The 55214-nt window shown below is 58.4% G+C and carries 60 protein-coding genes, 4 tRNA genes and 1 riboswitch (1 of these 65 running past the window's edge); of the genes, 40 read left to right on the plus strand and 24 right to left on the minus strand.

What is annotated here, in order from left to right; genetic code table 11:
• The 5 genes from U5K31_03165 to U5K31_03185 all read left to right on the plus strand — a co-directional run.
• Positions 1-245 carry the 3' end of an ABC transporter permease gene (locus U5K31_03165; protein ID MDZ7771728.1) on the plus strand. Its footprint begins 2161 nt before the window's first position, so 245 of the gene's 2406 nt are visible here — the last part of the coding sequence; its start codon lies beyond the left edge, outside the window; it ends in the stop codon at positions 243-245.
• Positions 246-387: 142 nt separating this feature from the next.
• Positions 388-642: a hypothetical protein gene (locus U5K31_03170; protein MDZ7771729.1), complete on the plus strand. Its 255-nt coding sequence runs from the start codon at positions 388-390 to the stop codon at positions 640-642.
• 195 nt (positions 643-837) lie between these two features.
• A complete protein-coding gene (locus tag U5K31_03175) occupies positions 838-2460 on the plus strand; it encodes a carboxypeptidase-like regulatory domain-containing protein (protein MDZ7771730.1) in 1623 nt (540 codons plus the stop codon).
• 95 nt (positions 2461-2555) lie between these two features.
• Positions 2556-3032, plus strand: coding sequence for a hypothetical protein (locus tag U5K31_03180; protein ID MDZ7771731.1), 477 nt, complete (start codon positions 2556-2558; stop codon positions 3030-3032).
• A gap of 4 nt (positions 3033-3036) precedes the next feature.
• The gene (locus U5K31_03185; GenBank protein MDZ7771732.1) at positions 3037-3252 is read left to right on the plus strand and encodes a ribbon-helix-helix domain-containing protein; all 216 of its coding nucleotides are present in this window, start codon (positions 3037-3039) and stop codon (positions 3250-3252) included.
• 94 nt (positions 3253-3346) lie between these two features.
• Here U5K31_03185 and crcB read toward each other — a convergent pair whose 3' ends face one another.
• Positions 3347-3715, minus strand: a complete 369-nt coding sequence (gene crcB / locus U5K31_03190) for a fluoride efflux transporter CrcB (GenBank protein MDZ7771733.1) — start codon at positions 3713-3715, stop codon at positions 3347-3349.
• 32 nt (positions 3716-3747) lie between these two features.
• A riboswitch (Fluoride riboswitch) is annotated at positions 3748-3818 on the minus strand.
• A gap of 174 nt (positions 3819-3992) precedes the next feature.
• Between crcB and U5K31_03195 the strand changes: the two genes are divergently transcribed.
• The 5 genes from U5K31_03195 (at position 3993) to U5K31_03215 (ending at position 9572) form a co-directional block, all read left to right on the plus strand.
• Positions 3993-5036, plus strand: coding sequence for a hotdog domain-containing protein (locus tag U5K31_03195; protein ID MDZ7771734.1), 1044 nt, complete (start codon positions 3993-3995; stop codon positions 5034-5036).
• Positions 5037-5349: 313 nt separating this feature from the next.
• The gene (locus U5K31_03200) at positions 5350-6837 is read left to right on the plus strand and encodes a DUF5687 family protein (GenBank protein ID MDZ7771735.1); all 1488 of its coding nucleotides are present in this window, start codon (positions 5350-5352) and stop codon (positions 6835-6837) included.
• Positions 6837-7535, plus strand: coding sequence for an ABC transporter ATP-binding protein (locus U5K31_03205; protein MDZ7771736.1), 699 nt, complete (start codon positions 6837-6839; stop codon positions 7533-7535). Before U5K31_03200 ends, U5K31_03205 begins: the two co-directional genes overlap by 1 nt.
• 141 nt (positions 7536-7676) lie before the next feature.
• Complete coding sequence (locus U5K31_03210; GenBank protein MDZ7771737.1) at positions 7677-9029, plus strand: sensor histidine kinase; 1353 nt, start codon at positions 7677-7679, stop codon at positions 9027-9029.
• Between the two features lie 36 nt (positions 9030-9065).
• A complete protein-coding gene (locus U5K31_03215) occupies positions 9066-9572 on the plus strand; it encodes a hypothetical protein (GenBank protein ID MDZ7771738.1) in 507 nt (168 codons plus the stop codon).
• Between the two features lie 14 nt (positions 9573-9586).
• Here U5K31_03215 and U5K31_03220 read toward each other — a convergent pair whose 3' ends face one another.
• Together U5K31_03220 and U5K31_03225 are read right to left on the minus strand one after the other, a co-directional pair.
• A complete protein-coding gene (locus U5K31_03220; protein ID MDZ7771739.1) occupies positions 9587-10021 on the minus strand; it encodes a plastocyanin/azurin family copper-binding protein in 435 nt (144 codons plus the stop codon).
• Between the two features lie 110 nt (positions 10022-10131).
• Positions 10132-11109 carry a hypothetical protein gene (locus tag U5K31_03225; protein MDZ7771740.1) on the minus strand — a complete coding sequence of 326 codons (978 nt, stop codon included), beginning with the start codon at positions 11107-11109 and terminating at the stop codon, positions 10132-10134.
• A 194-nt stretch (positions 11110-11303) separates the two neighbouring features.
• Here U5K31_03225 and U5K31_03230 point away from each other — a divergent pair, with 194 nt between their 5' ends.
• The 3 genes from U5K31_03230 to U5K31_03240 all read left to right on the plus strand — a co-directional run bounded on the left by U5K31_03230 (position 11304) and on the right by U5K31_03240 (position 13065).
• A complete protein-coding gene (locus U5K31_03230; GenBank protein ID MDZ7771741.1) occupies positions 11304-11846 on the plus strand; it encodes a TlpA disulfide reductase family protein in 543 nt (180 codons plus the stop codon).
• On the plus strand, positions 11818-12516 hold the full coding sequence (locus U5K31_03235; GenBank protein ID MDZ7771742.1) for a cytochrome c biogenesis protein CcdA: 699 nt from the start codon (positions 11818-11820) through the stop codon (positions 12514-12516). Before U5K31_03230 ends, U5K31_03235 begins: the two co-directional genes overlap by 29 nt.
• Positions 12517-12642: 126 nt before the next feature.
• Positions 12643-13065 (plus strand): DoxX family protein, encoded by a 423-nt coding sequence (locus U5K31_03240; protein MDZ7771743.1) that lies wholly within the window; start codon positions 12643-12645, stop codon positions 13063-13065.
• A gap of 65 nt (positions 13066-13130) precedes the next feature.
• On the opposite strand, the gene U5K31_03245 is transcribed toward U5K31_03240, so the two are convergent.
• From U5K31_03245 to U5K31_03280, 8 genes are all read right to left on the minus strand, one after another.
• Entirely contained in the window at positions 13131-14435 is a 1305-nt protein-coding gene (locus U5K31_03245; GenBank protein ID MDZ7771744.1) for a rhodanese-like domain-containing protein, read from the minus strand.
• A complete protein-coding gene (gene egtD / locus U5K31_03250; protein ID MDZ7771745.1) occupies positions 14432-15388 on the minus strand; it encodes an L-histidine N(alpha)-methyltransferase in 957 nt (318 codons plus the stop codon). Before egtD ends, U5K31_03245 begins: the two co-directional genes overlap by 4 nt.
• Positions 15389-15443: 55 nt before the next feature.
• Complete coding sequence (locus U5K31_03255) at positions 15444-16190, minus strand: flavodoxin family protein (protein MDZ7771746.1); 747 nt, start codon at positions 16188-16190, stop codon at positions 15444-15446.
• 50 nt (positions 16191-16240) lie between these two features.
• Complete coding sequence (locus tag U5K31_03260) at positions 16241-16801, minus strand: peroxidase-related enzyme (protein ID MDZ7771747.1); 561 nt, start codon at positions 16799-16801, stop codon at positions 16241-16243.
• A 67-nt stretch (positions 16802-16868) separates the two neighbouring features.
• On the minus strand, positions 16869-17972 hold the full coding sequence (locus tag U5K31_03265; GenBank protein ID MDZ7771748.1) for a DUF3179 domain-containing protein: 1104 nt from the start codon (positions 17970-17972) through the stop codon (positions 16869-16871).
• 15 nt (positions 17973-17987) lie between these two features.
• Positions 17988-18806, minus strand: a complete 819-nt coding sequence (locus U5K31_03270) for a hypothetical protein (GenBank protein MDZ7771749.1) — start codon at positions 18804-18806, stop codon at positions 17988-17990.
• Between the two features lie 120 nt (positions 18807-18926).
• Complete coding sequence (locus U5K31_03275; protein ID MDZ7771750.1) at positions 18927-19166, minus strand: hypothetical protein; 240 nt, start codon at positions 19164-19166, stop codon at positions 18927-18929.
• A gap of 64 nt (positions 19167-19230) precedes the next feature.
• Entirely contained in the window at positions 19231-19884 is a 654-nt protein-coding gene (locus U5K31_03280) for a sigma-70 family RNA polymerase sigma factor (protein ID MDZ7771751.1), read from the minus strand.
• A gap of 122 nt (positions 19885-20006) precedes the next feature.
• Here U5K31_03280 and U5K31_03285 point away from each other — a divergent pair, with 122 nt between their 5' ends.
• From U5K31_03285 to U5K31_03320, 8 genes are all read left to right on the plus strand, one after another.
• Entirely contained in the window at positions 20007-20762 is a 756-nt protein-coding gene (locus U5K31_03285; protein MDZ7771752.1) for an alpha/beta fold hydrolase, read from the plus strand.
• Positions 20763-20944: 182 nt separating this feature from the next.
• Positions 20945-21502 (plus strand): carboxymuconolactone decarboxylase family protein, encoded by a 558-nt coding sequence (locus U5K31_03290; protein MDZ7771753.1) that lies wholly within the window; start codon positions 20945-20947, stop codon positions 21500-21502.
• A 197-nt stretch (positions 21503-21699) separates the two neighbouring features.
• On the plus strand, positions 21700-22197 hold the full coding sequence (locus tag U5K31_03295) for a sigma-70 family RNA polymerase sigma factor (protein MDZ7771754.1): 498 nt from the start codon (positions 21700-21702) through the stop codon (positions 22195-22197).
• 4 nt (positions 22198-22201) lie between these two features.
• Positions 22202-22870, plus strand: coding sequence for a hypothetical protein (locus U5K31_03300; protein ID MDZ7771755.1), 669 nt, complete (start codon positions 22202-22204; stop codon positions 22868-22870).
• A 67-nt stretch (positions 22871-22937) separates the two neighbouring features.
• Positions 22938-23282, plus strand: coding sequence for a hypothetical protein (locus U5K31_03305; GenBank protein MDZ7771756.1), 345 nt, complete (start codon positions 22938-22940; stop codon positions 23280-23282).
• Positions 23283-23497: 215 nt separating this feature from the next.
• The gene (locus U5K31_03310) at positions 23498-24001 is read left to right on the plus strand and encodes a VOC family protein (protein ID MDZ7771757.1); all 504 of its coding nucleotides are present in this window, start codon (positions 23498-23500) and stop codon (positions 23999-24001) included.
• 109 nt (positions 24002-24110) lie between these two features.
• Positions 24111-25280 (plus strand): pyridoxal phosphate-dependent aminotransferase, encoded by a 1170-nt coding sequence (locus U5K31_03315; GenBank protein ID MDZ7771758.1) that lies wholly within the window; start codon positions 24111-24113, stop codon positions 25278-25280.
• A gap of 25 nt (positions 25281-25305) precedes the next feature.
• Positions 25306-26334 (plus strand): LLM class flavin-dependent oxidoreductase, encoded by a 1029-nt coding sequence (locus U5K31_03320; GenBank protein MDZ7771759.1) that lies wholly within the window; start codon positions 25306-25308, stop codon positions 26332-26334.
• A 13-nt stretch (positions 26335-26347) separates the two neighbouring features.
• Here U5K31_03320 and U5K31_03325 read toward each other — a convergent pair whose 3' ends face one another.
• The 7 genes from U5K31_03325 to U5K31_03355 form a co-directional block, all read right to left on the minus strand.
• A complete protein-coding gene (locus tag U5K31_03325; GenBank protein MDZ7771760.1) occupies positions 26348-27703 on the minus strand; it encodes an NAD(P)/FAD-dependent oxidoreductase in 1356 nt (451 codons plus the stop codon).
• A gap of 72 nt (positions 27704-27775) precedes the next feature.
• Positions 27776-27988: a GDCCVxC domain-containing (seleno)protein gene (locus tag U5K31_03330; protein MDZ7771761.1), complete on the minus strand. Its 213-nt coding sequence runs from the start codon at positions 27986-27988 to the stop codon at positions 27776-27778.
• Positions 27981-28160, minus strand: a complete 180-nt coding sequence (locus U5K31_03335) for a hypothetical protein (GenBank protein MDZ7771762.1) — start codon at positions 28158-28160, stop codon at positions 27981-27983. Before U5K31_03335 ends, U5K31_03330 begins: the two co-directional genes overlap by 8 nt.
• A gap of 327 nt (positions 28161-28487) precedes the next feature.
• Positions 28488-28560, minus strand: a tRNA-Glu gene (locus U5K31_03340).
• 16 nt (positions 28561-28576) lie between these two features.
• Positions 28577-28647, minus strand: a tRNA-Cys gene (locus U5K31_03345).
• A gap of 24 nt (positions 28648-28671) precedes the next feature.
• A tRNA-Arg gene (locus tag U5K31_03350) sits at positions 28672-28748 on the minus strand.
• A 36-nt stretch (positions 28749-28784) separates the two neighbouring features.
• Positions 28785-28858 (minus strand) — tRNA-Pro (locus U5K31_03355).
• Between the two features lie 683 nt (positions 28859-29541).
• On the opposite strand from U5K31_03355, the gene U5K31_03360 reads away from it, so the two are divergent.
• A complete protein-coding gene (locus U5K31_03360) occupies positions 29542-29931 on the plus strand; it encodes a hypothetical protein (GenBank protein ID MDZ7771763.1) in 390 nt (129 codons plus the stop codon).
• A 16-nt stretch (positions 29932-29947) separates the two neighbouring features.
• Here U5K31_03360 and U5K31_03365 read toward each other — a convergent pair whose 3' ends face one another.
• The 4 genes from U5K31_03365 to rpsT all read right to left on the minus strand — a co-directional run bounded on the left by U5K31_03365 (position 29948) and on the right by rpsT (position 35773).
• Positions 29948-30907 (minus strand): glycosyltransferase, encoded by a 960-nt coding sequence (locus U5K31_03365; protein MDZ7771764.1) that lies wholly within the window; start codon positions 30905-30907, stop codon positions 29948-29950.
• Between the two features lie 112 nt (positions 30908-31019).
• A complete protein-coding gene (locus U5K31_03370; protein MDZ7771765.1) occupies positions 31020-33707 on the minus strand; it encodes an ATP-dependent Clp protease ATP-binding subunit in 2688 nt (895 codons plus the stop codon).
• Between the two features lie 276 nt (positions 33708-33983).
• Positions 33984-35504: a 2,3-bisphosphoglycerate-independent phosphoglycerate mutase gene (gpmI, locus tag U5K31_03375; protein MDZ7771766.1), complete on the minus strand. Its 1521-nt coding sequence runs from the start codon at positions 35502-35504 to the stop codon at positions 33984-33986.
• A 17-nt stretch (positions 35505-35521) separates the two neighbouring features.
• Positions 35522-35773, minus strand: a complete 252-nt coding sequence (gene rpsT, locus U5K31_03380) for a 30S ribosomal protein S20 (protein MDZ7771767.1) — start codon at positions 35771-35773, stop codon at positions 35522-35524.
• Between the two features lie 152 nt (positions 35774-35925).
• On the opposite strand from rpsT, the gene cmk reads away from it, so the two are divergent.
• Both cmk and rpsA read left to right on the plus strand, forming a co-directional pair.
• Positions 35926-36585 (plus strand): (d)CMP kinase, encoded by a 660-nt coding sequence (gene cmk / locus U5K31_03385; protein MDZ7771768.1) that lies wholly within the window; start codon positions 35926-35928, stop codon positions 36583-36585.
• 44 nt (positions 36586-36629) lie between these two features.
• The gene (gene rpsA / locus U5K31_03390) at positions 36630-39017 is read left to right on the plus strand and encodes a 30S ribosomal protein S1 (GenBank protein ID MDZ7771769.1); all 2388 of its coding nucleotides are present in this window, start codon (positions 36630-36632) and stop codon (positions 39015-39017) included.
• A gap of 191 nt (positions 39018-39208) precedes the next feature.
• On the opposite strand, the gene U5K31_03395 is transcribed toward rpsA, so the two are convergent.
• The gene (locus U5K31_03395; protein ID MDZ7771770.1) at positions 39209-39427 is read right to left on the minus strand and encodes a hypothetical protein; all 219 of its coding nucleotides are present in this window, start codon (positions 39425-39427) and stop codon (positions 39209-39211) included.
• Between the two features lie 217 nt (positions 39428-39644).
• Complete coding sequence (locus U5K31_03400) at positions 39645-40652, minus strand: MoxR family ATPase (GenBank protein MDZ7771771.1); 1008 nt, start codon at positions 40650-40652, stop codon at positions 39645-39647.
• 96 nt (positions 40653-40748) lie between these two features.
• On the opposite strand from U5K31_03400, the gene U5K31_03405 reads away from it, so the two are divergent.
• The 16 genes from U5K31_03405 to thiL all read left to right on the plus strand — a co-directional run bounded on the left by U5K31_03405 (position 40749) and on the right by thiL (position 55179).
• Positions 40749-41564, plus strand: coding sequence for an undecaprenyl-diphosphate phosphatase (locus U5K31_03405; GenBank protein MDZ7771772.1), 816 nt, complete (start codon positions 40749-40751; stop codon positions 41562-41564).
• Between the two features lie 188 nt (positions 41565-41752).
• Entirely contained in the window at positions 41753-42274 is a 522-nt protein-coding gene (locus tag U5K31_03410) for an NADH-quinone oxidoreductase subunit J (GenBank protein MDZ7771773.1), read from the plus strand.
• A complete protein-coding gene (gene nuoK / locus U5K31_03415) occupies positions 42267-42569 on the plus strand; it encodes an NADH-quinone oxidoreductase subunit NuoK (GenBank protein MDZ7771774.1) in 303 nt (100 codons plus the stop codon). The genes U5K31_03410 and nuoK overlap by 8 nt, the downstream gene beginning before the upstream one ends.
• Positions 42570-42827: 258 nt before the next feature.
• Positions 42828-44849, plus strand: a complete 2022-nt coding sequence (gene nuoL, locus U5K31_03420) for an NADH-quinone oxidoreductase subunit L (GenBank protein ID MDZ7771775.1) — start codon at positions 42828-42830, stop codon at positions 44847-44849.
• 15 nt (positions 44850-44864) lie between these two features.
• Positions 44865-46589, plus strand: coding sequence for an NADH-quinone oxidoreductase subunit M (locus U5K31_03425; protein ID MDZ7771776.1), 1725 nt, complete (start codon positions 44865-44867; stop codon positions 46587-46589).
• A gap of 13 nt (positions 46590-46602) precedes the next feature.
• A complete protein-coding gene (locus U5K31_03430) occupies positions 46603-46896 on the plus strand; it encodes a 4a-hydroxytetrahydrobiopterin dehydratase (GenBank protein ID MDZ7771777.1) in 294 nt (97 codons plus the stop codon).
• Between the two features lie 18 nt (positions 46897-46914).
• Positions 46915-48342: an NADH-quinone oxidoreductase subunit N gene (locus tag U5K31_03435; protein ID MDZ7771778.1), complete on the plus strand. Its 1428-nt coding sequence runs from the start codon at positions 46915-46917 to the stop codon at positions 48340-48342.
• A gap of 189 nt (positions 48343-48531) precedes the next feature.
• The gene (gene rpsF / locus U5K31_03440; GenBank protein ID MDZ7771779.1) at positions 48532-48921 is read left to right on the plus strand and encodes a 30S ribosomal protein S6; all 390 of its coding nucleotides are present in this window, start codon (positions 48532-48534) and stop codon (positions 48919-48921) included.
• A 36-nt stretch (positions 48922-48957) separates the two neighbouring features.
• Positions 48958-49209, plus strand: a complete 252-nt coding sequence (gene rpsR, locus U5K31_03445) for a 30S ribosomal protein S18 (GenBank protein ID MDZ7771780.1) — start codon at positions 48958-48960, stop codon at positions 49207-49209.
• Between the two features lie 29 nt (positions 49210-49238).
• The gene (gene rplI, locus U5K31_03450) at positions 49239-49694 is read left to right on the plus strand and encodes a 50S ribosomal protein L9 (GenBank protein ID MDZ7771781.1); all 456 of its coding nucleotides are present in this window, start codon (positions 49239-49241) and stop codon (positions 49692-49694) included.
• 30 nt (positions 49695-49724) lie between these two features.
• Complete coding sequence (locus U5K31_03455; protein MDZ7771782.1) at positions 49725-51794, plus strand: cytochrome c biogenesis protein CcdA; 2070 nt, start codon at positions 49725-49727, stop codon at positions 51792-51794.
• A gap of 282 nt (positions 51795-52076) precedes the next feature.
• Positions 52077-52679 carry a MotA/TolQ/ExbB proton channel family protein gene (locus tag U5K31_03460; protein MDZ7771783.1) on the plus strand — a complete coding sequence of 201 codons (603 nt, stop codon included), beginning with the start codon at positions 52077-52079 and terminating at the stop codon, positions 52677-52679.
• A gap of 50 nt (positions 52680-52729) precedes the next feature.
• Entirely contained in the window at positions 52730-52999 is a 270-nt protein-coding gene (locus tag U5K31_03465; protein MDZ7771784.1) for a hypothetical protein, read from the plus strand.
• 17 nt (positions 53000-53016) lie between these two features.
• Positions 53017-53565: a biopolymer transporter ExbD gene (locus U5K31_03470; GenBank protein ID MDZ7771785.1), complete on the plus strand. Its 549-nt coding sequence runs from the start codon at positions 53017-53019 to the stop codon at positions 53563-53565.
• A 6-nt stretch (positions 53566-53571) separates the two neighbouring features.
• Positions 53572-54033, plus strand: a complete 462-nt coding sequence (locus tag U5K31_03475; GenBank protein ID MDZ7771786.1) for a biopolymer transporter ExbD — start codon at positions 53572-53574, stop codon at positions 54031-54033.
• Between the two features lie 81 nt (positions 54034-54114).
• On the plus strand, positions 54115-55179 hold the full coding sequence (gene thiL, locus U5K31_03480) for a thiamine-phosphate kinase (GenBank protein ID MDZ7771787.1): 1065 nt from the start codon (positions 54115-54117) through the stop codon (positions 55177-55179).
• Positions 55180-55214 lie beyond the last annotated feature (35 nt).

Below are 55214 nucleotides of genomic sequence, written 5' to 3' on the forward strand. Positions count from 1 at the left end.
AGATCGCCACCATGCTTTCAAAAGATTTCATACGCTATGTGCTGGTCGCCCTGGTGATCGGCATCCCGCTGGCCTGGTTCGGCGTACGCCAGTGGCTGCAGAATTTCGCCTACCACACCAGCGTGGGCGTGGACACCCTGCTTATCACACTCGTCGCCAGTCTTGGAATTGCCCTGGCAACGGTAAGCTGGCAGGCCGTGCGCGCTGCCCTCGCCAATCCCATTGATTCGCTGCGCTCCGAGTAGAAGGGGAGGAGGGAAGCAAGATCCTCTATATGGCGCTCGGCAAGGATGGGTCGCCGGAGAATTATGTTGATCTTTGCAGTCAAGGAAACATTGAGTAATATGAAATCTGTTTCGATCATACAGAACCCAGACCTGCTGTTTTATGTCAAGATTGACAATCCGAGAACTGGACGGAGATTTAATGGACCGTCTCAGAATTCAGGCTGCTCAGCATGGTCACTCCATGGAGGAGGAAGTGCGTAGTATTTTAAGAGCAGCGCTGGCAAAGGAGCCGGAACATACGGACAATATCGTTGATGCAATCCGAAAGCGATTTGCTCCGTTGGGCGGGATTGAACTGCCTGTGTTGCCTCGGAAGCCGATGCGCAAGCCTGATGATATCGGTTTTGACCCTTGATTGGTTGAGATTATTAATCCCTGGCTGCCATAGTTTCACAGTCAAGCCGGCTTTTCTTGAGAGGGCCATTCCGGTCTGACTGAATGAGATCGCCTGAATATTCCCGGCCGGGCTGCTGTATAGAACGCTTATTGTATTTTCTGAGCATTTCTGTTACTCTGCTGTTTACACGGCCTTCCAACCAACCCTGCCCTTATGAGATCTTCCCGACCTCTGACGTCACGCGACGCGCAAGTCTCTGCAAAGCTGCACCTGTTCACACTTCCCCTGCTGGCGCTTCTGGCCTTGGCCTTTGCCGCCTGCACCTCCGCCGACGGGCCGCTGGCGGCCGAAGAGGATGAAATCGCGGGGGTGGTCACCTCCACCGAAGGACCCGAGGCCGGGGTGTGGGTAATTGCCGAGACGGAAGACCTCCCCACCCGTTTCGCCCGGATTGTAGTCACCGATGAGCAGGGACGGTACCTGATACCCGACCTGCCGGATGCGGAATACCGGGTCTGGGTTCGGGGCTACGGGCTGGTCGACTCCCCGCAGTCCGAGGCATCCCCGGGAACCATGATGGACCTTCGGGCGGAGCTGGCGCCTGACGCACAGGCGGCCGCCCAGTACTACCCGGCCGGCTACTGGTATTCCATGATCAATGTGCCGGAACAGAGCGAATTTCCCGGCACGGGTCCGGACGGAAACGGCATTTCGCCCAACATGCAGACGCAGGCCGAATTCCTGCGCAACATCAAGACGGGCAACTGCACCATCTGCCACCAAATGGGCAACAAGGCGACGCGTGAGTTGCATCCCTCCATGCAGGATTACGAGAGTACCGAGGCGGCGTGGGAGCGGCGCCTGCAATCGGGCCAGGCGGGCGGTTATATGACGTACGGACTGCAGAACATGGGCAAGGAGGCCGCGCTGGAGATGTTCGCCGACTGGACCGACAGGGTGGAGGAGGGAGCCGTCCCGCCAGCGCCGCCGCGTCCGGAGGGCGTGGAGCGTAACGTGGTCATCACCATGTGGGACTGGGCGGACCCGAAATCGTACCTGCACGATTTGGTGTCGACCGACCGCAGGGACCCCACCCTGAACGCCGACGGGAAGATCTACGGCGCGCTCGAAGCGAGTTCGGACTACCTCCCCGTGCTCGACCCGGCCGCCCACGACACGAGCCGGGTTCCCGTCACGGTGCGCGACCCCGACACGCGGCCGGCGTCCGGGCCCAACATGCCCGCCCCGTCGCCCTACTGGGGGGACGAGCCGCTGTGGGACAGCCGCGCCAATGTGCACAATCCCATGTTTGACGGGCAGGGTCGCGTCTGGATCACCGCTACGGTGCGTCCCCCGGCCAATCCCGACTTCTGCCGGGAAGGCTCGGATCATCCTTCGGCACAGCTGTTTCCCCTGGAGCGGGCCGGCCGCCATTTGGGCGTATACGATCCGGCGAGCGAGGAGTATACGCACCATCAGCACCTGCTTCAGCACGCACCACCTGATGTTTGCCGAGGACGAGGAGAACACCTTGTGGACCAGCGGCGGCGGATCGGTGATCGGCTGGCTGAACACCGAAGAGTACGACCGGACCGGCGACGAGGAGGCCTCCCAGGGATGGACGGCCTTCATCCTCGACACGAACGGCAACGGCGAGCGGGACGACTACGTGGAGCCTGGCGAGCCGGTCGACCCGGAGCGGGACAAGAGGATCAGCGGAGGGTACTACGCCGTGGCCCCGGCCCCGGACGGCACCGTATGGGGATCGGACCTGGGTTACCCGGGCGGCATCTTCCGTCTGGATCCCCGGTGACAATCCGCCGGAGACCGCCCTGACGGAGTACTACGAGCTGCCCCTGGACGAAGACGGGGAGCCGGTCGAGGGATTCACCCCACGCGGCATGGACATCGACCGCAACGGCGTTGCCTGGGTGGCCCTGGCCAGCGGACATATGGCCCGGTTCGACCGCAGCCAGTGCGAAGGTCCCCTGAACGGTCCCGAAGCCACCGGCCAGCACTGCCCGGAAGGCTGGACGTTCTACACCGAACCGATGCCTCAGATGCAGAACGTGGAATATTCGGGAAGCGCCGAGGCCAGCTACTACACCTGGGTCGACCAGTTCAACACGCTCGGCCTGGGCGAAAACACCCCGATCAACACCGGCAACGCCTCAGGGGGTTTGTTGGCGTGGGACGACGGGGAGTGGGTGGTGCTCCGGGTGCCCTACCCGCTGGGTTTCTATACGAAGTGGATGGACGGCCGGATCGACGACCCGGATGCGGGCTGGAGAGGCCGCGGCGTCTGGGCAACGGTAAGCACCCGGGCCCCCTTCCACATGGAGGGCGGCAAGGGGACCACGAGCAAGGTGTACAAGTTCCAGATCAGGCCCAATCCGCTGGCGAGGTAATTTTATGGCCCTATCGATACGCCTGCCCGAAGATCTGGAAAAACGCCTTGATGAATTGGCCAAACTAACCGGCCGAACAAAATCCTACTACGTGCGGGAGGCATTGGAGGAAAAGCTCGATGAGTGGGAGGATCGCTATGTTACCGAATACCGGCTTGAGAACCCGGAGGGGCCGCGTTGGAGCCTGGAGCAGTTGGAGGAGGAGGTAGATCAGAAGTAAGGGCAGTCACATGTGGACGGTTGAATTTGACGATAGGGCAAGCAAGGAGCTGCTAAAGCTGGATCCGTCTCTCTCTGCGTGAATGGCTGACTGCTCACCGCGTGATGGTCCATCCCAGCCATGCCGCTGTGAATCCGGCCAGCAGGCTCGCTGCCGTGTATAGCAACAGCGTCGGTACCTGTCCCTGTTCAGCCAGCAGGACCCCTTCCATGGAAAAGGTGGCGAAGGTCGTAAACCCTCCGCAAAAGCCGGTGGCCAGAAGCATTCGGAGTTCGTGGCCGATGATATGCCGCTGTCCCAGCCCGAACAATAACCCAATAAGGAAACTGCCCGCGATATTGACCGCGAAGGTGCCCAGAGGAAAGGCGTAGGCGGGGAACAGCTGCTGGATTCGGAGTGAGAGAAGGTAACGAAGGTAACTGCCGGCAAAACCGCCCAGTCCCACCAAGAGAAATGCTTTCATAAGAGTGACTCCTGTCAATTGATGTTTGACTGTGAATTGCAGGAGTCATCAGCGCCGGCGGAAGCCGGGGCGGTTGAGGGCGAACTCCATCGCCGATTCAATAATATAATTTTTCCTGCCTGTATACAATTCTGAGAGTTTTTTTGTTTACGGTATCAAGAAGGGAGAAGGCACTGCGTCTTCTCCATTTTTCACGGAGTGGAAGCAATATTTGTAAAGGAAGTGTAGGTACGGAGATCGCCTTTCGCTTCTCCCTGCCGAGTGGGATATTGGGGCCATGAGACCTCGAGACACCTCCCAGACCCGCACCCTTCCCTTCGGCTCCGACGAGGCCTTGCGCCGCCGGTTCATGCTTATTGACGACCCGGTGTCGGGGAATCTGCGATGGGGACTCCTGCTGGAGGAGCTGGACAAGCTGGCCGAGGATGTAGCCCTGGCGTACGCGCGCCGTACCCGGGAAGATGCGGCGGTGGTGACGGCGGCCATCGACGACATCATGCTGCGTACGCCGGCCGACATCGGGAGGGACCTTCACCTGCGGGCCCGCATCAACTATGTGGGCACTTCCTCCATGGAGGTGGGCATACGCGTGGACCAGGAGGGGGAAGAAGGACGCTCCCTGGCTTCCTGCTACTTTACCATGGTGGCGCGATCCGGCCGCGGCCGCGAAGCCGGGAGCCTGGCGGTGGAGCCGCTATCCTATGAGTCGGACCTGGAGATGAAGCGCCGCGACAACGCGGTGTGGCGACGCAAGGCTTACCGCCGCCGCATGGAGGAGATGGAGGAGCCGCCCGACCGGGATGAGTACAACCACCTCAGAGAGGTACACCAGGCGCAGGAGCGCGACGATTTTGACGGGCTGCTAGCCTCCGACCTGGTGCGGAGCAACTGGGAACGCATGTACCCCGAACAGGAGAACGTGCCCGAAAAGATCTTCGGCGGCTACGTCATCCGCCGCGCCTTTGAGCTGGCCATGATGCACGCCGAGGAGATTGCCCCCGACCGGCCGGTCTTCGTACGGGTGAACCGCATCAACTTTCTGCAGCCCGTGCACATAGGTGACAAGCTGGATTTTACCAGCCGCATCGTCTATACCGGGGAGACTTCCATCAGCATGGAAATTGACATCGAGCGCATCAGCAAGAACCAGGTGACCCGTGCCCTGTCGAATACCTGCGAATTCACCTTCGTGAATGTGGACCGGCAAATGCGTCCCCGTCCCGTCCCCAGGGTATATCCCACCACCTACGACGAAGACCGCCGCTACCTTAAGGCGCGGCGGCAGCACAGGCGCCGGAAAAAGAGTTCCGACTCCCCCTGAAAAGAGGTAAATTCCCTGTTTTCAACGGTCACGAAAACGGGATGAGGTCACGAAAACGGGATGAACCAGACAGGCGATCGCTGGTGATTGAAATTATTGGACAAATTGTCAATGCGATTTACAATTTGTCCAATTTCGGGTTAGGGGTAATGGGATTGAGATCAGGGGCAACAAACCCGAGGGAGGGAGAACACATCCTGCCGGGAGGGTTTGCGCTTTTAAGTCATACTACTATATTAGGCATTGAAATTCCGGGCCCGGATGGGACATGCATCATACCGGCGTCCTCGAACGTAATCACGCGCGACGGCTTATGATTTTCCAGCTTTTTAAATTGGAAGTGCTCAAAAGCGTACGGTCGGTATCACTCTCCCGGAACGTGATCGGGGGCATCTTCCTGGCGATCATCGGCTTTTTCTTTCTGATCAATCTGCTCTTTCTGGCTTTTTTCCTGGACGAAATCCTGGTGGAAAGCCTGGGTGCCGAGCAGCCCGCGGTCTTCCTGAACGGCCTGCTTTTCTACTACTTTGTCTTTGAGCTGATGGTCCGTTTCTTCATGCAGAAGATGCCTGTGATGGAGCTGGAGCACTACCTGCACCTGCCCGTACGGCGCAGTACTCTCATTCACTACCTGCTGGGGCGCTCCAAGCTGACGCCGCTTACCATGCTGGTGCCCCTGATTTTCGCTCCCTTTGCCTTTACGGAGGTGGCCTCCACCTGGGGCGCGGCGGGTGCGTGGAGCTGGCTGCTCTGCCTCTGGGCGGTCAGCCTGCTGATTCACTGGTTCATGCTCTGGTACAAGCAGCGGCTGGGAAGCAGTCTCCCGGGCATCATCGCGCTGGTGCTGCTGCCCGTACTGACACTGGGCGCGCAATACTATGGTCTTTTCAATGCGGGGCAGTGGGCGGCCCCTTTCTGGAACGCTGCCCTGGAGGGCTGGCTGCCGGTTGCTGTAACGGCCGCAGCCGGACTTGCGGCCTACGTCTTCGCCTGGCGCTACTACCGCCGCCACGCCTACACCGAGGAGCTGGGCGACCGTCGCGGGGGCACCTACGTGAACCGGTCCATCGATTTCTTCTCGCGCTTCGGCCGCATGGGCGAGATGGCCGACCTGGAGTGGAAGCTCATCCTGCGCCACAAGAAGAGCCGAATCTACCTGCTCATTACAGGACTCTTCCTGCTCTACGGACTCATATTCTACGGTGAGCCGGCCTACCAGTCGGAGACCGGCGTCTCGTGGATGTACATCTTCCTGGGGGTCTTCATCACCGGCATTTTCATCATGCAGTACGGGCAGCTTTTCCTGAGCTGGAACTCCAGCACCTTCGACTTTTACATGACACGGCGCGGGGGACTGGACGACCTGGTCCGCGGCAAGTACCTGCTTTTTTACGTGATCACCGTGCTCTGCTACCTGCTCTCCATCCCCTACGTCTACTTCGGATGGGACGTACTGCTGGTGCACACGGCGGCCTTCTTTTTCAACATGGGCGTGACCATCCACCTCATCGTCTGGATTTCCCTTTGGAAGCCCAAGCCGATGGATCTAAGCAAGGGCGCCATGTTCAACTACGAGGGCATAGGGGCGGCGCAGTTTGTCATGATTATTCCCATGATCGCCGTACCCTACGCGGTGTTCATTCCCTTTTCGCTGCTGGCCGGCGATTACATCGGCCTGACTGCACTGGGCGTCACCGGCCTGGCCGGGCTGCTCTTTTCCGACAAGCTGACCGAAGTCTGCGTGCGCAGGCTGACGACCCAGCGCCACGAAATTTCATCCTCATTCAGACAGGAAATCTGATGATCGACATCGAATCTCTTACCAAAACCTACGGGGGCGAGACGGTTCTCGACATCCCCGAGCTGCACATTCCCAGGGCCGAGTGCTTCGGACTGGTGGGCAACAACGGGGCGGGGAAGACCACCCTCTTCCGCATCCTGCTCGACCTGGTGCGTCCCAGCGGGGGACGCGTGCTCCTGGAGGGCACCGACGTGAGCACCGACGAGGAGTGGAAAGGACGGGTGGGCTCCTACCTCGACGAGCACATGCTGCTGGGCTACCTGACGCCCGACGAGTATTTTGAGACTCTTCGCAAGATCTACGGACTGGCCGAGGAGGACCTTCAGGTGCACCTGGAGGATTTCGACGACCTCTTCCACGGGGAGATCCGCGACAAGAAGAAGTACATCCGCGACCTCTCCAAAGGCAATATCAAGAAGGTGGGCATCGCCGCGGCCTTCCTGGGCAATCCCGAGGTGGTGGTGCTGGACGAGCCTTTCGAAAACCTGGACCCCAGCTCACAGATCAAGCTCAAGAAGCTTATCAACCGCAAGAGGGAAGAGACGCGCACCACCTTTCTGATCTCCAGCCACGACCTCACCCACGTCACCGACATCTGCGACCGCATCGTGCTGCTGGAGAAGGGCACCGTCATCCGTGACATGAAAGAGGACAAGGAGGCCATGTCGCAGGCCCTGGCCGATTACTTCGAGGGCTGAGGGCGGGACAGCGGGTTAGGCAAGCAAACGCGCCGAGGAGGTAAGAAGGGCCTGCCACGGCGCGTCTAGGAAAACGCCGCGTTTATTAACGCATAGCCTTCGTCCATGCCGGGACCCGATAACAGTCGAAACGGATTTTATTTGAGTCGCAAGATGGTGGCGCTGGTCGTGCTGTTTATCGGGCTGGCAAGCGGACTGGTGGTGCTTACCAACTTTTCTATCAACCTGATATCGGCCTCCGGTTCCTACCGGGTCCTGCTGGGCGACTGGTCTGAGAGGCACGAACGCGGGGACGTGGCACTGGAGCGGTATTTTGCGACAGGTCGTGAAAGTCACCTGGAGGAATTCCGCCGTATCCGTGCCGGGGAGCAACCCATCGAGGGACTCATAAACGAGCTTTTCCGGGATCGGCCTGACCCGCAGAAGGTCTATCGGGGTTTTCCCTCGGGGGAGGTCTATCCCGGCGAGCTGTCCACCCTGCTCTTTGCCTTCCGGCATTTCGGGAATACGGATCCCGTGGTGGAGCTGGAGAACACCTGGGAGGAGCTGATGCGCATCGACCGCCAGAAAGATGAATTGGCCGGGCGGGTGCAAAGCGGGGAAAACCGTCCCGGCGAAAGCGTTGATCTGCAACCCTATGCGGGGGAGCTCGATTCCCTCAATCGCCGGGCGAACCGCCATGAGGATCTACTGGAGGCTGAGCTGGCCGGTATCTCCCGGCTGCTGAAGCAGTACGCGCTCTGGTTCAGCGTCATCACCGGCATTCTTCTGGTGCTGATCGGGGTGGTGGTCTCCGTGCGCATCTCCAAGAGCATCGCGAAGTGGGAGCAGGCCATGGAGAGCCTGAAAGAGTCGCTGCGCGAGAAGAAGGTGCTGCTTTCCGAAATTCATCACCGCGTCAAAAACAACCTGGCGGTGATTTCCGGCTTGCTGGAGCTGGAGAGCATGATGGGCCGCGAGCCGGAAAACGCCCTGCAGGAAAGCCGTGACCGCATCCGTTCCATGGCCCTGATACACGAGCAGCTTTACAGCGCGGAATCGTTCTCCAGCATTGACCTGGGGCGGTACGCCCGGGAGCTGATGGAATACATGGAGGAGTCCCACCTGCGAAACGGCCGTTCGAAGATACGCCTGCAAGGCGAGATTGAAGAGGTGAAGGTGAATATCAACCAGGCTATTCCAACCGGACTCATCCTGAATGAATTGCTTGCAAACGCCATTGAGCACGGCTACGACATGGGGGAGGAGGGACGAGTCCTCATCCGTCTCGGACAGAACGGAGGAGAGGTGCACCTCAGCGTGGAAGACGACGGGAAGGGCGTGGAAGGCGATTTCCAGCTCGAAGACGCCGACTCGGCGGGCTTTACCATCATTCGCGAGCTGGTCCGCCAGCTGGAGGGAGAAGCCGTAACCGGCGATCGGGACGGCTTTTATTTTCAGCTGCGCTACCGGAAAAACGACAGCCGGGGCCCGGCCGCCTCGGTGTTACCATAAAACCCAGGGAGCGGATTTAAAACCATACCAAGAAACATGACAAAGAACAGGCGCATGCGGAGCGGAAGACTTCTCTATACAGGCGTGAGCGGGCTGCTGGCCAGCCTGGTCATGTTTTTCTTTATCTACCTGGCCATCAACCTGGCCGGCATCGCGCCGTTCAATATCCCTCCCTCCGCCGCCTTTCTCTATAACATCGGCGTGGAGGACAGGATTTACAGCCTGCTGCTTCACTTCTGCTACGGGACGCTCTGGTCGTATGTGCTGGTTTATACCTTCGAAGAGGATGTGAGCATTCGCAAAGCGCTGGTGCTTTCTGTGGTCCTCTGGTTTTTCATGATGGTGGTTTACAGCCCACTCATTGGCTGGGGCATCTTCGGTTTCGGCTATGCCCATATGCTGGCGCCGGATCATCCCCTCTACCTGGCGCCGGGCCCCGCATACCCGGTAAGTACCCTGGCGCTTCATCTCTTGTACGGACTGGTGCTGGGCTACCTCAACGCCCGGAAGTTTTCCGGGGAAGAGGAGGCCGGAGAGCTATAGGGACAGTCCGCCGGTCAGGAGTTCACGATGACCCACCCGTACATCTTTACCGCCTCGTGGGGAATACAGAAATACCGGTAGGTGCCCGGCTCCCGGAAGGTGTGCTCATAGCTTTCCCCGGGATCGAGCATGCCGGAGTCAAAGGCCTCTGCGCCGTCAGGCAGGCGCGCGCTCTTCTCGAGGGTCGCCTCGGACGGATCGGCGGTCACTGAGTGCGCCAGCAGGGAGGTGTTTTCCCACCGCACGGTTTCCCCGGTGGAGATGCGTACGGTGTCCGCCTCGAACTTCATGGTGTTGGTCATGGTCACTGTGACGGTCGGGTCGGAGGAAGCGGTCGCGGAAAGGGCTTCGCCTGAGGAGTGGTAGGTCGGGAGGTAGGCATGGCCCCCGGTCGAGGCAAGCAGGGGCACCAAAAGGAGCAGGGAGATGATTTGATAAGGGTGGCGCATGGGAGGTACGGGTACTCTGGAATTAGGATGCGTGTGAAAGGAGCCGGTAGGCTCGGAAGAAGTCCGCACCGCCGTATCAGGACGGGGCGAACCGGGTTTGTGGAGTTAGCTTATTGTCGTTGGGCGTTGATTTCCAGGTTTTCAAACATCACGTGCCAGAAGGGAAGTTGCATGCCGTTTGGGAGCTGAAAGCCGGTTTCAACATTGCTGTGTACGAACTCCTGCTCTTTCGGCTCGGGCATCATCGGCGGGACCATCAGGTGAAAATGTCGTCGACCCGGGGAGACTTCCTCGTCGGTTGCCAGTTCGTAGCCCTCGGTGCGGACGTATTCGGTGAGCATGCCGTGTACCAGGCGCGGTTTCTGCTGTACCTCGCCGTTTTTGCGCACCTCGCCCATGCCCCAGAAAGCGAAGTAGACGTATTCGGTGGGCATGAGCGCGGTGCCGATGCGGCTGGAGCCGTGCAGAATCGTGTTGGATACCACACCGCCGAAAGTTGGATATTCAACCCCGTGGGCAGCCAGTTGGGCGCAGCAGCGCACCGAGTAGGTGTTGCCCTCCCTGTCTTCCCAGCTGGCCTGGAAGGTTACCTGGTCTTGGGTGGAGGAGGCGTCCGCTGCCGTGGCGTCTACCGCCTCGATGCTGAGCTGCCCGTTCGGCATGACGATATTCTTGTCACCAAAGGGGGAGGGATTCTTCATTCGGGTGTAGGAGCCGTCGCTCACGCCGCGGGCTCCCGGGGGAAGTCCGTTGATGCCGGGACTGCCGGCCAGCGCCCGCGGCACTTCGGGCGTGCCGAAGACATGGGGGTCCAGCTCACGCCGGGAGGGCACGACGGTGAACACCCCGCCGCTGTTCTGGCTGATGGAGATTTCAAGTGGACCGCCCAGCAACGCCTGGGGCTCGGCCTTCATGTGGGCCTGCAGGTAACCCAGGTAGGGAGCCATTTTCTGCAGCATTTCGAGTTTTTCCGGCTGGTCGGGATCGTCCTGGGCGTGGACCGTTTGGAAGGTGGTGGCCAGTCCCATTAACAGGGCGGCGAGTGCGAGGCTTAGTATGCGAGTTGATCGTAATAGGGCTTTTAACATGGCAGAGGCAAGTTTTTTATCGTTTCGATTTCCACTTCATAAGACCACACGGGTTCGGTAACTCTTACCTTCCGTGCCGGCTTGCGCTACTCCCTGTCCGATCCGAAATAATTTCAGGAATCCCGGGTAAGACGGGGCCGAGGCAGGTCGTCTATTATGGGGGAAATACTCTGAACCAATAGATTCTTTATACCATGAATGCTACATATCGCCTTCTGACTCTTGCCCTTGTCCTCTCACTCACGTTTGCGGCCGGCTGTTCGCAGGGCGATACGAACCAATCCGGAGGCGAAAGCGCCGAGAGCGGTGAATCGCAGCAGCGGATGGCTCCCGATTTCAGCGTCACAACCATCCAGGGCAATACGGTAAGCCTGGAAGAGACGATGGCCGAGAATAAACCCATGGTGGTCTACTTTACGGCTTCCTGGTGTCCCATCTGTGCCAAGAACTGGCCGGTGCTCTCCGAGGTTTATCCCGATTATCAGGATCGCCTGGACTTTATTGCCATCGGGATTGATCCCACCGATACCCGCGAAGTCATGACCGAATTGGCCCGGGAGGAAAACTTCACCTTCCCGCTTACCTGGGGGCACCCTGACATTATGCTGGATTTTGGCGTGCAGGCACAGGCCACCACCGTGGGCATTAGCCGTGAAGGCCGTGTGGTCTTCCAGCGTAACAAAACCGCGCTCAGCGAACAGCAGTACCGTGACCTCTTCGACCGCCTGGTCAACTAGGCCTATGGATTTCCTTCATTTTTCCTTCCTCCAGGGGGTTCTTGCCTTCTTCGCCCCCTGTGCCGTCGCGCTGCTGCCGGGATATATCGTATCCTACGTTTCCCGGGAAGGGGCTGAGACATCAGATTGGAGAGTCAGTGCCTGGCGCGGTTTCAAGCTGGCGCTCCTGAGCATCCTGGGCATTCTGGCCGTCTACCTGGTCGCCGGCCTGCTTATTGTCGTGGCAGCCCAGCTCCTGAAAACCTATATGAAGTGGATCGCCATGGCCATGGGAGGGGGACTCATCATACTGGGAGCGTTCATGGTCGCGGGCAGGAGTGTGGCTTATTCGGCCGGCGTCCGGTTCGGCCGCGCCTCCAACGAGACGGCGGATGCTTTCCTGTTCGGTCTGGCCTATGCCATAGGCGCCCTGGGCTGCCTGTTTCCCCTTTTCCTGGTCGTGGCTGTACAGGCCATGGCCGCTCCCTTCTGGCAGGGCGTATCCTACCTGGCGGCCTACTTTGCAGGCATCAGCGGGATGATGATCCTGGCCATTGTGCTATCCTCGCTGGCCAGGGAGTGGTTTATGAGGCATCTCAGAACACTTCTTCCGCATATGGAGCGTATAGCCGGAGTGCTGCTGATTCTGGCAGGTATCTACGTGATCCACTACCAGACGGCCCTGCTGTGAAAGGGTTTCCCGCCTGACAGGAGAGAAAGGGGGGGATGGAAGGCGGCGGTGAGGTAAGAGAATGCGCGGTCGCCTCATCCATAAAGCTACCGAAACCACAATTTCAATCAACGTACGCTCAATCTTATGGAAAAATTAAATTCACTATCCGGCATTGCGCATTGGCTGCCCCGATTTTCCCTGGCTGCCATTTTCCTCTATCACGCCTTTCCGAAAATAGCCATGACGGGCGCCGTATCCTCCATGATGGGCATGCCCTTTGTTATGGTGCTCATGCTGGGCATTATGGAAGCGGCGGGCGGTCTGCTCATTCTCTGGGGCGGATTCGGTCCTGAGTGGGCCACACGCCTGGCCGGGCTGATCTTTACCGTGATCATGATCGGGGCCATCTTCATGGTTCATGCCCAATTCGGATGGAACTCCATCAACATGGGTGACAACGGGGGCCGAGGCATGGAATTCCAGGTCCTCATCATTGCTGTCTCCCTGCTCTATGCGTTCAAGGGCAATAGCCTCAAGGAAAAAGTACCGGTTCCCGAAGGAGCGTAACATCCACAGGGCCATCAACGTGACGCGGCCTATTCGGGCCGCACATCACCATCCCGAAGCAAGCGTCACCCGGTACGGGTGCGCGCCTGCTTCGGGATTCCTTTTTCAATGGGGTTGGAGGGATCGCTGCACCACTCGTACCACCCCCCGTCGTAGACCGACACCCGCGGCCATCCCATCAGCCAGGCGTTCAGGAAAGCCTCGCTGCCCCGCCATCCCGTGCCGCAATAGAAGGCGATGTGCTTGTCCGGCGTGATGCCGCCCTCCTCCCAGGTGCGGGCCACTTCGGGGTATTCCCGCATGGTGTGATCGAAGTTGCGGTAGTTTTCCATGTGATAGGCGTCGCTGCCGCAGTTGCCGAAGAGGGCTCCCGGTATGCGACCCTTTTTCTCAATATAGTGGTAGCCGCTGCGCTCACCGATGAATTCCTCCCAGCTGCGGATGCTGACCAGTTCACCATCCCCGGAGTTCAGAAGCTTATGTGCCTCCGGCAGGTCCACCATGTACTCCGGGTGGCCGGGGATCTTGAGACCGAAATCGCCCGCTGGAGAGGGAGACGCCGGTTCTTCGGTGATTTCGTAGCCGGCGTGCTCCCAGGAGGTGATGCCCCCGTTAAGGATACGCACATCTTCCACCCCCGCCCAGAGCATGATGGCAGCGCAGCGAAGCGCGCCCAGGTGACCCGCGCTCTTGCCGGGAAAGGGATTCTGGTCGTAGACGGGGGATGAAAAACGGCCATAAAGTACGACGGTGGTGTCGTGACGGATGCCGAGGTCTTCCAGGGTCTCCTTCACCTCGGCGGGTGTGCGGCGATTCCAGGTATCGGGAGACTCCAGGCTGTTGGTGTTCACGGGCACGGCCCCCGGGATGTGTCCCCTGCGGTAGTCTTCGATATAATCGTAGTGGCTGTGGCAGATCACGAAACGGTCGTTATCGTAGTGTTGGGGGCGGCCGCCCTCGGCCAGCTCCTTCACCCAGCCGGGCCAGACCAGGTGGCGGAAGCGGGGAAGCCGCTCGAGGGGGCGGTCTGAATTGGCGGCCCACTCGTTGGTGAAAGCGCCGTAGACGCGCACCTCGCTGTAGCCGAGACGCTTCAGCTTGTCCGCCATTCCGGCGCCCTCCTCCTCGCCGTAGCCGTAGACCACCACAGGCCGGTCCGGAGTAATGTCTTTCTCCTCCAGCACCTCCACCCAGTCCATGTAGCGGGTCCAATCCAGGGGCAGGCTCCTGGCGCCCGGGATGTGTCCCCCGCGCGGCTCATTCTCCAGGCACCAGCCGTTGTAGGCGGACAGGGGGCGCACATCCAGCAGCGTAAGGTCAGACCGGCCCAGGCAACGGGCCAGCTCTTGGGTTGTTATGGTGTTGCTCATGAGGAGTCGTCGATTTTTTTCAGCAGTTGCAGTGAAAACCAGTCGCGGCGATCGGTCCAGACCTTCTCAATGTGAAAGCGGTCTTTGACAAGTCGGCGGAATTCCTCCAGGGTGTACTTGTGGGAATTCTCGGTGTGGATGGTCTCGCCCTCTTCCAGCTCGAAGGTGCGGCCGGCCACCTGTACCTTCTGGCGCTTGCGGGAGACCAGGTGCATCTCGATGCGTCCCTTCTCCGGGTTGTAGAAGGCCAGGTGTTCGAAACCCGAGGGGTTGAAGTTGCCTTCCAGCTCCCGATTCAGGTGGCGCAGGATATTGCGGTTAAATGCAGACGTGACGCCCTTGCGGTCGTTGTAGGCCGCCTCCAGCACCCTGGGGTCCTTTTTCAGATCCACCCCGATGAGCAGCAGCCCGCCGGCTTTCATCAGCCCCGCGATGCGAGCGAGTATGGCCTGCGCCCGGGTGGGTTTGTAGTTGCCGATGGTCGATCCGGGGAAGAAAAAGGCGAGGCGTTCGGTTTCGCCGGGCAGGTCGGGCAGTTCGAAGTGGGTGGTGTAGTCGGCGCAGACGGGCCTGACGGACAGCCCGGGGTATTCCCGGCGCAGCTCCCGGCTGACCTTCCGCAGGTAGTCGCTGGAAATGTCCACCGGCACGTAGGCCTGCAGGTCCGGCAGCCGGTCCAGCAGCAGGCGCGTCTTGCGGCTGCTGCCGCTGCCAAGCTCCACCAGCGCCGCGCGGGCGCCGATGCGCCGGGCCATATCACCGCCGTGATCTTCCAGGATAGACCATTCGGTGCGCGTCAGATAGTATTCCTCCAGGCGGGTAATGTGTTCGAAGAGCTCGGAGCCGCGTTCGTCGTAAAAATATTTACTGGGCAGTCGTTTTTGGGGGCGGCTGAGACCCTCGATTACTTCCCGGCGCATGGTTTGGCTGCCGGAGGCGATTTCCTGAGGCATGGGGGGCTGTTTGAATTGGGTGGTTCTGGGACATGCGGCGTCGCCGTCCGCAAAGCTACCGGTGTTCGGGGTTGGGATGGTCGAAACGGCAGCCCGCATCCCACTCCGAACGCTGGTTCCCGTGGGCGGGTATGCCCCCGGCCTCCTGCAGCATGTAGGCCATGTGCATCAGGTTCCAGGTCATAAAGGTGGTGTTGCGCTGGGTGAAATCGTTTTCGGGTCCCCCGGAATCCTCATCGCGGTAGGAGGGACCGGGGCCAGCCTCACCGATCCAGCCGCAGTCGGCCTGGGGGGGGATCACATAGCCCAGGTGCTGAAGTCCGTAGAGTATGCTCATGGCGCAATGCTTGATACCGTCTTCGTTGCCCGTGATGATACAGCCCCCGGTGCGGCCGTAGTAGGCGTACTGCCCCTCATCGTTTAATTTGCCGGACCAGGAGTAGAGACGCTCGATCACCCGGTTGCAGACGGAGGATTTCTCGCCCAGCCAGATGGGGGAGCCGATGACCAGGATGTCCGCCTCCATCACCTTGCGCTGGATCTGGGGCCACTGGTCCGTCTCCTGCCCGTGCTCGGTCATGTCGGGGTAGACGCCGGGTGCGAGATCGTAGTCCATGGCCCGCAGCACCTCGGTGTCCACGTCGTTTTCCTCCATAATGGAACGGGACACCTCGATGAGGCCGTCGGTGTGTGAGAGGCGGGGCGACGGTTTCAGCGTGCAGTTGATATAGAGGGCGCTGAGGCCGGAAAAGTCCCACCGGCTTTCGCTGCAAAGTTCCTGCTGCTGTTGGGATAGCGTCATGTTGAATCCGTTTTTTTAAGGGTTATACAGGTCTCTTGTGTCAGGATCGCTTAGTATTTATAGCCCCCGACCTCCTCTTCGCCGGGCTCCACACCCAGGCCAAGGACCAGCCGGTTGACAAAGTTGAAATAGCCTGTCACCAACACGGCGTCCAGGACGGCCCGTTCCGAGAGGCCCAGGTCGGTGAGGGAGCTAATGTCAGGATCTTTTTTAATGCCGTCGGGCCGGAGCGTCAGCTTGCGGGCCAGGCGGCAGAGTTGCCGGTCGGCCGGTTCCAGGTCGAGGCTTTCGAAATCGCGGGCCAGGGCCTGCACCCGCCGCTCGTCTTTCCAGTAGTGGTTCAGCGCCTCCGAGTGGTGCTGGACGCAGTAGGGGCAGTTGTTGGAAGACGAGACCACCACGCCCAGCATCTCGCGCTGCGCCCGGCTCAGGGGCGAACGGCCGAACATGACCGACAGGTAGAACTCCATGTGCGTGACGATGCTCTCCGGGTTCAGGCTTTGTATCTTGTGCACATGGGCCAGCTTGCCCCGCTTTTCCCGGAGCTCCTCGTAGATTTCTTTCAGGCGTCCTTCGGCTTCCTCGGGCTCTATGATGGAGATGTAGGGCATGTCATGGGTAGTGGGTTGAGCGTTCATTCCTAAGATATGCATTCAGCGGCAGGTCGCAAGAGCACGGTCAGTCTGCCTGGTAGAGGTCGAGTGCCGGGAAGAAATCGACCCATGCGAACCAGTAGCCCGTGTAGGAGTGGGTGGGTTGCAGGCGCTGGCCCTTGCGCGGCCCCTCCACGGCCACCCCGAAGAGATTCCAGCGGTTGCCTTCGCCGTCCTCCATAACTACCGGCAGGGCGTCCTGCACGGCCTTCATTTCAAGCTGTGTGCCGTCGGGAAGGGTGCTCCTGAAAGAGGCGGCGAAGTCGTGCTCCCTGCTGCCCACCACAAGTATTCGCTGCCCGCGCAGGGTCTCCTGGATGACGTTGACGCCCTCCCCGAACACCTTGATGGGATATACCCTGACCGGCGCTACCTCATCGGCGGGACGCTCCAGGATCACGCCGTGCACGCGATCCTTGCGGTCCAGGCGGTCATCGTGATGGGTAATGGGGAAGAGGATAGCCGAATCGTCGGTGCTGTAGGTGCTGCCGTAGGCATAGCCGGTATAACCCCTGTTGTAGCCGGTCTCCCGTGTGAGCACCTCTGAATCGGGGTACATGGATTTCCAGGTGGCCCAGGTGGTTTCCAGCAGGTCCTCTGTCTTAATGTCGGTGCCAGCCAGTTCCCCGGCCACGCTTCGCATTTGCATCTGTGACCAGTTGCTGTCGGTATGCCGGTCGTAGGGGATGAGATTGTTCCTGAAGAGCAGACCGGAAACTCCGAATTCAGTAACCTGTCCGTTAACCTTTCTGTTCCATCCGATGGCGGTGCCGGTGAGCGGGCAGTGGGTGATGGCTACGGGTGTACCGTTCACCTCGTCGTTCACGATCTCGTGCCAGTCCAGGATCTGGTGGGGATAGGCCCGGATGGTGTCGCCTATGCGCAGGCCTACTACGCGGCGGTCGTCGTCGATGTACTGCACCTCCGACGCTTTGGCGAAGACGGGTCTATCCACCGAGGGGATGCCGTCCTTCCCAGGGCCACCGCTGACCACCTGGTCACGTGGGATGATCCAGTTATCGTGCCCGTCGTTGGAGGAATCGCTCACCGAGTTACTGCAGGCCGTAAAAAGAAATCCATAGAGCAGCAGGATGAGAAGAATGCGAAGGATGGTGTCGGACAGGTACATGGCTCGTGGGGTGGGTTAAAAGATGACGCTCCTGTTCAGATTGAAAAAGAGGGAAGCCGAGGCGGTGAAGGCCGTGGAGCGGTAGCGCAGCATGAACACATAGGAGAGGTCGCCGGCCAGTTTGTCGGTTATCCCCGCCGTGGAAACCCATTCGTTGCCAAACTTGTACCGGTCGCCTTTTCCAAAACGCTCTGCCGTGCCTGTTCGGCGGTAGGTATTGAACCAGAAGACATTTAGAGTGGTGGCGGGGGCGAAGCTCTTGGAAAAATAGGACCATAGTACCCCGTCCCAGGCGCCGGTGCCCGGCTGCATGTCGGCATTCAGCGGGAGCCGCCCGTCGCGCAGGGAATGGCGTCCCACCGGCGCCTTGATCCCGATGCCGGCTGCCAGCTGGTACTGCTCGCGGATGGTGTTCTGGTGGAGGACGTATTTGAGCATCAGCAGCCCGTCACCTATTCCGCGCGTGGTCAGCGTTGGATTGGGTCCGGGCGTTCCGAGTCCTGTTTCACGATATTTCTGTACGAGGGAGGCGGTGCCTGTAAGGGTGATTCGGCGGGTGAGCCCGTAGCTGAATTCAAGGAGTGTGGACCGGGTGTGGCGACGCACCGAGTTGTTCTTCAGCCGCGAATTTTCACTGTAGAGAAGGGAAATGTCGTTGTACTGGTAGGTGAGTCCCACAAGCAGGTTCCCGCTGGAGGTGGTACTGATGCTCTGGGAGCTGATCAGGGGGGCGCCCGCGCAACTGCAGGTCTGGGCCTCCGCAGGTGCGGGCATGGCCAGGATCCCTGCAAGAAGGGTGCCCGCTAGCAGGAGTATGTAAGGCGGCTGTTGCATGTCGGCAGCTTCAGGTTATATGAATAGACTACCGACCGGTGAAAGTTCTTACCCCAGGGGGATTAAAAAGGCAGGTAAAAAAGGTGAGCGTGTAGCGTTCGTTTCCGCCTCCAATCGCTGTCAGGAGGTACCGAGTTCCTGCATGGCCTCGATCAGGGCCTCGTATTCCTCCCTGCAGTTTCCGCAATGGTCGAGGTGTTCCTGAACCAGGGGCATGGCTTCCTCGGGCGATTTGCCGGCCAGCTCCATTTCGGCGAAGCGGTGAAGCTTGTCAAAACAATCATCGCAGCCGATTTCATCGGCTTTGGTGGCGGTGACCGCCCGGATCAGTTTTTTGAGTACTTCAGTTGTCAGTTTCATGGGTTCAGGCAGTTGCACTTGATGGTGCGATACAGGATAACGGATGCATTGAAACCGTCATGTCTTACCATTTTTTCAGCAGTTCCTCGGGATCAACCCCTTCTTTTTGCAGACGATTTTTGAGTTTGAGTCTGGCATCGTGCACCACTTTGTAGAGGGCGTTCCGGTTGGTGTCCATCTGTTCGGCCACCACGGTAATGGGCAGCCCGTGCACCATGAGCGCCCGTATGGCGGTTCGCTGTTTCTCGGTCAGCTCCTCGTCCATGATGCGCATCACCATCTCCATGATCTGTGACTGGTGGGTGTCGTGGTCGGGCTCCGGACCGGTATCTGCCATGCTCATGGAGAAGATCTCCCGGTCGCCGGGCTCGGCCTTCAGATCGTCGATGGAAATATCGTCGTAACGCTTGCGCCGCAGCTCCGTCAATCCCTCCCGCACAGCGATCTTCATCGCCCAGGTGGTAAACTTGCTCTCTCCCCGAAAGGACTCCACGTTATCAAGAATTTTGAGCAGGGCATCCTGGGCCACATCCTCCACGAAGTCCTCCAGCTCCCGGTCCACGTATTTGCTCAGGGCGGGTTTAAGGCCGCGAACGAGCGTCTGCCGCAGCTGTTTTACCGCCCGCTCGTCAGGCGGGTTGCGCAGTCCCTCCATCCACTCCTCGTTGGAGGCGAAAGATTTGGACTGTTCTGATCGTCTCTTGAACCAGTTGAACATGGCAAACCGGGCTGTGTATTTTCAGGTCGATAAATACCGAACCATAGCGTACCATTCAAGTGCATTGTTTGGTCTTCCGGCGGGCTATACGCATCTATTCAAAACGCAAACGCATCCACATCATGAAAAGCCATACCCTGCGTTTTCCCGGGCACAGCGAAGAGCTGGCTGCCCGCCTCGACGAACCCGAAGGGGGCATCCGCCGGGGCACCGTACTGTTCGCCCACTGTTTTACCTGCTCCAAAAACCTGCGCGCGGTGGGACGTATATCCCGGGCCATGACAGAGGCCGGGCTGGGGGTCTTCCGTTTTGACTTTACCGGTCTGGGAGAGAGCGAGGGCGATTTCGCCGATACCAACTTCTCCTCCAACGTAGAAGACCTGCTGGCCGCCGCCGGTTACCTGGAAAAGGAGTGGCAGGCCCCCGGCCTGCTGATGGGACATTCGCTGGGAGGCGCGGCGGTGCTTCAGGCAGCGGAACGGCTGGAATCGGTTCAGGCCGTGGCCACCATCGGCGCCCCCTGCAAGCCCGAACATGTGGCCCATCTGCTGTCGGACAGCAGGGAAGAGATCGAATCCAGCGGACGTGCGCATGTCGTGCTTGCCGGACGCTCCTTTACCATCAAAAAGCAATTCCTGGAGGACCTGGAGGAGCAGCATATGAATGAGATTATCCGTGGACTGGGCAAAGCGCTGCTGATCTTCCATTCGCCCGTGGATAAGACCGTGGATATCGACAATGCCGCCCACATCTACAGGATGGCGCGCCACCCCAAAAGCTTCATCTCTCTGGATAAAGCCGACCATCTGCTGAGCAAGGAGGAGGATGCCCGGTACGTAGGTTCGGTGGCCGCAGCCTGGGCCCGCCGCTACCTGTAAGCGGTCCTTTGCCCGGGCCGGACATGCGCGGGACCGCCCGTATTGGCGGAACCTATTTGCCTCATCGACAGAATCTTCATGCCCTGCGGGTAATAAATCTGCGGCGCATCCCATCCAATAATCCGGGGCCGGAATTCCGGTCACCGTCACTCTCCCAACCTGTAACAAAACATCGGATCTTTATGGACTTTGATATTTATACCGCAGACAACGCTCCCGAGAACTCCCGACCGCTGCTGAATGCGGCCGAAGAGAACTTCGGTTTCATCCCCAATCTTCTGGGCGAATTTGCCGAGTCGCCCGCTGTTCTGCAGGGTTACCTGCAGCTCAACGAGGCGGTTTCGCAAACCGACTTTTCGCCCAAAGAGCAGCAGCTTGCCATCCTGGCCGCCAGCATTGAAAACAAGTGCCACTACTGCTCGGCGGTGCACTCCACCATCCTGAAAAACCAGCTCAAGGTGGATGAGGATACGGTGAACGCCGTTCGCAGCGGGGAGGGCCTGGATGACCCTAAACTGGATGCACTGGTGAGCTACACCCGCAGCGTGGTACGCAGCCGCGGTCACGTGGACGCCGGGGAGGTGCGGTCCTTCCTGGACGCCGGGTACAGCAAGCGCAACCTGCTGGAGGTAAACCTCATCGTGACGTTGAAGACCCTGAGCAACTATACCAATCACCTGGCGGATACCCCGCTGGACGAGGCCTTCAAGCCGGAAGCACTTGAATTTGCGGCCGTGTAATCCCGATACGGTCCCTGACCCAGACCCGGGCCGCCGGAAGGCGGTCCGGGTTTATTATATTGGCGAGATTCGGAACACTTCGTTTGCAACGGAATGGTGAATGCGCACTATATTTTTTTGCCGACACTGTAATTGCGATGGTATTGATGCAACTAATGCAGTGTAACCCCAGAAACTTACCGTACATAACGGTCGCTGTGAAATCAGATATTCGGGAAGAGAAATTTTTGGAAAGGGTGATGGATGATCAGAAGATCATCCACAAGGTATGTGGCATGTATTGTGACAACGAAGAAGATCGGAAGGATCTGTTCCAGGAAATGCTGGTCAATCTGTGGAAATCGTACCCGTCGTTCCGGGGAGACGCAAAGTTTACCACATGGATGTATCGGGTGTGTCTGAATGTGGCGTTTCAGCAGTTGCGGAAACGTGACAAGAGCAGGGAATATACAACGTCGCCGGGAGATTTCGACCGGATGAGGATGCCCGGGAAAGAGGAATTGCCGGAAAATGAATTAAACCTGCTGTATAAGGCCATTGCACAGTTGAGTGAGATTGAAAAGGCTATAGTCATGCTCTACCTGGAGGCAAAGGGCAATGAGGAGATCTCCGAAATCATCGGAATATCCCAGAATAACGTAAGGGTCAGGATGACCCGGATCAGGAAGAAGCTCAAAAAAATCGTGGAGGAATGAGTTTATGGAACTGGAAACTCTAAAAACCATATGGCAGGAAGCGGGAAAGTCCCCGTATCACGGCCACACCATGGATAAAGATCATATACAATCACTTATGAAGAAGAAATCACAGACTACTTTTGCGAATATTAAACGATCCATGCGCCTTAAAGCGGTTGCGGCCGGCGTCATCGGGACCTTCGTGCTGGCCGTTTCCGTGGTGCAGCTGCTGGCGATCACCGAGGAGCCTATACTGGATTTCAGTTTCCTCTCCGCATTTGAAATGGGGTTGGTTGCGGCTGTGATGAGTATGGTAGTGCTAACGGTGGCCGCGGTCAATTTTATAGGCTACCGGCGCATAACCCGATTTGAATGTTCCACCCGGCCCCTGAAAGCAATGCTGGAAGAGAGTGTTGTTCTGCTTCGCAGAATCATGATGATCGGAGTCTACTCGGACGCGATTTTCACACCTGCCATAGCAGGCTTCGTCGCCTACATCTGGTTGTTTCAGAGACAGGAATTTGCGTGGGATATTCGTCTCATTTATCTCGTCATGATCATGGCAGGCACCGCATTTTTTGCCTACGTCACGGCAAACTGGCTGATGCAGGGCAAGCACGGAAGCCATCTCAATAAACTGCAGGGTTATCTGAAGGAGTTGAAACTTTCAAACGGTAATTCCTACGCCTGAAAAGCCGGTTGATAGTTCTCCCGGTCTGGGACCCGAAACACAACCGCATTAACCAAATAATACTGATATGATTCCCACCGTACTGTGGAGAATAAACAAATTAACTTGTTCTATGGCATATCGGGCCATACTGCTGCTGGCGATTCTTGGTCTGTCTTTTTCGAACGATCTTTCCGCGCAGGGAAACAGCTATGAACACCAGATTGACGCGCTCCAGAAAAGCTTTGCCGGGCGAAGTGTGGATCCCTTAAAACAATATCTTAGCAAGGAACTGACCTTCCTCACGTACCCATCCTCGGCTACAGCCACCATTTTGGCTCAGGTGTTTGCGAATATGCCGCAATTGGTTTCCTTGGAGACCGTGGCATGGAATCCGGGGAAGGTCAGGCTCAGCTATACCTTTTCCCTTTGAGAAGGCCAAGAAGGCTCAGAGGGATATTGGATGGCCCTCGAGGAGTTTCTTTCCGTCTTCTATCCTGATAAATAACTCGCCCGGTTCAAGGGGCTTGCCGCCGCACGGGTCCGTCGCTACCTCTTCCCCTTCTTCCACCTGTAGCGGTTTTATTATATTGAGACATACGTGAAGTTCTTTCACCGGCCACGGACCCCAAATTATTGTTGTTTCCCATGGATACTCCCACCGGCAACGACTACAAAGTCCCCGACCGGACCCGCATCGGGCACGTTCACCTGAAGGTGGCGGACCTGCATCGCGCCCTGGACTTCTACTGCGGACTGCTTGGATTCGAGCTGACCACCACCTACGGCGATCAGGCCGCCTTCGTCTCCGCGGGCGGATACCACCATCACATCGGGCTCAATACCTGGCACAGCAAGGACGGCTCACCGCCCCCTCGCGGCAGCACGGGACTTTATCACACCGCCATCCTCTATCCATCGCGCGAAGAGCTGGCCCGCGTTTTGCAGCGCATCCTGGAGGCAGAGTGGCCGCTTTCGGGAGCAAGCGACCACGGAGTTTCCGAGGCCATCTACCTGGACGATCCCGACGGCAACGGCGTGGAGCTCTACCGCGACCGGCCGCGGGGGGAATGGAACTACGGGGAGGACGGCAGCGTAGAGATGGTGACCCGGCCGCTGGACCTGGAAGAACTGCTGGCGGAACTGGAGTAAGAGATTAGAAAGGGCTCTGCCGTTAAAACGATCGCCAGGGCCGTGAATTATGCAGGGGCCCTGGTGCTTCCGTATATTCAACGGTCATTGTAACCGACAGACAGTCCTTATGAAACCACTCTCCTCCCTGACCGAATCACTCCGTCACAGCGATATCCGCTCCATTACCGCCCGGGTCAATGAGGTGGACGGCATCAACCTGGGACAGGGAATCTGCGACATGCCCACTCCCGGCGCCATCAAAGAGGGCGCCCGAAAGGCCATTGACCGCGACAAGAACATTTATGCTCCCTTTGACGGAGTTGACCTGCTCAAGCAGCGTATTGCGGAGAAGGTCATCTCCTTCAACAACATCCCCATACGCGGTTCTGACAATATTCTGGTTGCGAGCGGCTCCACCGGCGCCTTTGTGACCGCGGTTTTTGCCCTGCTCGATCCCGGAGATGAGGTTATCCTATTTGAGCCGCTCTACGGCTATCACAGTCATATTCTGCAGTTGCGGGGAGTGCGGCAGAAAACGATGCTTCTGAACCCCCCGGACTGGCCCGTTGATTTTGAGGAACTGAAATCCCTCATCACTCCCCGGACCAAGGCCATCGTCGTAACCACGCCCAACAATCCCTCCGGGAAGGTTTGGTCCGAGCAGGAACTCCGCCGCCTGGCGGGACTGATCGAGAAGCACGACTTGTACGCCATAACCGACGAGGTCTACGAGTACATGACCTATGGCGATCACGCCCATATCTCCCTGGCCTCCCTGGAGGGCATGTTCGAGCGAACGGTTACCCTTTCCAGCTTTTCAAAAACGTTCAACATGACCGGCTGGCGGCTGGGGTATGCGGTCGCCGCAGAACATATCGCCGAAAAGATGGGACTGCTGAGCGACCTGTTTTACATCTGTGCGCCCACTCCTCTGCAGTACGGACTGGCGGAGGGCTTTCCCGCCGATGATGCCTATTACGAGGAACTGCGTGAGGACTACAGCCGAAAACGAAGCCGCATTTGCAAGGCCCTGGAAACGGCCGGCTTTAAGGTCCCTCGTCCGCAAGGGGCCTATTATGTTTTTGCCAGTTTTGAACCGCTCAGCGACCGGCCCGGCTTTGCTGACGACAAGGAAGCCTGCACCACGCTCATCGAACAGGCCGGCGTAGGCTCCGTTACGGGGCGATCCTTTTATACCGATCCCGGGGACGGCAAATACCTGCTTCGTTTCTGCTTCGCCAAGAAAGAGCACGAACTGGAAGAGGCGTGCCGAAGATTGGAGAAATGCTTCGGTTAAACCTACCCATCATCACAGGCATCCTATGGAATTTGGCATTTACACCTTTGTGGAAAACACCCCCGTGGCCCGCAGCGGCGAGACCCTGCCGCCCGAACAGCGCATGGCCCACCTGCTGGAGGAGATCAAGCTGGCCGACGAGGCGGGACTGGATGTCTTCGGCATCGGCGAGCACCACCGCGAGGAGTACCTCTCCTCGGCACCTGCGGTCATCCTCGGCGCCGCCGCGGCGCGCACGGAGAAGATACGTCTCAGTTCGGCGGTGACCGTGCTGGGCTCGGAAGATCCGGTGCGGGCCCACCAGCAGTATTCGACGGTGGACCTTCTCTCCGGCGGGCGCGCGGAGATCATGGTGGGGCGGGGCTCCTTTACCGAGTCCTTCCCGCTCTTCGGCTGCAGCCTGCAGGACTACGACGCGCTTTTCGCCGAAAAATTGGAGCTGCTGCTCGAGCTGCGCGAAGAGGAGGAGGTTAACTGGGAGGGCAACCATAGACCTTCTATTGACGGCCGGGGCGTCTACCCGCGGCCGGTGCAGCGGCGCCTGCCCGTCTGGGTGGCGGTGGGAGGTACCCCGCAGTCGGCCTACCGCGCCGGCAGGCTGGGACTGCCCATGGCCCTGGGCATCATCGGGGGGCAGCCGGCTCAGTTCAAGGGTCTGGCCGACCTCCACCGGAAGGGGGCGAAGGAGGGCGGACACGATCGCCTCCCCCTGAGCATCAACTCCCACGGTTTTATCGCGGAGGATTCACGGGAGGCCGCCGACATCGCCTTCCCGGCCTTCAAGGAGACCATGGACAAGATCGGACGCGAGCGGGGCTGGGCTCCCATGACACGGGAGACTTTCGAAGCCTCACGGCAGTTAAAAGGCGCCAATGTGGTGGGCAGCCCGCAGGAGGTGACCGAAAAAATCCTCTACCAGCATGAGATTTTCGGGCATGAGCGCTTCCTGCTGCAGATGAGCGTGGGCAGCCTGCCGCACGACAAGCTGCTGCGCTCCATCGAACTCTTTGCCACGGAGGTGGCGCCGGCGGTGCGGAAGGCGCTGGAGGAGTGACGGCCCCTCCGCGTCAAATCATATACTGCAGGTTCGAACCGTAGGTGGGATAGGCAAAGATCATCTGTTTCATTTCAGTGGTTTTGATGCCCCTGTTGATGGCCATGGTCAGCATGTTGATGAGCTCCGGCGCCTGTTCCCCGATCAAATGGGCTCCAATCACCGTATCGCTCTCCTTGTCCACGAGGGTTTTGTAACCGGTATGTGTTTCGTTGGTTCGTTTTGAAGAGTACCAGCCGTCGGTCCGTCCACTTTTTATGTCCACTTCCAGGCCACGTTCATTTGCCTCATCCTCTGTCAGACCAGCCATCGCCAGCGGCGGGATGGTAAAGACCATGGAGGGCTGTACCGGATATTTCGCTTCGCGATTGTTACCGTTTAACAGGTTGGAGGCAACAATATGCGATTCGAAACCGGCTACGGGGGTCAGCGGCTTGCCCGGGCTGGAGGCTGCGTCACCGGCGGCATAGACTCGGGGATTATCGGGACTTTGCAGAAAATCGTTGACGACAATTCCCCCCTTGTCCCGTTCAACCTTCGCATGGTCCAGCTGCATATCGTCAATGTCGGGTACGCGACCTGCGCCATGAACTACCAAATCGGCTTTCAGGGATTTGGTGTCACCGTTTTGGGAGGCCTCGACAGTAAAATGGTTTTGGCTCTTTCGAACAGTCTGTACCTCGGCATTCAATTGTACGGTTATTCCCAGCTGCCGGGTCTTTTCCAGTAAGATATTGGAAAGGTCCGCATCGAAATTTTCCAGCGGGCGGTCGCCACGGTGTACGATATGCACCTCGCTTCCGGCCCGGGCGGCGATATGAGCAAATTCAAACGAGATGTACCCGCCTCCGACAAAAATCAGGGAATCCGGCAGGTTATCCAGCTCCAGGAAGTCCGTGCTGGTGACCATATGATCAATACCGTCAATAGGCAAGGGTGCCGGTTTGGCGCCCGCGGCAATGAGCATGCGATCGCCGGTAAGTGTTCGCCCTCCCACCCGGAGGGTCCGCTCATCTGTAAACCGCGCTCGACCGTGTACCGGCGTGATGCCCTGTTTTTCCATGGCCTTTTCCCTGTTTTCAGGGACCGGTTCGGTGAAACCGCGTTTGAATTCCATCATATTCTGCCAGTCGATTTCCGCTTTGCCGTGCACGCCACGCCCCTTCATCCGCCGGGTCCAGTCAACAGCCTCAGCCGCTCCTACGAGCACTTTTTTGGGGTCGCATCCCCGCCGGGCGCAGGTGCCGCCAAAGGGGCGGGAGTCAATTTGGGCAACCTTCCAGCCCGCTCCGGCACATTTGCCGGCCGCGACGGAGCCGCCGGATCCGGTTCCGATGACGATAAGGTCGAAATGTTCTGAATCAGACATATCAAAGGGTGTTGATTACAGGGTAGACCTATGGATGTGATACGATGGGGAATTCTTACCGGCAGAGTCGTTTCAACAACAGGATTCTCCTTCTTTCTGCACGGGCGGACAGGGATGGTCGCCATAGGAGCAGAACACGCAGCAATCTCCCTTTTGAGGTTTAATAAGGTTGTCACACCGGGGACATTCCCAGAAGAAGCGACAGGAATCGGTCGGCATTTTCTCCGTAGAGCGGTGCCCACATTCGGGACAAGTTATGGTTGATGTCAACGATACGTTATTCATGGCTATTCAGTTTGCGTTGGCACTCTTTTGCTTTACGGTGAATCCGGTCTTGTTGATAGCGGCCGGTTTCTTCCTCGCGCCAGAAATGCCGGGCCGTTTCGTCGGGTATGTGCAGGCCGGTTGAATCCATGAAGGAAATGTCGGCCGATCGGATTCCTTTCAGATTGTTCAATACGTCAGCTACGCGTTCCGCGCATCCGCTGCAATGCATGCCGGCTGTCCTTATTTCCTTTTTGGCAGGCGTGATCGTCGCCCCTCTTCCAGCTTTCTGAGTGGCATCCGCTGGCGTGAATCGGGGCGGTCATTGCAATGCCTGCCTGCGGTGTACGGCCTGCACGCATGCCCAGAGTCGAACATGTCTTTGAGGCTGGTAGCAGAAAGCCTCATGCCGGGTGGACGCCCGGATTTCACGGGAGGTTGTGGCAGGCGGCGGCAGGCGGAAGGGGGAGGGGAGGAGAAAAGCGCCTTCCCTTCGCCGGAAAGCGAAAGGAAGGGCTCGTACCGCGTACGGGATTCGAACCCGTGCTACCGCCGTGAAAGGGCGGCGTCCTAAACCCCTAGACGAACGCGGCAGGTAAAAAAGGGAAGAGGCGACAGGCGGATTCGAACCGCCGTAGGAGGTTTTGCAGACCTCTGCCTAACCACTCGGCCATGTCGCCCTGTTCTAATCTGTCCAACTACACTGGTACGCCCGGCAGGACTCGAACCTGCAACCGTCGGCTTAGAAGGCCGATGCTCTATCCAGTTGAGCTACGGGCGCGGGTTCCGCAGCGCCGGAAGGTCTGACTGTCATGTGTCGGGGAGACAGGATTTGAACCTGCGACCCTTCGCTCCCAAAGCGAATGCGCTACCGGGCTGCGCTACTCCCCGTCATTACGTTCATGCTGTCAAAGAAAAAGGCCGCTGGAGACCGCTTCAGGCGGCTTGTTTCGCGGCTTTGAAAGACTTCAAATATAGGGGTCCTCTCCTCACAAATCAATGCGAATCGCGACCGGTGTGATCGAAGGCGTCGCCTGTGCTAATGTGACAAGTTTCGATTGGGATGAGTGCCAAGGGTCAGAGTCCATCATTCGAATTTGTAAGTTGATACCGGGTGAGAAGTCCAATATAGGAACTGGGTGCCTTTAATCAGGAATTGCACCGATTGGAAAAAGTACCGGAATGATATCAATAGATGAGCTGGAGGAATTGGCGAACTCGAAGCTGATCGATGCCAGGGTGTTGCATCAGGGTGAGCGATACGACAGTTCCGTATACCTTTGCGGGTATGTTATCGAAATTTGTCTTAAATTGAGAATATGCAAGACGTTACGTTGGTCCGGGTATCCGAACTCCAATAAGGAATTCGAAGATCTGAGGAGTTTTCGGACACACAAATTGGATATTCTTTTGACACTTTCCGGCATTGAAGAGAGTATAAAGTCCGAATGTTTTGAGGATTGGGCCCGGGTAACCAAGTGGGATCCGCAAAGCCGTTATCGCCCGGCAGGAACAATTGATGCAAGCCACTCCAAACAGATGATTTTATCCGCAGAAAAACTTAAAAGTTTGTTATGAAGAAAGTAATTAGAGATAAATTCCGAAAAATGGAACGCAGGCTTTCGGAAGAGTATGGGCCTTTTAATTTTTTTGGAGTTTTTCTCCCGGAGGAATCGCCAAATCGGTGGGATTTGCTGGTATCGGCAAACTGGTTGGCTTCTGATGATGGAGCGGCTACCAGGTTTTTAATCGAAAGGATGCGTGAACATCTTGACCAGGGGGAGATCATCTTTATGTCGACGGTCGTGGTGCTGGAGGGTGATCACCCGGACATGGATGAAATCTATGAGGAGATCGAAGTGGAACATGGATTCGTAGAAATGCGCGATGAGGTAATCTTCGGTAGAGATATTGAGAGAGCGTATATTTTGACCTGCCGACGAAGTACTGCTGAAGCCTGGTAAATCTCCAGCGGCGCTATTACCCTGTCCGGTTCCGAAACTGCTCGCGGATGAAGCCGCTTCCGTAGCCCGTCAGCTGTACCAGGGAGGTGAACACTGCCAGGGCGCCCACGCGGAGGCTGCCGGTGATCACGCCGGCGTGCATCAGCAGGGTGGCCAGGAAGAGGCCGAAGGGCATGCTGAGCCAGCCGAAGAGGGGAGGGTTGAGCGGGATCAGCAGTAGGTAGCAGGCCAGTCCCACCGTAAAAAGGGCAGGCAGCGCATGCACCCATTTGATCTCCCCGGGATGGAAGCGGGCGATATTAATACGCGCACGGCCGAAAAAGTGGGCCTGGCGGAAGAAGTCCCCCAGGCTGGTGCGCCGCTTGTGATAGACCCAGGCGTCGGGGATGAGTCCGGTGCGGAAACCCTGCTTGATAATGCGCAGGCTGAACTCGATGTCCTCGCCCATGCGCGTGATGCGGTAGCCGCCGGTGGCGCGGTAGACCTCGGCCGAGATGCCCATATTGAAGCTTCGCGGGTGGAAGGTACCGGCGTGGCGGGCGTTGCCCCGTATACCGCCGGTGGTGAGGGGGGAGGTCATGGAGTAGCTGATGGCCTTCTGCAGCGGGGTAAAATCGTCGTGTGCACGGTCGGGTCCCCCCCATGCATCCAGCGGCTGCTGGTCCAGGTGGTTGCGGACGATACGGAAATAGTCGGGGGGCACCAGGCAGTCGGAGTCAAAGACTACGTACCAGTCGCCGCGCGCCCGGTCGAAGCCGTAGTTGCGGCTGAAGCCCTGTCCGCTGTTCTCCTTGTAGAAATAGCGCAGGTTGAGGCGGTCCTGGAATTCGCGCGCCACATCTTCACAGGGCTCGGAGGAGCCGTCTTCCACGATGAGCACCTCAAAGTCGGTGAACGTCTGTTTGGCAAGGCTTTCCAGAAGCTCCCTGACTTCGTCGGGACGGTTGTAGACGGGCACAATCACCGAGAAAGTCATAAAGTCTCTAAAGTCCTACAAGTCCAAAAGTCCAGAAGTCGGAAAGTCAAAAAGTCATAAAGTCCACCGACTTTTGGACTTTTTGACTTCAAGACTTATTAGACTTAGTTAGTTAGACTTGGTGGCTTTCAGACTTTGATTCGGAGGCTTTGCGTCCGCCCCCTGCAGTCGCACCGCCGGCGGAGGTCGAGGCGCTTCCGCCCGACGAGCCGGAGCCCGTAGAGGAGGAAGAGCCAGAGGATCCGGAGTCGTCGCCGGAGGAGGCCTCCGTGTCGCCCTCGTCGCCGGCGTTCTCGGGCTCGTCCCATCCGAAGGTGATGCCGTCGCGGGATTTGTTCATCTTGATCTTGATGGTGGTGCCGTCGGCATGCTCGTTCTCCAGCAGCTCCTCGGCCAGCGGGTCCTCCACATACTTCTGGATGGCCCGTTTGAGGGGACGCGCCCCGTACTTCTGGTCGAAGCCCTTGTCGCTGAGGAAGTCTTTGGCGCCTTTGGTGATCTCGATGGTGTAGCCCAGCTCGCGGATGCGTTCGAAAAGATCGTCGGCCATCAGGTCGATGATCTTGTAGATGTCATCCTGCTCGAGGGCGCGGAAGGTGATGACATCGTCAATGCGGTTCAGGAACTCGGGGTTAAACACCTTCTTGAGGGCGTCCTGTACCGTCGACTTCATCTGCTCGTAGTCGTAGGTGGATCCGCTGCTGAAGCCGATGCCCTTGCCCATGCTGCGGATGTCGCGGGCACCGATGTTGGAGGTCATGATGATAATGGTGTTGCGGAAGTCCACCTTGCGGCCCAGGCTGTCGGTAAGTATGCCGTCGTCCAGCACCTGCAGCAGGATGTTGAAGACATCGGGGTGGGCCTTTTCGATCTCGTCCAGCAGGATTACGCTGTAGGGTTTGCGCCGCACTTTTTCGGTGAGGATTCCGCCCTCCTCGTAGCCCACGTAGCCGGGAGGGGCCCCGACCAGTCGTGAGACGGAGAACTTCTCCATGTATTCGCTCATGTCGATGCGAATGAGGGTGTCCTCCTGGTCAAAGAGGTAACGCGCGAGCACCTTGGCGGTTTCGGTCTTGCCCACGCCTGTGGGACCCAGGAAGATGAAGGAGCCGATGGGGCGGGTGGGGTCCTTCAGGCCGGCGCGGGTGCGCTGGATGGCCTTGGTGAGTTTCACGATGGCCTCGTCCTGGCCGATGATCTCCTTGCCCAGCTCCTCCTTCATCTTGAGGAGCTTCTTGCCCTCGCTCTGGCTGATCTTGTTGACGGGCACGCCGCTCATCATGGCCACCACTTCGGCCACATCCTCTTCGGACACGTCGAATACGATGTCTTCGGCCTCCTTTTCCCACTCCTTCTGGGCCTGGTCGAGTTCTTCGCTGAGGCGCTTCTCCTTGTCGCGCAGGCGCGCGGCCTCCTCAAAACGCTGTTTCTTGACCATGGCGTTCTTCTCCTGGCTGGTGGCGTCGATCTCCTCCTCCAGGTCCAGGATGTTCTGCGGCACATGGATGTTGGAGAGGTGTACGCGGGCCCCGGCCTCGTCGAGAGCGTCCAGGGCCTTGTCCGGCAGGAAATGGTCGGTGACGTAGCGGTCGGTCAGCTTCACGCAGGCCTGGATGGCCTCTTCGGAATAGCTGACGCTGTGGTGTTTCTCGTATTTGGGCTTGATCTGCGTAAGAATCTCGACGGTCTGCTCCGGGGTGGTGGGATCGACCATGATCTTCTGGAAGCGGCGCTCCAGCGCGCCGTCCTTTTCAATATACTGTCGGTATTCGTTCAGTGTGGTGGCGCCGATGGCCTGCACCTCGCCGCGGGCCAGGGCCGGCTTGAGCATGTTGGAGGCGTCCAGTGATCCGCTGGCGCCGCCGGCGCCCACGATGGTGTGCAGCTCGTCGATGAAGAGAATGACGTTCTCGGTTTTCTCCAACTCGCCCATCACGGCCTTCATCCGCTCTTCGAACTGTCCGCGGTACTTGGTGCCTGCCACCAGGGCAGCCAGGTCGAGGGCGATCACACGCTTGTCATAGAGCACGCGGGACACCTTGCGCTCGATAATACGGGAGGCGAGTCCCTCGGCGATGGCGGTCTTGCCCACCCCGGGCTCGCCGATGAGTACGGGGTTGTTTTTCTTGCGGCGGCTCAGAACCTGGGCCACGCGTTCAATTTCCTTTTCGCGTCCGATGATCGGATCGAGCTTGCCTTCCTCGGCCAGCTGTGTCAAGTCGCGGCCGAAGTTGTCGAGTACGGGCGTTTTTGATTTGTCCATTTTCTTCTCCCTGGAGCTTCCAGACGATTGTCCACCTTTCGAGGATGAGGAAAGGCTGGAGGATACGGATCGTGCATCCTGATGATCTTCGTCAGGTGATTTGCCGGAAATAATCAAGTCCAGCTCTTCGCGGACGGAGTCGTAGGATACGTTGAACTGCTGTAGGATCTGCGCGGCGATATTCTCGTCGTCGCGGAGCAGGGACAGCAGCAGATGTTCGGTGCCGATGGTGTCGCTCTTGTAGAGCTTGGCTTCCAGATAGGTGATGCGCAGTACCTTTTCGGCCTGCTTGGTGAGGGGGATATTGCCCACGGTGACCGATCCCCCGGTTCCTCGGACGGTGTCCTCCACGGTTTTTTTCAGCTTGTAGAGGTCGCAGTTGAGGTTCTTGAGGATCTTGATGGCTACACCTTCGCCGAGACGGACGATACCCAAAATCAGGTGTTCCGTGCCGATATAATCGTGACCCAGCCTCAGCGCCTCCTCGCGGCTGAACTGTATGACATCACGAACCTTGCTGGAAAAATTGCCCTCCATAGAGTCTGTTGCTTCTGAAAAAATTTGGGGTCGTTCGTACCCGTGTGTAACGAGTGGGAGTGTTCTTTAGTTCACCTTTCCCCATCGAAAGTAGTATTGGCTCTGTGCAAAAGCAAGCCCGATGGCGTGCTCCCGGTGCTTCCCGACGCCGGGCTTTCGGCGCCCCGTCCCGAGTGGGTAAGCGGCACCGAATGGGGCGCTTTAAACCGTATGAAAGGCAATTCAGGGAGACCATGCAATGGATGGCCGGAGAGGCCGGCCGCAGGACAAAGACATTTAAAACAAGGGCTTCCCCGTCATCTCCGCAGGCGCTTCCAGTCCCATCATTTTCAGCAGGGTGGGGGCGACGTCGGCCAGGATACCGTCGCGGAGACGGGTTCCTTCGCCCTCCCCGAGGAGCAGCACGGGAACGGGTGCGCAGGTGTGCGCGGTGTGCGGAGAGCCGTCCTCCTGCACCATGCAGTCGGCGTTGCCGTGGTCGGCTATGATGAGCACCTTGTATCCGTGTTCACGTGCGGCGGTTACCACCTTTTCAAGCTGGGTATCCACCGTCTCCACGGCGCGGACGGCCGCCTCCATCACGCCGGTGTGTCCCACCATGTCGGGGTTGGCGAAGTTGAGAACGGCCAGGTGGTGCTTTTCGGTGATGAGCTGCGAACAGAGGGCGTCGGCTACCTCAGGGGCGCTCATCTCAGGCTTCAAGTCGTAGGTGGCCACGTGGGGACTGGGAATGAGAATGCGTTCCTCGCCCTGGTACGGATCCTCCTCGCCTCCGTTGAAAAAGTAGGTCACATGCGCATACTTCTCGGTTTCGGCAATGCGCAGCTGACGAAGGTGGCGGCGGCTGACGGTCTCGCCGAGGGTATTGGGGATGGCGGCGGGTGGAAAGGCCACCTGCGCTTTCTCAAAGTCATCGTCGTAGCGGGTGAAGGTGCAGTAGTGGGGCTTCAGGTCCTCTGCCGGGAAAGCTTCGAGATTCTCCTGCAGGAAAGCGCGCGTGAGCTGGCGCGCGCGATCGCCGCGTATATTATAGAAGACCACCACATCGCCCTCGCGAATACGCCCGTCTTCCAGGCCGGCGCGTACCATCGGCCGGATGAACTCGTCGGTCTCCCCGCTGGCATAGCGATGCTCGAGGGCTTCAGCCGGGTCTTCGAAAGGTTCGCCATTCCCGCGGACCAGCAGATCGTATGCGGCGCGAGTGCGATCCCAGCGCTCGTCGCGGTCCATGGCGAAGTAGCGTCCCACGATGGAAGCGATGGTCCCCAATCCGATCTCGCGGCTGCGCTGCTGGAAGGTGCGCATATAGTCGGCGCCGGCCCGGGGGGCGGTGTCGCGTCCGTCGGTGAAGGCATGCACGAGGGCGCGGTCCACCTCGTGGCGGCGGGCGAGTTCCAGCAAGGCGAAGAGGTGGTCGTTGTGGGAATGCACGCCACCCTCCGAAAAAAGTCCCATAATATGCAGGCGACCCCGTTCGGACGCCTTCTCCATGGCATTGACGAGCACCTCGTTACGGTAGAAAGTTCCGTCAGCTATGGCGCGGTTGATGCGGCTGAGCTCTTGCCAGACGATGCGACCCGCTCCGATGTTGAGGTGTCCCACCTCGGAGTTGCCGAATTGACCTTCGGGCAGTCCCACGTCGGTTCCGCTGGCTGAGAGACGCGCATGGGGCGCGGAGACGAAGAGGTGGTCAAGAAAGGGGGTGTCGGCCCGGTCGATGGCGCTGACCTCGGGATGCTCGGCAATCCCGTAGCCGTCCAGGATGACCAGGAGCGCTTTGGAAGAGGGGGAGTCCAAGGCGTCCGGGCGCTGGTTTAAAGGTTATTGACGTGCCTGGTGAGCTTCGACTTCTTGCGGGCTGCGTTGTTGGGGTGAAGAAGACCCTTCTGAGAATAGCGGTCCAGCACGGAGATGGCGTCCTTGAGGTACTCCTCAGCTTTCTCCTTGTCGTCCTCCTCGAGGACTTTACGGACCATGGTCCTCATCTTGGAACGCTGCGCCTGGTTATGCTGGCGGCGCTTTTCATTCTGGCGAACACGCTTTTTTGCTGATTGGTGCTGTGGCATAAACGTCGAGGATAAACCTTATCGGTTATTCAGAATTCTTTGTATCATCTTTCCGCCTGCGGATAGACTTCAAAGTTAAAATTTCTGAAATCATTAAACAAGAAAACATTGAAAATTTACCGAAAGACAAGTAATTTGAGAGACTTTCCATTATGGTTATCGTAATTGACGGCCCGGCGGGGTCGGGCAAAAGTTCAACGGCCCGCGCCGTGGCGCAGAAAATGGATATCCGGTACCTCGACTCCGGCGCCCTCTACCGGGCGGCCACGCTGCTTTACCTGGAGTCGCAGGGTGACCGGGAAACGTTCTTTCGAAAACTGGACCGGCAACCCCTCGACTTTACGTACGGGGACGGCTTTCGGGTGCTGGCAGGCGGCCGCGATCGCACTGCTGAAATACGCACTCCCGAAGTCACCCGCTCTGTGAGCGAGGTGGCTGCCATGCCTCGCGTGCGCGAGCATGTAAATAAACTGATGCGACGGAGGGTGGCCGAAGACGTCTACATTGCCGAGGGACGCGATTTGGGCACGGCGGTCTTTCCCGACGCCGCGCTGAAGATTTTTATGTCGGCGGATGTGGAGGAGCGCGCCCGCCGGCGCTACCGGGAGATGAAGCAGAAGCACCCGGAGACGGACTACCAGGATATACTTGAAAACATACGGGAGCGCGACCACCGCGATGCGGCCCGCGTATCCGATCCGCTGCGCAAGGCGGACGACGCCGTGGAGATCGACACCACGGATTCGACCTTCGAACAACAGGTCGACCGTATTTGTTCATTAATAAACCAGCTTAACAAACCCCAACCCTAATCCCGCGGCCCTTGGCCGCGCGGTAATGCCAACTAAAACCGAAAATGACCGAAGATCTTAAGCAAGAAGAACAACAGCAGAATTCCGAATCCCAGCAGGAAGCCGCCACCGAGGTAACCGAAGAGGAAACCTCGGCACAGACCGGACAGACTGACGAGGCCGATGAGGCCGATGAGACCGGCGACGCGGCGGAAGAATCCGGGGATACACCCGAAACCGCCCAGACTGCCGACACCGACGATGCCGCCGATGACGGCGGGTCTGAAGGCGCTGGCGAGACCGCCGGCACGGACGACCAGCCCATTGAGGTGAGCGAGGAGGCCGATGCCATCCAGCCCAAGGGCGCAGATGTGGAGGCTACCACCGCTGAAGACCTTCAACAGGTGACCGAAGAGCAGGTGGCCGCCTTTACCGGTGAGATGGACGATAAAGTCTATACCTTCGACGAGCTGCAGGCGGCGTCCGAAGACTACACCGACGAGGAGTATCACCAGCTCGAGTCGATGTATGAGAACACGCTGAACGAGATTGAAGAGAAGGAGATCGTTACCGGACGCGTGGTATCCGTCGACGAAAAGTATGTGGTCGTGGATATCGGCTTCAAGTCCGAGGGACTTATCTCCGTCAACGAATTTCCCAACGAAACGGTCGAGAATCTGGCCCCCGGCGACGAGGTGGAAGTATTCCTCGACAAGGTGGAAGACCAGGAGGGCCAGCTGATCCTGTCCCGACGAAAGGCCGACATATTGCAGGCCTGGGAGACCATCGAACGCGCCTCCGATACCGGTGAGGTTCTGGAGGGCACCATCCAGCGCCGCATCAAAGGCGGCATGGTGGCCGAGATCATGGGCATTGACGCCTTCCTGCCAGGCTCCCAGATCGATGTGCGTCCCGTACGCGACTTTGACGCATATGTGGGCAAGACCATGGAATTTCAGGTGGTCAAGCTCAACATGCAGGCTGAGAACGTGGTGGTGTCTCACCGCGCCCTCATCGAATCCGACCTTGAGGAGCAGCGCAAGGAGATCCTGGCCACCATCGAGGAGGGTCAGGTGCTGGAGGGCCTTGTCAAGAACATTACCGACTTCGGGGTCTTCATCGACCTTGGAGGCGTGGACGGCCTGCTGCACATCACCGACCTCTCATGGGGCCGCGTGGAGCATCCCGACGAGATTGTCTCGCTGGACCAGCGCATGAACGTCGCGGTCATCGACTACGACGAGGAGACCAAACGCGTCTCGCTGGGTCTCAAACAGCTCCAGCCGCATCCGTGGGACGAGATAGACCTGAAGTATCCCGAGAACATGAAGGTGCAGGGCCGGGTGGTATCCATCACCGATTACGGTGCCTTCATAGAGCTGGAGAAAGGGATCGAGGGACTCATCCACATTTCCGAAATGTCATGGACCCAGCACATCAAGCACCCCTCGCAGCTGGTGCAGAAGGACGACATCATCGAGTGCGTGGTGCTGAACGTGAACGCCCCCGAGAAGAAGATTTCCCTGGGTGTCAAGCAGCTTGAGAACGATCCGTGGGAGGAGATCGACAAGCGCTACCCCGTGGGCTCCCGGCACTCCGGCACCGTGCGCAACCTTACCAACTTCGGTGTCTTCGTGGAGCTGGAACCCGGCATCGACGGGCTGGTCCATATTTCCGACCTGAGTTGGACCGAAAAGATCAACCATCCGAACGAAATAATCGACAAGGACCAGGAGATCGAGGTGATCATCCTGGCCATCGATTTCGAAAACCGCCGTATCACCCTCGGTCACAAGCAGATCGAGGACAACCCCTGGAAACTCTTCGGCCGCGAGTACGGCCTCACCGCCGAAGTGGAAGGGCAGGTCACGAAGGTCACCGACAAAGGACTCTTTGTGGAACTGCCGCATGAGCTCGAGGGCTTCGTTCCGGCCAGCAAGATCGGCGAGGAGGGCACACCCTCCGAGCACTTCGAGGACGGCGACACCGTCAAGGCCTGGGTGATCGAGCTCGACGAGAGCAATAAGAACATTACCCTAAGCCGCCGCGAGGAGGACGTCGAGAATATCGACTCTTCCCGTAAAGAGCGCGGTGGCAGCGGCGACGGAGGCGGAGGCGGCAGCAAGAAGTCCCGCTCAGGCGAGCCTTCGACACAGACGGGCACACCCACCCTGGGCGAGATGTCCGGCCTGGCCGACCTCAAGGAACAGATGGAGGCCAAGGAGAAGGAGGCTGAGGAGGCCGAAGAGGCTGCCAGGAAGAAGGCCGAGGCGCAAGCCGAAGAGGCAGAATCCGAAGAGGCGAAGGCTGAGAAGCAGGAGGAGGCGTCGGAAGATGCCGACGAAGCTGACGAACAGCCCGAAGCCGAGGAGGAGCCCGAAGCTGAGGAAGAACCCGAAGCCGAGGAAGAGCCGAAGGACAAGAAGTCTGGAGAGGGCGACGAGGAGGAATAAACCTCCCGGCCCTTTTCAACGATAAAGCAGAACCCCTGCTTCGAACCGTGCCGCCATGCGGCGTTACGGTCCGGGGCAGGGGTTTTCTGTTTTACAGGTGGGGTGCCAAACGCCAAAATCCCGTCGCGTTGGTACGGCCCGGTGGGACCGGAACGACGGGCAGGCGTTAAAGGAGTTCAGGTCTAATACGGTTACTCTTTGTAGAAGTAGACGACCTTCTCCTTGGGATGCTTGCTGCTTTTTACTTTGCTGCCGGTCTCCTTGTTGTAGTTGTACACTACATTGCGCATGGAGTTGAGCTCGGAGTCGTCCTTGAATTTTACTTCAAGGGCCTTGCCGCCCTTTTCCAGTTTCTTGACGGCCTCCAGTAGAGGTTGGTATTTGGAAGAACTTTTCTTTGATACACTCACGTCGTCACGGGATACGATATTAATCTTCATTGTTTTTGCTGTCTTTATAGAAGTCGGTTGTAAGAAAGAGTGAATCTAACAATAAAACAACTGTATTTACAGGTGGTTCTTGTAGTATTCACTCTATTTATCCTTATTTGTTCCACAACCAAAACCAATATTACTGTCCGGGGATTCCATCCGGGACAAAAAAATGGTCGCCAGGAGGAGCCGGGGATCAAGGAACCTGGACGGTGGAGAGAATGGTCTCGACCAGGTCTTCGGAGCTAATCTCCTCGGCTTCGGCCTCAAAGGTGGGAATAACGCGATGGCGCAGCACGTCCATCGCGATGGTCCGCACGTCTTCGGGGGTTACGTAGGCACGGTGTTCCATAAAGGCGCGTGCACGCGAAGCCAGGTTGAGATTGATGGAAGCGCGGGGAGAGGCCCCGAAATTAATCAGCTCGGCCAGATCCTCCATTTCGTAGCTCGCAGGATCGCGGGTGGCGAAAATAAGGTCGACGATATACTGCTCCACCTTCTCGTCGATGTAGATCTCGTTGACCACCTTGCGCGCCTCGAGCACCCTTTCAGGCGTGATGACGGGATTGAGCTTCTCCTTGCGTCCGGTACGTGCCTGCCGGCGCATGATCTCAAGCTCTTCCTTTTCGGTGGGATAGTCGATGACAATCTTCATCATGAAGCGGTCCACCTGTGCTTCGGGCAGGGGATAGGTGCCTTCCTGCTCGATGGGGTTCTGCGTGGCCAGCACCAGAAAGGGCTCATCCAGTTCGAAGGTATTCTCGCCGATGGTTACCTGCAGTTCCTGCATGGCCTCCAGCAGGGCGCTCTGAACCTTGGCCGGGGAGCGGTTGATCTCGTCGGCAAGGATGATATTGGCGAAGATGGGGCCTTTCTTGACGGTAAACTCGGCCTCCTTCTGGTTGTATATGAGTGTGCCGATCAGGTCGGCCGGCAGTAGATCGGGGGTGAATTGCAGTCGCTGAAACTTGGTGCTGATCACCTGTGCCAGGGAGGAGACCGTGAGGGTCTTGGCGAGCCCGGGCACGCCCTCCAGCAGCACGTGGCCGTCGGCCAACAGGCCGATAAGCAGCCGGTCGATCATATACCTTTGCCCGACAATTACCTTGTCAAGTTCCTGGTAAATCTCATCGATGAAGGCGCTCGACTTCTCAATCTTTTCGCCGAGCTCCTGCATGTCGACCGTCGCTGGGGATGTATCCATGGCGTGCGTATGAGTTTTATAATTTGTTCTGCATTTGACTATTTTCCGGCGCGTGAAAAACAACCGCCTGCCGCCGGCAGGCACCAAAGGTAACAAATGGAGATCATAGATTCTTTCTTATTGGGACTGATCCAGGGCCTCACCGAATTTCTGCCCATCAGCTCATCCGGACACCTGGTACTGGCCGGCGCCCTTCTGGAGGACGATCTCGATCGCAGCATCACCTTTGAGGTAGTGGTGCACTTCGGGACCCTTTGCAGTATCCTGCTCTACTACCGCACCACCCTGGCGGAGATGGCGGTCTCGCTTTGGGACGCGCTGCGCGATCCCTCCTCGGCCAAAGGGGAGGAGGGGTATGATCCTAACGTGCGTATGGCCGGTTTCATTTTGCTGAGCATGGTTCCCGCTCTTATTGTGGGACTTACCCTGAAAGATACCATTGAGGATGTCTTCCTGGCTCCCTTTCCCGTCTCGGTCATGCTGCTGGTCACCGGCACTATCCTGTTCGCCACACGCTTCCGCAGCAGTTTCCCCAACCGCCTGGGCTCCGGCAGTGCGCTGGCCATCGGCGTGGCCCAGGCCTTTGCCATCCTGCCCGGGGTGAGCCGCTCCGGAACCACCATCTCGCTGGGACTCGGCCTGGGCATCAAGAGGGAGGAAGTGGCCAATTTTTCCTTCCTGATGGTGATTCCTGTGATCGCCGGCGCCATGCTGGTGGAGGTAGTCGGGCTGGCGCAGGCGGGCGTGGATTCTGCCGCGCTGGGCGCGTTGACCGTAGGCTTTCTGACAGCTTTTGTCTCGGGCTACTTCGCCTTGAAATACCTGATTATCCTGTTGAAGACCCGCGGAATCCATCCCTTTGCCTGGTACTGTTGGGCGCTTGGGGGTTTTGGACTATACATCTTCGCTTGATAGCGAAGATGTATAGTCCAAAAGTCTAATTAAAGTCGAAAAGTCCAGAAGTCGGGAAGTCAAAAAGTCGGTGGACCTTCGGACTCCACGACTTTACGACTTTCTGACTTATTAGACTTTAAGACTTTTTAGACTTTCAGACTTTCAGACTTTTACATAGTTTTGGAGCCTTAATTTAAACCGGAGATATGGTCACCTACGTATTTATCTTCCTGGCCCTGCTGGCCATAGCCTCGGCACTGGGCATGGTCATCAGCCGAAACACGGTCAACAGCGCCCTTTTCCTGGTGCTCAATATGGTCTCCCTGGCGGGTATCTACCTGCTGCTGGAGGCACAGTTCCTGGCCGTCATACAGATCCTGGTCTACGCCGGTGCCATCATGGTACTCTTTCTCTTTGTCATCATGCTGTTGAACCTGGATGCCGAGAAGTCGCTTTTCAATCGCTTCCGGGCCCGCTATTTTGTGGCATTTCTGCTGGGCGTGGCACTGTTGACGCAGATTCTTTACAGCGCGGGCGGCATGGCTGGCGTGCTCCCCGAAATTTCGCCCGAAATGAGCAGCGTGGGCACCGTGGAAGCGGTAGGCGATGTGCTCTTCACCACCTATCTGCTGCCCTTTGAAATCACGGCCATCCTGCTGACAGCCGCCGTGGTTGGGGCCCTTGTCATTGCACAACAAAAAATAAAGCCCAAGGCCGAGAATGATTGACATTGACTGGTTCCTTGCGCTCAGCGCCGTGCTCTTTTGCATTGGCATCGTAGGCGTGCTTGTACGAAAGAACGCCATCGTGATTTTCATGAGTGTGGAGCTCATGCTGAATGCCGTCAACCTTACGCTGATCTCTTTCAGCAGTTACTATGGGAATATCGAAGGCATAATCCTCGTCTTCTTCGCCCTTGCCGTAGCTGCCGCCGAAGCGGTGGTGGGACTGGCCATCATCATCGCCATCTTCCGCAACAACCTCTCGGTGGATATCAGCAAGGTAAACCTGCTACGCTGGTAATCGGACGGCTGCTCGAAAGCCAGCCTTTCCGGCGCCCGGCATTCGCCGGTATAACGGACCGGATTTCTGTCTGTTGCTGCGACCCGCCCGTGCGCTTCCATTAGGCCGCATTTTGGGCCTCAGCATCATCCATTCAACATTCTTTGCCACTTTTTATATCTTGGGCATCAGCTAATTTCTCCTTGGGAAAGCAGCATGGATTAGCTACCTTTGAGGCAAAATTTTTCGAGGACCCTCGTAACGGAACCGCTCCCTTAGATGGACTCTGCTACAGCGCTTATTGTACTGATTATCGGCTTGCCGCTGGCCGGTTTTCTTGTTAACGGATTACTGGGGCTTTCGTCCCCCTCGTGGAGGCGCAACCGCTCTCTTATCGGCACCATCTCCAACCTGGCCGTCTTCGTCCCCTTCGTGGCGGCATTCTGGTTCTTCCTGAACATGAGCGAGGGCTCCGACGCCCTCTACGTGAGCCTTTTCCGTTGGATGGAAGCGGGCAGCTTCTCGGTGGATATCGCCTACCAGGTGGATCAACTCTCCATCGTGATGACGCTGGTGGTGACGGGCGTGGGTTTCCTGATCCACCTCTACTCCATCGGCTACATGTGGGATGACCCGGGGTACTGGAAGTTTTTCGCCTACCTGAACCTCTTCATCTTCGCCATGCTCAACCTGGTACTGGCGGACAACCTGCTGCTGCTCTTCCTGGGCTGGGAAGGCGTGGGACTCTGCTCCTACCTGCTCATCGGATTCTGGTACAGCGACATGGCCAAGTCGGCCGCCGCCAAGAAGGCCTTTATTTACAACCGGGTGGGCGACTTCGCCTTCCTGGTCGCCATGTTTATGATCTTCCAATATATAGGCAGCCTGCGCTTCGAGGAGATCCTGGCCGCGCTCGACGCCATTCCCGCCGACCAGAAGTTCTGGATTGGCCTGTTGATGTTTATCGGCGCCACCGGCAAGAGCGCGCAGATACCCCTGTTTGTCTGGCTGCCCGACGCCATGGCCGGCCCGACTCCTGTCTCCGCTCTTATTCACGCGGCCACCATGGTGACCTCCGGCATCTACCTCATTTCGCGCATGTCGCCCATGTTCGTGATGTCGCCTGAGGTCATGATGATTATCGCCGTGATCGGGGCGCTCACCGCGCTGGTCGCCGCCACCATCGCCCTCACCCAGAACGACATCAAGAGGGTGCTGGCCTACTCCACCGTCTCGCAACTGGGCTACATGTTCCTGGCCCTCGGCTCAGGCGCCTTCACCGCCGCCATTTTTCACGTGGTCACCCACGCCTTTTTCAAAGCCTGTCTCTTTCTGGGTTCCGGCTCGGTGATTCACGCCATGGAACACGTGGAGCACGGGCTGGAGGAAGAGGGGCGGGACGTGCACTTCGATCCGCAGGATATGCGGAACATGGGCGGGCTCAAAAAGTACATGCCCTCCACCTACTGGACCTTCATGCTGGCGACGGTGGCCATAGCGGGTATTCCGCCGCTGGCCGGTTTCTTTTCGAAGGACGAGATCCTGGCCTTCACCTTTAACGCCGGCTTCGGCGAATATGCCGGGGCCCTTTATTTCGTGCTCTGGGGCGTGGGAATTCTCACGGCCTTCCTGACCGCATTCTATATGTTCCGCCTCACCCTGGGCACTTTCAACGGACCTTTCAAGCTGCCCGGCCGCATTGAAGGGGCCGAGGGGGCCGAGAAGCATCTGCACGAGAATCCCCCCTCCATGACCATACCTCTCTGGACCCTCGGAGGACTTTCGGTGGCGGGCGGACTGCTGGGCGTGCCTAATTTCCTGCTGGCCACCTTCACCCACGAGGAGGAGCACATCAACCTGCTGCACAACTGGCTGCACAACGTGAATGCCGATGCCGTGCTGGGACTCTCCCACGCTGCCGAGTGGGGGCTTATGGGACTCTCGGTTGCCGTGGCTCTGGGCGGCGTATGGACCGCCTGGCGCATGTACGGCGCCGGAGCCACCGAAGAGTCCGATGCGCGGATCGCCACCCGCTTCGGAGCCCTCTACCGCACCTGGAATGAGAAGTACCGCCTGGACGAATTCTACGAGGGCGTGGTGGTGAATCCCCTGGTACGCTTTTCGGACCGGGGACTCGCCGCCTTCGACATGAAAATTGTGGACGGAGTGGTCAACACCGTGGGTGGCATCGTGCGGCTCTTCGGCAGCCTCATCCGCTACACCCAGACCGGGGTAGTCAGCTCCTACGCCCTCGCCCTGGTTATAGGGGTGATCATCGTACTCAGTCTACTGATCCTGTAAGAGCAAGCGCGCACCATGGAACTGATTCTTAATCTCTGTATTTACCTCCCGCTGGCCGGCATTGCCGCCATCCTGCTGATCCAGGGCTTCACGCCTGCCGGACCCGGCCGCGACCGCGCGATCAAGTGGACCAGCCTGGCCGCCACCCTGGCGGTCTTCGGGCTCTCCCTGCCGCTGATGCTCAACTTCGACGTGGCCGGCTCGGCCACGGTCCAGTACCTGACCGAGGGCGCCGCGGTCATTGAGGGCATGGACATTAAATACCTTGTGGGACTGGACGGGCTCAGTCTGCTGCTCTTCATGCTCACCACCCTTATGGGACCCATCGTCATTCTCTCCTCCTGGGAGTCGGTGACCAAGTATCTGCCGGGCTACTATTCCATGCTCCTTCTGCTGCAGACGGCCAGCATGGGTGTATTTGCGTCCCTTGACCTGATTGTCTTCTACGTATTCTTCGAGCTCTCTCTCATCCCCATGTACTTTCTTATCGGCATTTGGGGGGGCAAGGGCCGCATTCACGCCACCGTCAAGTTTTTTCTCTATACCCTGGTGGGCTCCCTCATCATGCTGGTGGGCCTGATCTGGGTGGGCTACGACGCGGGCACCTTCATCGAGGGCGTGAGCTTCTCTTCCGACTGGCGATTCCTGTCCGGGTCCGAATACACCATCGGACTGGTGGAACAGACCTGGCTCTTCCTGGCCTTCGCGCTGGCTTTCTGCATCAAGGTACCGCTCTTTCCCTTTCACACCTGGCTGCCCTACGCCCACACCGAAGCGCCAACGGCGGGCTCGGTGGTGCTGGCGGCCATCATGCTGAAGATGGGAACCTACGGGCTGCTGCGCATCTGTTTGCCGATTTTTCCCAATGCCTTCACCACCTTTGCTCCCTACCTGGCCACCCTCGCCGTGGTGGGCATTATCTACGGTGCGCTGGTGGCCATGGTTCAGAAAGACGTCAAAAAGCTGGTGGCCTACTCCTCCGTCAGCCACCTCGGTTTTGTGGTGCTGGGCCTCTTCGCCTTCAACACCATCGCCGTGCAGGGCGCCCTTATACAGATGGTTAACCACGGGCTCTCCACCGGCGCCCTCTTCCTGGTGGTGGGCATGATCTACGACCGCGCCCACACCCGACGTATCGCCGACTTCGGGGGAATTGCCAGAATCATGCCGGTCTTTGCCGTGGTGTTCATGATTTCCACCCTCGCCTCCATCGGATTGCCCGGGCTGAATGGATTCGTGGGAGAGTTTCTGATTCTGAACGGCGCCTTCATTTCCGAGGTGCTGCCCCAAAACGCATGGACCGTCTTCGCAGCTACCGGCGTAATTTTGGCCGCGGTCTACATGCTCTGGATGTACCAGCGGGTGATGTTCGGTCCTGTAACCAATGAGGAGAACAAAAATCTGGTCGACCTGAACGCCCGCGAGATCGGGCTGATGGTACCGCTGATCGTGTTCATGATCTGGATTGGCATCCGTCCCGTGGACTTCACCCAGTATTCCGAAGCGCAGGTGAGTCAGCTGCTGGAATCCTCCCGTGACAAAAGCACGGCCGTACTCCGTTCGGCCTCCCCCGATGAACTCCCTGCCTGGGCCGGCACCCTTTACGACGTGAGCCCGCAGATGGCGGAGGAGGCGGGCGGTTACTCCATCGATGGGGAGGCGCAAAGCGGCCCTGAGCACCGCAGCGTCGACGGCATCGCAAACGAATCTGCAAACGAATCCAAAGCGCAAACCGACTGACGAGGTACATGTTATGGCAAAACCCCTCAGCGAAGACGAGATTCAAGAGGCCATCGGCGACCGCCTTCCCGGTTGGTCGCACGACGATGACAAACTTACCAGGGAGTTCGGCTTTTCGGATTTCCGGGAGGCCTTCGCCTTCCTGACCCGCATCGCCTTCGAGGCGGAGGACCAGGTGCACCATCCGGAGATCTATAATGTCTACAAAACGGTGGTCATCTCCCTGAGCACGCACGACGCGGGAGGGAAGGTGACCGAAAAGGATCTGAAACTGGCAGCGGCCATCGAGTCGCTCTACACCAACTGAGCTGAATAACGTAGCTGCATGGATTACCTACACGATCTGAACGCATTCCTCCCGGGCGTCGTGGTGGCCCTGGCCGGCCTGGCCGCCATCATGATCGACGCCTACAAAGACGACCACGAGGGTATCTTCGGGGTGACGGTCACCGCGCTGGCCGCCGCGCTGGTCCTCAGCATAATGGATCTTTTCGGTCCACAGGGGGAGGCTTTCAGCGGGATGATCGTCTATGGCGGCACCGCCGCATTCGGTTCGGCCGTGGTGCTCTTCGCCTCGCTCTTCTGCGTGCTCATCTCCCGGGAATACCTTATCGCCATCGATCATAATTTTGGGGAGGTATACGCCCTGGTGCTCTTCGCCACCACCGGCATGCTGGGGCTGGCCGCCGCCGATAACCTGATCATGATCTTCCTGGGACTCGAAACGATGTCTATCTGCCTCTACGTGCTGGCCGGCATAGTGCACGAGGAGAAAAGAGGAGCGGAGGCGGCTCTCAAGTACTTCCTGCTGGGCGCCTTTTCCACCGGCTTCCTGCTCTATGGCATGGCCCTGCTCTACGGGGCCACGGGCACCCTCGACATGGCCGGCATCGCCTCGGCAGCCACGGGCGATCTTATTTTCGTGGCGGGCGCGGGCCTTCTGCTGACGGGCTTCTTTTTCAAGATTGCCGCGGTGCCCTTCCACATGTGGACCCCGGACGTCTACCAGGGCACCCCGACCACCCTCACCGCCTATATGGCCACCGCCTCCAAGTCGGCCACTTTTGTGGCGCTCATACTTATTCTTTCGCGCATGATCCCGGATTCTACGGCCGACTGGGGCAATCTGCTGATGGTGATCTCGGTGCTGACCATGATCGCAGGCAACCTCATCGCACTGGTGCAGGACAATATCAAGCGCATGCTTGCTTACTCCAGCGTAGCCCATGCCGGCTACGTGCTGGTGGGACTCGCCGCGGGCACGCCCGAGGGATACAGCGCCGTGCTTTTCTACCTCTTCGCCTACTCTATCATGAATATCGGCGCCTTCGGCGTCGTGGCCTACTACGAGCGGCAGCAGGGCCTCGATTTCACCGACGTAAACAACTACGCCGGCCTGGGCTTCAAGCGCCCGGCCATGGCGGTGATGCTCTCCATCTTTCTTTTCTCCCTGGCCGGCATACCGCCGATGGTTGGCTTCTTCGGGAAGTACCTGGTCTTTGCCGCAGCTATCAATGCCGGGTATGTGGGACTGGCCATTACGGGCGTGCTGGCCAGCGCCCTGAGCGTCTACTATTACCTGCGTCCCATGGTCTACCTCTACATGCGCGAGCCTCACAAGGAGGTTCCCTTCGTTCAGCCGGGATGGCTATTCAAAGGCACCCTGCTGGTGCTGGCCGCCATGACCCTATGGTTTGGGGTGGCGCCGGGTGAGATTTCTGACCTGCTTAACTCGTATTATGCGGGTTGGTAAGTCTATAAAGTCGGAAAGTCGGGAAGTCGGAAAGTCGAAAAGTCGGGAAGTCGGGGGTGTTTTCCTTGATTGGATTTGAAATGCAAAAGGCCTATCTTTGCTTGCCTGCTGCCTCGGGCATCCCGGCAGAAAACGGGAGAAGGGGGCGGCTGTTTTCACCAGGAAGACAACCACAGGAAACCTACCTACATGAGCAAGAACTACTACGAGCTTACCTATATTCTGAATCCCGTACTGGAAGACGAGCAGTACGACGAAATCGTCAACCGGTACGAGAAGTTTATCGGTGACCACGACGGCGAGTTGGACGAGACCGACCGCTGGGGCAACCGAAAGTTCGAGCATGAAATGGACGGCCGGACCAGCGGCTACTACGTCAACTGCTACTTCCGCGCCCCCGGTGAACTCATCGCCGATCTGGAACGCACCCTTCGCCTGGATGACGAAGTCCTCCGATACCTCACCCTCAAGTACGACGCCAAGATGATGCGCCACCGCGAGCTGCAGCGCAAGGGCGCCGTACCCAGCATTCTTGATCTTCAGGAGGAAACTGAGGAAGGCGAAGATGACGATGAATAGTCTGTAAAGTCGAAAAGTCGAAAAGTCTTAAAGTCTATGATTAATAATCCATCACATCCGAAGAAAGGCCAGATCAAGACCCGGGAGTGCAAGTTCACCAAAGCCGGGGTCGAATACATCGATTACAAGGAAACCGACACCCTGGAGCGCTTCATGAATGACCAGGGTAAGATCCTCCCGCGACGGGTGACCGGCACAAGCGCCAAGTTTCAGCGCCAGCTCACCACGGCCATCAAGCGTGCCCGTTTCCTGGGGATGATTCCCTATGTGGCCGACAACATGCGATAACCCCAGCTTTCAATTTTTTTACTGCCGCCATGCCCAAGTACATGCAATTAATACTGAAAGAAGACGTTGAAAAGCTCGGCGAGGCCGGGGACATTGTGGATGTAAAGCCCGGCTACGGGCGGAATTTCCTCATTCCCCAAGGCAAGGCCGTGATCGCCAGCGATGGCGCCATGAAACAGCTCGAGCGGATGAAGGAGACGGCCGAGCGCCGCGCCGAACTTACCGTCGAGAAAGCCCAGGATATGGCCGATCGACTGGAAACGACGTCGGTCACCATTCCTGTTACGGTGGGTGAAGACGAGAAAATTCACGGTTCTGTGACCAACCAGGATATCGCTGAGGCCCTTGCCGAACGTGATATCGAAATTGACCGCCGTAAGATATCTCTCGATCAGGACATCAGCTCCCTGGGTGAATACACCGCCACCATCAGCCTGCTGGGTGATCTGAAGTCCCAAATCAAGGTCTGGGTGGTGAAGGAGTAGGTCGCAGGGCGACAACACTCGCACACCGACATGAAAAAACGCCTTACGGTTTTCCTGGGGATCCTCGCCATGGCGATGGCTCCCTTTTTTGTTGAGGCCCAGATTCCCAGTCCCGTCTCCTTCGAAGTGACCTCCGCCCCGGAGACGGTGCGCGCCGGCGAATCCTTTGAGGTCACCGTGCAGGCCACCATCGAGGGGAACTGGCACCTCTATTCGGTAAACATCCCCCCCGACGCAGGACCTTATCCCACCGCCTTCACTTCGGCCAGCTCCCAGATGGTGCTCACCGACAGCGTGCGCGAGTCGGAGGCCGTCATCGAGTACGATCCCAATTTCGAGACCGAACTGGGCTGGCACTCCGAGGAGGCCACCTTTACCATTCCTGTTGCTTTCCGGCCCAACTCGCAGAGCGAGGGCAGCAACACCATCCGCCTGCAGGTGCGCTACCAGGTCTGTAATGACAGCTCCTGCCTGCCGCCAACCACCAAAGAGATCGCGCAGCCCATCACCGTGACCGACCTGGCTCCCGAGCCCTGGCCGGGATTTGAGGAGATGGATGACGCTTCTGCGGGGGCAGGGGAGGGAGGAGACACGCAGGACGGGACTGCTGCCGGGGAGGGATCCGGCAGCCTCCAGCAGGGTGGCGACAGCGGTTCCGTGCGCAGCGGGGGACTGGGTTCGGGCGGTATCTTCTCTTTTCTCTGGATTGCACTGGGCGCCGGATTCGCCGCGCTGCTGACGCCCTGCGTCTTTCCCATGATCCCGCTTACCGTCTCCTTCTTCACCAAGCAGAAGGAGGGTCCCGGCGGGGGTGCTGTGGGACAGGCCCTGGCCTTTGGACTGGCCATCGTGGTGACCTTTACCTTGATGGGCGCGCTGCTGGCGCTCCTGGTAGGGGCCTCCGGGGCCAACCGCTTTGCGGCCAATCCCTGGGTGAACCTCTTTATTGCAGCCATGCTGGTGGTCTTTGCCCTCAGCCTGCTGGGGGCTTTCGAGTTGCGGCTGCCCCACCAGCTCACCAACTGGCTGAACCGGCAAAGCAACGAGAGTTCGGGCCTGCTGGGCGTGCTATTTATGGCCCTAACCATCAGCGCCGTCTCCTTTTCCTGCACCGCCCCCTTCGTGGGCGGCGTGCTGGCGGCCACCGCCGGCGGGGAGTGGTTCTATCCCATCGTGGGCATGGCCGCCTTTTCAGCCGCTTTTGCCTCCCCCTTTGTAGTGCTGGCCCTCTTCCCGCGATGGATGGAAAGCCTGCCTAAAAGCGGATCCTGGATGAACGTGGTGAAGGTACTGCTGGGCTTCGTAGAACTGGCCGCCGCCGTCAAGTTTCTGTCCAACGCCGACCTGGTCCTCGGATGGGGACTCGTTTCGCGTCCCCTCGCCATCGCCGCCTGGATCGCCATCTTCCTTATGGCCGGCCTCTACGTGCTGGGCGTGTATACGCTTAAACATGAGCCCGAAAAGAAAAAGGTGGGTGCCGGCCGTATCATGCTTGCCCTCCCCATGCTGCTCTTCTGTTTCTACCTGCTTCCCGGTCTGCTGGGGGCCAACCTGGGCATATGGGACGCCTGGCTTCCGCCCAAACAGGCGTCCGACGTGAGCGTGGTGCGCAGTCTCGCCATGATGGGCGGGGGCGCCGGGGCCATCGAAAATGAGGGCTGGTCGGAGGACTACCAGGCCTCCCTTGAGCGCGCCCGCGCTGAGGGCCGCCCTATCTTTATCGACTTCACCGGTTACACCTGCACGAACTGCAGGGACATGGAGGCCAACGTCTTTCCCCTGGCTGAAATCCAACAGCGCTTTGACCGCATGGAAAAGGTAAAGCTCTACACCGATGACGGGCAGCATGGACTGGCCCGCCAGAAATTCCAGCTGCAGATGACCGGCACCGTGGCCCTGCCCACCTACGTGGTGATCGATCCCGCCTCTGAAGAGGTGCTCATCCAGCACACGGGCATGGCCAGTCCTGAACGCTTTCGGGATTTCCTTGACCGGGGACTCGCACGATTTGAGGAGGCTTCCTCTTCAGGTGGACCGAAGGAGTTGCTGGGCGAACGCGCCGACAGGGGGGCAACCTTTTCTTGCAACCCAGGCTCATAAATACTTATTTTATAGTAATATTGGCCGAACGGCCGCAACAGGATGCTTTGTTAAAGATTATAAACGGTCGAATTAAATGGCGATACAGGTTCTGATCTTTTGACATTCATCCTGAAATGAACTATCATTTTGCATCTTTGTAAGCCCCTATAATCCATAACCTGATAATTTAATTGGAGTAATCGTATGACATCGTCCATAGCTCTTTTTCTTTTTCAAGCTGGAGCTGACCAAGGCTTTTTTAACGTAATTGTTCAACGGTTTAATGAGGGCGGTGGCTTTATGTGGCCGGTGCTCATTGCCTTGATCCTTGGTCTGGCCATTTTCCTCGAGCGAGTAATTTCCCTGAATCTCGCCGACATCGACACCCGTAAATTTATCGTGGACGTGCAGGAGGCACTGCAGGAGGGAGGTATTCCCGCCGCGCAGGACCTTTGCGCCGAAACCCGCGGTCCGGTGGCCTCCGTTTTCCAGGCTGGTCTGATGCGTGTGGATGAAGGCGTAGAAGCGGCCGAGAAAGCCATTTCCGCTTACGGATCCATTGAAATGAGCTTCCTTGAGCGCGGATTGGTCTGGCTGTCGCTGTTTATCGCCATCGCCCCGCTGCTTGGCTTCCTCGGAACGGTGGTAGGTATGATCGAGGCCTTCGACGCCATTGAAACGGCGGGCGATATCTCACCCTCCCTGGTGGCCGGCGGTATTAAGACTGCTCTGCTGACCACCGCCGCCGGACTGATGGCCGGTATTATTCTGCAGGTGGGTTACAACTACTGCGTTTCCAAGATTGACCGTCTGATCGCCGAGATGGAAGAGTCCTCCATTACCCTGATCGACTCCATCGTCGACATGAAACAGGGCGGAGGCGGAGGAGCGTCCGGACAGTAAGCCCGGTTCGCCAAACCGCAATTTTCAACCAAGCTAACAAGGTCACATTTATGTCTGCAATGATAGGACTCGGCATAGCGGGGGGGCTGATTGTCATCGGCTCTATTGCTATCGTCATCTCTGGAATTAAAAGCCTGATCAACGGAAATCAGGACATCCGCAAAATCTCCTCCTTTCTGGTTCCCTTCGCCGTATTCGGCATCGCCTACGGCATGACGGGAGACATTACGGAGGCGGGCGTGGCCACCATGCTCTTCATGATGGCCCTCATGGCTCTGATGATTCTCTTTTCAGGTTTCCGCAGCACCTTTAACATCTAGATTTTCCCGCCATGTTCATGATCATCAAAAAGAACAAGAGCCGGGACGGTGGGGAGATCCCCAGCTCCTCGCTGGCGGACATCGCCTTCCTGCTGCTTATCTTCTTTCTCCTGGTAACGACCATCGACATCGACACGGGTATAGGACTCACCCTGCCGCCCGCCCCTGACGAGAATGTGGAGCCGCCGCCCATCAAGGAGCGGAACCTGCTCAACATCAGCGTCAACGAGTCGGGACAGGTGCTGCTGGACGAGGAGCCCACGGCCATTTCCCAGGTGAAGCAGATGGTCAAGGATTTCGTGACCAACAACGGTCAGGATCCCAACCTCTCCGAAGCGCCCGACATGGCTATCGTCTCCATCAAGACACACCGGCAGACGCCCTACCGCATCTACATCAATATGCTGGATGAGGTAATTGGGGCCTACAACGAGCTCCGGAACCAGGCTTCGCAGGAGATGTACGGCCGCGATTTCAGCTTCTGGGATGAAGGTTCCGAGCAGTACGAGACCGTCAAGAACCGTTATCCGAAGAAAATTTCAATTGCAGAGCCTGACGAGGGTTAAATCCATATGGGACACTTTCAAAAGAAATCCGCCAGCACCAGTACGGAGGTGCCCACGGCCTCCATGCCGGATATTGTTTTCATGCTGTTGATCTTCTTCATGGTGACCACCGTGCTTCGCGAGGTCACCTTGAAGGTACGGGTCAACTTTACCCAGGCTGAAAACATCGAAAAAATCGAACAGAAGCGCCTTATCTCCTACATCTATGTGGGTCCACTCAAACTGGGTCCCAACGAGGTCGGGGAGACCGAGATTCAGATTGACGATGCCATCATCGAGGACATCGGGTCCATCGAGAAGCTGATGTACGACAAGCTGATGGAGCAGCCCAAGCTCATTGTCTCGCTGCGCGTAGACGAAGAGGTCAATACCGGCATCGTAACTGACATACAGGAAGAGTTGCGCGACGCCAACGCACTGCGCATCAACTACTCAACCAAACGCGAAGTGAACACGGGCGGCAACTGATCCTGACACGTACTTCAATGACAAAAAGGCAACTGCATCCCGGTGCAGCTTGCCTTTTTTCTTTATAGCGCACGCTAGACCATGGGAAACGATTCCTTTCGAAGCATACAGTCAGTGGGACGAAGCCGGCTTATCGACGAACTGCTGGAAGACGGTCCTGATCCGGAGTCGCCCCTCCAGGCCGGACCTGGAGACGACGCTGCCGTGGTGCGGCGCCGCACCGGCGGGGACGGGGACGACGGTCCCGCAGAATCCGAACGCCTCGAGCTGCTCTCCTCGGAAACCTTCATGGAGGGGGTGGACTTCGACCTGACCTACACGCCCCTGCATCACCTGGGCTACAAGGTGGCGAGCGCGGCGGTAAGCGACATCTATGCCATGAACGGTACGCCCGACCTGCTGCTGGTCAACCTGGCCGTGCCCAACAAACTTTCGGTGGACATGCTTCGGGAGATCTACCGCGGCATCCACGCTGCGGGGCAGGAGTACGGCACGCAGGTGGCCGGGGGCGACCTCGGCGCCTCGCACCGCCTGCTCAACCTGAGCGTTACCGCTACGGGCACCGTGCCCGCCGGACGCGTGCGCTACCGCTCGGGCGCCTCCGAGGGAGAGGCCATCTGCGTAAGCGGCGACCTGGGCGGGGCCATCGCAGGACTTCGCATCCTGATGCGCGAAAAGGATTTCTGGCAGGAGCACGGGGAGCAGCAGGCCTTTCAGCCCGACCTTGAAGACTACGAGTACGTGGTGGGTCGCCAGCTGGTGCCCGTCGCACGGCGCGACGTGGTGGAGGCCTTCGGCCGGACGGGACTGATGCCGGGGGCACTGACCGACGTGTCCCAGGGACTGGTGGCCAGCCTCCGCCAGGTGGCCGAAGCGTCGGGCCTGGGCTGCTACGTCTACCAGGCCGCCCTCCCCGTAGCCCTGGATACCCGAACCGTCGCCGACGAGATGAAGGAAGAGGCCGACAAGTACGCCCTTTTCGGCGGGGAGGACTACGAGATGCTCTTCACCCTGCCCGAGGGCGACGTGGAGCGGCTGGCCGAACAGTTCGAGGATTTTGTGGTGGTGGGCAAGATTACCGGCGAACCGGGCGTTACCATGCAGACCGCCGAAGGAGAGACGGTGCGCCTGGAAGAGGAGGGGTGAGGGGGACACGTTTATGTACGCGTTCCGCGGAACCT

The sequence above is a fragment of the Balneolaceae bacterium genome, assembly GCA_034521445.1.
GTDB lineage: Bacteria > Bacteroidota > Rhodothermia > Balneolales > Balneolaceae > JAXHMM01.

Coding starts and splice junctions, on each gene's coding strand:
- U5K31_03170 (MDZ7771729.1), top strand. CDS start 388: ATGTCAAGATTGACAATCCGAGAACTGGACGGAGATTTAATGGACCGT.
- U5K31_03175 (MDZ7771730.1), top strand. CDS start 838: ATGAGATCTTCCCGACCTCTGACGTCACGCGACGCGCAAGTCTCTGCA.
- U5K31_03185 (MDZ7771732.1), top strand. CDS start 3,037: ATGGCCCTATCGATACGCCTGCCCGAAGATCTGGAAAAACGCCTTGAT.
- crcB (MDZ7771733.1), bottom strand. CDS start 3,715: ATGAAAGCATTTCTCTTGGTGGGACTGGGCGGTTTTGCCGGCAGTTAC.
- U5K31_03195 (MDZ7771734.1), top strand. CDS start 3,993: ATGAGACCTCGAGACACCTCCCAGACCCGCACCCTTCCCTTCGGCTCC.
- U5K31_03200 (MDZ7771735.1), top strand. CDS start 5,350: ATGATTTTCCAGCTTTTTAAATTGGAAGTGCTCAAAAGCGTACGGTCG.
- U5K31_03205 (MDZ7771736.1), top strand. CDS start 6,837: ATGATCGACATCGAATCTCTTACCAAAACCTACGGGGGCGAGACGGTT.
- U5K31_03215 (MDZ7771738.1), top strand. CDS start 9,066: ATGACAAAGAACAGGCGCATGCGGAGCGGAAGACTTCTCTATACAGGC.
- U5K31_03220 (MDZ7771739.1), bottom strand. CDS start 10,021: ATGCGCCACCCTTATCAAATCATCTCCCTGCTCCTTTTGGTGCCCCTG.
- U5K31_03225 (MDZ7771740.1), bottom strand. CDS start 11,109: ATGTTAAAAGCCCTATTACGATCAACTCGCATACTAAGCCTCGCACTC.
- U5K31_03230 (MDZ7771741.1), top strand. CDS start 11,304: ATGAATGCTACATATCGCCTTCTGACTCTTGCCCTTGTCCTCTCACTC.
- U5K31_03240 (MDZ7771743.1), top strand. CDS start 12,643: ATGGAAAAATTAAATTCACTATCCGGCATTGCGCATTGGCTGCCCCGA.
- U5K31_03245 (MDZ7771744.1), bottom strand. CDS start 14,435: ATGAGCAACACCATAACAACCCAAGAGCTGGCCCGTTGCCTGGGCCGG.
- egtD (MDZ7771745.1), bottom strand. CDS start 15,388: ATGCCTCAGGAAATCGCCTCCGGCAGCCAAACCATGCGCCGGGAAGTA.
- U5K31_03255 (MDZ7771746.1), bottom strand. CDS start 16,190: ATGACGCTATCCCAACAGCAGCAGGAACTTTGCAGCGAAAGCCGGTGG.
- U5K31_03260 (MDZ7771747.1), bottom strand. CDS start 16,801: ATGCCCTACATCTCCATCATAGAGCCCGAGGAAGCCGAAGGACGCCTG.
- U5K31_03265 (MDZ7771748.1), bottom strand. CDS start 17,972: ATGTACCTGTCCGACACCATCCTTCGCATTCTTCTCATCCTGCTGCTC.
- U5K31_03270 (MDZ7771749.1), bottom strand. CDS start 18,806: ATGCAACAGCCGCCTTACATACTCCTGCTAGCGGGCACCCTTCTTGCA.
- U5K31_03275 (MDZ7771750.1), bottom strand. CDS start 19,166: ATGAAACTGACAACTGAAGTACTCAAAAAACTGATCCGGGCGGTCACC.
- U5K31_03280 (MDZ7771751.1), bottom strand. CDS start 19,884: ATGTTCAACTGGTTCAAGAGACGATCAGAACAGTCCAAATCTTTCGCC.
- U5K31_03285 (MDZ7771752.1), top strand. CDS start 20,007: ATGAAAAGCCATACCCTGCGTTTTCCCGGGCACAGCGAAGAGCTGGCT.
- U5K31_03290 (MDZ7771753.1), top strand. CDS start 20,945: ATGGACTTTGATATTTATACCGCAGACAACGCTCCCGAGAACTCCCGA.
- U5K31_03300 (MDZ7771755.1), top strand. CDS start 22,202: ATGGAACTGGAAACTCTAAAAACCATATGGCAGGAAGCGGGAAAGTCC.
- U5K31_03305 (MDZ7771756.1), top strand. CDS start 22,938: ATGATTCCCACCGTACTGTGGAGAATAAACAAATTAACTTGTTCTATG.
- U5K31_03310 (MDZ7771757.1), top strand. CDS start 23,498: ATGGATACTCCCACCGGCAACGACTACAAAGTCCCCGACCGGACCCGC.
- U5K31_03315 (MDZ7771758.1), top strand. CDS start 24,111: ATGAAACCACTCTCCTCCCTGACCGAATCACTCCGTCACAGCGATATC.
- U5K31_03320 (MDZ7771759.1), top strand. CDS start 25,306: ATGGAATTTGGCATTTACACCTTTGTGGAAAACACCCCCGTGGCCCGC.
- U5K31_03325 (MDZ7771760.1), bottom strand. CDS start 27,703: ATGTCTGATTCAGAACATTTCGACCTTATCGTCATCGGAACCGGATCC.
- U5K31_03330 (MDZ7771761.1), bottom strand. CDS start 27,988: ATGAATAACGTATCGTTGACATCAACCATAACTTGTCCCGAATGTGGG.
- U5K31_03360 (MDZ7771763.1), top strand. CDS start 29,542: ATGAAGAAAGTAATTAGAGATAAATTCCGAAAAATGGAACGCAGGCTT.
- U5K31_03365 (MDZ7771764.1), bottom strand. CDS start 30,907: ATGACTTTCTCGGTGATTGTGCCCGTCTACAACCGTCCCGACGAAGTC.
- U5K31_03370 (MDZ7771765.1), bottom strand. CDS start 33,707: ATGGAGGGCAATTTTTCCAGCAAGGTTCGTGATGTCATACAGTTCAGC.
- rpsT (MDZ7771767.1), bottom strand. CDS start 35,773: ATGCCACAGCACCAATCAGCAAAAAAGCGTGTTCGCCAGAATGAAAAG.
- cmk (MDZ7771768.1), top strand. CDS start 35,926: ATGGTTATCGTAATTGACGGCCCGGCGGGGTCGGGCAAAAGTTCAACG.
- rpsA (MDZ7771769.1), top strand. CDS start 36,630: ATGACCGAAGATCTTAAGCAAGAAGAACAACAGCAGAATTCCGAATCC.
- U5K31_03400 (MDZ7771771.1), bottom strand. CDS start 40,652: ATGGATACATCCCCAGCGACGGTCGACATGCAGGAGCTCGGCGAAAAG.
- U5K31_03405 (MDZ7771772.1), top strand. CDS start 40,749: ATGGAGATCATAGATTCTTTCTTATTGGGACTGATCCAGGGCCTCACC.
- U5K31_03410 (MDZ7771773.1), top strand. CDS start 41,753: ATGGTCACCTACGTATTTATCTTCCTGGCCCTGCTGGCCATAGCCTCG.
- nuoK (MDZ7771774.1), top strand. CDS start 42,267: ATGATTGACATTGACTGGTTCCTTGCGCTCAGCGCCGTGCTCTTTTGC.
- nuoL (MDZ7771775.1), top strand. CDS start 42,828: ATGGACTCTGCTACAGCGCTTATTGTACTGATTATCGGCTTGCCGCTG.
- U5K31_03425 (MDZ7771776.1), top strand. CDS start 44,865: ATGGAACTGATTCTTAATCTCTGTATTTACCTCCCGCTGGCCGGCATT.
- U5K31_03430 (MDZ7771777.1), top strand. CDS start 46,603: ATGGCAAAACCCCTCAGCGAAGACGAGATTCAAGAGGCCATCGGCGAC.
- U5K31_03435 (MDZ7771778.1), top strand. CDS start 46,915: ATGGATTACCTACACGATCTGAACGCATTCCTCCCGGGCGTCGTGGTG.
- rpsF (MDZ7771779.1), top strand. CDS start 48,532: ATGAGCAAGAACTACTACGAGCTTACCTATATTCTGAATCCCGTACTG.
- rpsR (MDZ7771780.1), top strand. CDS start 48,958: ATGATTAATAATCCATCACATCCGAAGAAAGGCCAGATCAAGACCCGG.
- rplI (MDZ7771781.1), top strand. CDS start 49,239: ATGCCCAAGTACATGCAATTAATACTGAAAGAAGACGTTGAAAAGCTC.
- U5K31_03455 (MDZ7771782.1), top strand. CDS start 49,725: ATGAAAAAACGCCTTACGGTTTTCCTGGGGATCCTCGCCATGGCGATG.
- U5K31_03460 (MDZ7771783.1), top strand. CDS start 52,077: ATGTGGCCGGTGCTCATTGCCTTGATCCTTGGTCTGGCCATTTTCCTC.
- U5K31_03465 (MDZ7771784.1), top strand. CDS start 52,730: ATGTCTGCAATGATAGGACTCGGCATAGCGGGGGGGCTGATTGTCATC.
- U5K31_03470 (MDZ7771785.1), top strand. CDS start 53,017: ATGATCATCAAAAAGAACAAGAGCCGGGACGGTGGGGAGATCCCCAGC.
- U5K31_03475 (MDZ7771786.1), top strand. CDS start 53,572: ATGGGACACTTTCAAAAGAAATCCGCCAGCACCAGTACGGAGGTGCCC.
- thiL (MDZ7771787.1), top strand. CDS start 54,115: ATGGGAAACGATTCCTTTCGAAGCATACAGTCAGTGGGACGAAGCCGG.